Source organism: Mesobaculum littorinae, assembly GCF_004011175.1.
Classification (GTDB): Bacteria; Pseudomonadota; Alphaproteobacteria; order Rhodobacterales; family Rhodobacteraceae; genus Tranquillimonas; species Tranquillimonas littorinae.
Window position 1 is genome coordinate 222983 of record NZ_RQXX01000001.1, and the last position, 56596, is coordinate 279578.

A 56596-nucleotide genomic window follows, 5' to 3' on the forward strand; every position below is an offset into this window, starting at 1 on the left:
TCGGCGGCCTTTTCGTCCCCCCGCCCGATCAGCCGGGCCGAGGCGAGCGCCGCGGCCTCGGACACGCGGGCAAGGCCCAGCGACAGCAGTCGGTCGTTGAAATCGGGCTTGGACATGGACGGTGCTCCTCCGGGGTCTGGTTGCCCCGGGTCTAGCCCAGCCGCCGCAGGGCGCCAAGGCTGTTACCGCCGAAGGTGCGGCGGAATGCCCCGTGCATCGAACAGGGCCACGGGATCGCGGCTGGCGCGCCATCCTGCGGCGCGGGGTGTCCGTGTTGCGGGCCGGGGGGCGGCGGTCAGTCCGGGCCCGGCAGCAGCGGCAGGTCGCCCAGATAGTCGGGTTGCGGGCGGCAGGCCGTCAGGGGACGCAGGAGAAAGCGCTCGGGGTTCTCGATCCTGTCGAAGCGTGCCGCGCGCGGCGACCAGTTCCAGGCCTCGAGCCCGCCGGGCCGGTCGAGCAGCAGCAGGCCGTGGAATTGCCACCCCGCGTCCATCGCCGCAGAATCGAGCCCCGCGCGAAAGCTCGCCGCCCGCAATCCCGCGAGGCTGCGCACAGGCGCTTCGCGGCTGTGGCGGGCCAGGCAGTAGGGATCGGCGCCGGCGATGGTGCGGGCGGAGACCGAGATCTCGGCGACCGAGGCTAGCGACCAGAAGGCCGGGATGGCGCAAAGCGCCAGCGTAAGGCCGGCAAGCCCGCCGCCGATGCTGGCCAGTCCGCGGCGGTTCAGAAGCGCGAAGGAGGCCGCCGCCGCGAGGGAAACGATCCCCCCCAGAAGCAGCAGCACCTCGCCGATGCCGGGCTCCAGACGGTAGGCCGACATCGTCAGCACCGCGCCCGCGGTGCCCACCATCAGCGCCGAGACATAGGCCGCGCGCATCCCCGTCCGCAGCCCGAGGGCCCGCAACAGGCCCAGCACCAACGGCAGAAGAGGCGCCAGCTGCGCCGCGAGGATGAGGGCCAGGCGCGTTGCCTCGGCGCCCTGCGGGTGCGCCAGGTCGGAGGGAAGCGGGGCCAGTCCCAGAGCGATCACCGTGCCGCAGGCGATGAGGACCGCGGTGGCCCAGCGACGCGGCCGTGGCGTGGGCCGGCGCGGCGCCTCGACCCGGGCGGCGGCGCCGCGGCGCACCGTTTGGGCCGCGTCCTCCGGAAGCTCGCCGCCGCTGGCAGGGCGCCGCGGCGGGCGGCGGCGGGCGAACCTGTGCGGCTGGGTGAGCGGCGGCGCCAGCCCGGCGCCGGCGTGTCCGGCCCCGCTCAAACGTCTTCGATGCGGATCGCGACAGGTGTGCCGGACAGAACGCCGGTGCCCGCCATCTGCGATATCGCATGGTCGAGCGCCCCGCGCCCGGTCTTGTGCGTGACGATCAGCACCGGTGCCGTCGACGTGTCGGCATGGCCGTATTGCCGCATCCGGTCGATCGAGATCCCGGCATCGCCCAGAACGGTGGCGATCTTGGCCAGCGCCCCGGGTTTGTCCTGCAACGTCAGGCGCAGGTAATAGGGGGCGGGCGTCGGCTGGCTGGCCGCGGGCGCGGGCGCCAGGCCCGAAGCCGGTTGGCCGAAGGTCGACAGGCGGGTGCCGCGCGCCAGGTCGAGGATGTCCGACATCACCGCGCTGGCGGTCGGTCCTTCGCCCGCGCCGGCGCCGCCCAGCGTGACACGGCCCACGGCGTCGCCTTCCAGCACGACCATGTTCATCGCGTTCTCGAGCTGGCCCAGCGGGCTGGCCGCGGGCACGAGGCAGGGCGACATGCGCTGTTCCAACCCCCGCCCTGACATCCTCGCGACGCCCAGAAGCTTGATCCGGAACCCCATGTCGGCGGCCTGCTCGATGTCGTCGATGGTGATCCGCTCGATCCCCTCCATCATCATGGCGTCGAAATCGACCCGGGTGCCGAAGGCGATCGCGGCCAGCAGAGCCAGCTTGTGACCCGCGTCGATGCCACCCACGTCAAGCGTCGGGTCGGCTTCGAGATATCCCAGCGCCTGCGCCTCGGCGAAGACCTCGTCATAGGTGAGGCCGGCACGCTCCATCCGGGTCAGGATGTAATTGCAGGTGCCGTTCATCACGCCCATGACACGGGTAATCTCGTTGCCGGCAAGCCCCTCGGTCAGCGCCTTGACCACCGGGATGCCGCCGGCGACGGCGGCTTCGAACCGGATTGCGGCGCCCGCGGCCTCGGCCGCTTCGGCCAGCCGCTGGCCATGATGGGCCAGAAGCGCCTTGTTCGCCGTCACCACGTCCTTGCCCGCGGCGATCGCGGCTTCGACCAGCGCCAGCGCGGGGCCGTCATGGCCGCCGATCAGCTCGACCACCACGTCGACATCGTCGCGCGCGGCCAGCGCGGTGGCGTCGTCTTCCCAGCCGTAGTCGCCCAGCCGGACGCCGCGGTCGCGGCTGCGGTCGCGGGCCGAGACGGCCGTCACCACCACGTCGCGCCCCGCGCGCCGGCCTAGCAAGGCGCCGTGGCGCTGGATCGCGCGCAAAACGCCGACCCCGACCGTGCCGAGCCCCGCGATGCCGAGACGGAGGGGGCCTTGGGTATCGGGGCTCGGGGTCATGAGGAAAGGCTCCGGGAAAATCTGAATTCGCGGCGAAGGCTTAGCGTGTTTGCCCGGGACGGGCAATGTGGACCGTGCCGCAGGCCGCAGGCGAACGACCAACGGCGTGCAGTGTCCGGGGGCCGGGCGCGGGATCAGCAGTGCCCTTCGAGCGAACTCGTCGGAGCTTAGCTGCCGGACGGAAAGGTCTGATCCGCGATCTGCCGGTCGCGCAGGGCCGCGGCGCGTTCCCGCAGGAGCCGCGCCCGTTCGGCCAGATCGCCGGTGCCCGACGCGGGTGGCGTGCCGATGGCGCCGGCGCGCCGGGCCAGCTGGGCGGCCTCTTCGGGCGGGAACCGGGGGGCGGCGTTGGCGGCGGCCGTCGCCTCGCCCAGCGGCAGAAGCCGGGGGTAGGGCGCCCGGGACGCGGCCGCGGTGTCGGTCGCGGACAGATCTGGCGGAGCGGCACAGGCCGACAGGGCAAGCAGGCCGAGGGCGAGGGGGCGAAGCATAGGCGCGGGATCCCGGAATTGATCGCGGCGAAGATAGACGCGGCCCGGGGGCTGCGGCAAGGGCTGCGGCAAGGGCGACTGGACGCCCACCCTCGGTGTCCGCTCGGGGCGTCGATGGTGGCCGGTCCCGCGGCGCAGGGCCCGGAAAACGTCATGCGCCCGCGCCCTGCGCGCCGCAATTCCGCCGCAACGATTGCCGAGAGACGGGCGCGGGCGCACCGCTCATCCGGCTCGTGTCCGTCGCGCCCACTTTACCGTCGTTCAAGGTATTTCCGATGAAGATTTACGAGTTTCTCGCCCGCCGCAACTGGCCCCGCAGCTATTCGGGGAAGATCATGCTGGTCAGCTTTCTGGGCGTCCATATCCCGATGCTGGGGGCTGTGACCTACGTCCTGATGAACGACGGCACGCCGTTCAAGGAGCAGATCGGCGTCCTTGCGGCCATGCTCGTCGCCACGCTTCTGGGCACCGCGGGGACGATGTTCGTCATGCACGCGCTGCTGGCGCCGATGCAGGCCGCGACCCGCGCCGCAGACGGCTACCTGCGCGACAGGCGGACCCCGCGCCTGCCGGTGCGCTATACCGACGAGGCCGGCGTGCTCATGGCGTCGGTGCAAGAGGCGATCACCCGGCTGGACACCGCGCTTGCGACGACCGAGATGCAGCGCGCGCAACTGGAGACCGACCACCGGGCAAAGTTCAAGATGCTGGCCGGCATGCGCCACGACTTCCGCACGCCGCTGACGCATATCCTGGGGTTTGCCGAGCTGATGAAGGCCGAGACCCTGGGCCCGCTGGGCGGCGAGGCCTATCGCAAGTATGCCGCGACGATCGGCCGGTCGGGTCAGGAGCTTTTGCAGACGCTGCAATCGGTGCTGGACCTGTCGGACGCGGAAACCCGGCACCAGATCAGCGAGGACAGCGAAACCATCGACCTGGTCGACTATGCGCAGCGGGCGATTTCGCTGGAGCACCTGAATGCCGAACGCCGCGGCGTGCAGGTCGAACTGGCCGGGCCGAAGGTGCTTACGGCCCATACCGTGCCGGGGGTGGCGCGTAACCTTCTTTCGGCGCTGGTCGAGGCCGGCGTCGCCCGCACGCCCCAGGGCGGCAGTGTCATCCTCGGCCTGGCGCAGGGCGGGGCAGGGCCCGAGTTCTGGGCGACCAGCCTTGGCGGCACCCTTGCACTTGAGGATGTGCCGCCCGAAATGGAGGGATTTTTCGACGACCTGCAAAGCGGCACCGGCGCAACGTCGGGCACTGCCGAAACCTCGACGCCGATGACGCTACGGCTGTCGCTGATCGACACGCTGGCCCGGGCCATCGGCGCGCGGCTGACGATGGATCAGGCGCCGGGGCAGGGGTTCCGCCTGCGCGTGGAGCTGGCTCCGGCGTCGGCGACCCCGGCCTCCGACACCTGCGGCCGTGCCACGGCGGGAATCGCGGCAGAGTAAACGCACCGCGCCTCGGCTGAGGGGGCGGAGGAGCCAAGGCGCCCGTCCCGCATTCGGCCTGCGACCGCTGGCGAAGGTGCCATGGGGGCGGCAGCCCGGCCCATGGCGCCGCCGTGTGGTCAGACGCCGTGGAGCGACCAGGCATTACGACGGCGGACTTCACCCGACCTGTCCGTAGTGCCGGGCGCGTCACCGCGAGACGCTAGGCCCGCGTCGGCGGGGCGGCCGCGCGTCTGGCCTGCACCCAGTTCCACCCCAGGATCGCGGCCAGGGCCAGTGCGCCCAGGGTCTCGACCGCGAAGCTGGGGTGGAAGACGGCAATCGTCGCGGGCACCACGGCCACGCGTGACACGATGTCCATGGGGGCGAACAGCCACCCCTCCAGCGCGGCGGCGAAGGCGGCCAGCGCCAGCACCGCGATCACGCCGGAATAGAACACGTAGGGGACCGGCCCGCCCAGGATGATCTCGGGGTTGTAGACCATGAAGACCGGGATCAGGTAGAGACCTTTTGCGAATTTCCACGCCTGGACCGAGGTCTCCAACGGTTTCGACCCGGCGATGGCCGCCCCTGCGAAGCCGGCGAGCGCGATGGGCGGGGTCACGTTGCTGTCCTGCGAATACCAGAACACCACCAGGTGGGCGATTAGCAGCGGCACGCCGAACTGCTCGGACAGGGCCGGGCCCACCAGCACGATCAGCACGATGTAGGAGGCCGTCACCGGCAGCCCCATCCCGAGGATCAGGCTGGCTACCAGGATCAGGATCAGCGCCACCACCAGGTGCCCGCCCGACAGCGCGATCATCATCGAGGAGAATTTCAACCCAAGCCCGGTCAGGCCGACCACACCGACGATGATGCCCGCGATTGCGCAGGCCATCGACACGGCGACCGCATTGCGCGCGCCGAGGATCAGCGCCCGGCCGATCACATCGACCCCGCCGCGCAGCGCCGCGGCGATGGCGGCGCCCGTGGGCCTTGTACCGCGGCGCGGCCCGATGACGAAAAGCTCGGCCGCCCCGCGCAGTGCCGCCACCGCGACGACCGACAGGATCGCCCAGAAGCCCACGCGCATCGGCGACAGGTTCATCACCAGAAGCCAGATCAGCACCACCAGCGGCAGGATGAACTGCCACCCCGCCGCCAGCACCGCGCGCACCCGGGGAAGTTCGTCGGTCGGCATCCCCTCCATGCCGCGCTTCATCGCGACGATGTGGACGAAAAGGTAGACCGTCCCGAGGTAGAGGATCGCCGGAAAGATCGAGACGAGGACGATCTGCAGATAGGGAATGCGTGTGTATTCCGAGATCAGGAAAGCGCCTGCGCCCATCAGCGGCGGGGTGATCTGCCCCCCGGTCGAGGCCGCGGCCTCGATCCCGCCGGCCTGCGCGGGGCGGTAGCCCAGCCGCTTCATCAGAGGGATGGTGAAGGCGCCGGTGGTCACCACGTTGGCGATGGCCGATCCGCTGATCGACCCCATCCCGGCGCTGGCCAGCACCGCGGCCTTGGCGGGCCCGCCGGGCCTGCGGCCGGTGGCGGCATAGGCGAGATCGATGAAGAACTTGCCCGCGCCCGTCACCTCGAGAAACGCGCCGAAAAGGACGAAGACGAAGATATAGGTTGCCGCCACGCCCAGCGGCAGACCGTAGATCCCCTCTTGCCCGAGATAGAGCTGCCCCACCAGCCGGTCGAGCGAATTGCCCCGGTGCGACAGGATCCCCGGCAGCCAGTCGCCCAGCCAGGGCAGGGCGCCGCGCGGACCGGCAAAGCCGTAGAGGATCGCCACCACGCCGATCAGCGTCATCGGTAGCCCGATGGCCCGGCGCGAGGCTTCGAGCACGGCGAGCGTCGTCAGGATGCCCATCCAGATGTCGGTCTGCGTCCAGAACCCCGCGCGTCCGAAGATCGCGTCGAGGTTCCACGAGATATAGGCGCCACTGGCGACCGCGGCGGCAAGGAACAGCGCGTCGAGCGTCCAGCCCAGCGGCCCGCGCGGGCGGTCACCCAGGGCCGGAAACATCAGCGCGCAGAGCACCATGATGAACGCGAGGTGGATCGAGCGCTGGTAGAACAGGCCCAAGGGTTCGATCCCGGCGCCGTAAAGCTGGAACAGCGACAGCGCGATGCCGACGGCACCGATGGCAAGCGCCACCGGGGGCGGCTGGTCCGGCGCGCCCGTCGGGTCCGAGGATCCGGGCAGGGGCGCCTGGGTCGCGGGCGCCGGGTCGGCCAGCCTTGCGGCGCGGGTCTCGGGCTCGGTCACCGCGGTCTCCTCATGGTATCAGGTGCAACGTGACGCGGCGCCCGGCGGCGCGGGCCGACAGGTCGTGGTCGGTGCCGTCCACCTGCAGGCGGTGGTCGGTCGAGGCGCGCCCGACCCGCAGGGGCAGGCGGTTGCCGGGGATCGGTTCGTCGATCCCCTCGATCCAGTAGCCGCCCCCTGCGGCGGGGCGAACCTGGCCGCGGCCCGGCACTTCGCCAAGGCCCGCGGCGTAGTCGTGCAGGTAGGAGCGGTCGAGCACCATCTGCCCCGCGCGGGTGACGAAGCAATCCGCGACGCGACCCCCGGTGACGGAGTGGTTCCAGACCAGGCACCACGCGTCGCCCGCGGGGATCTGCAGGCTCATCACGACCACGCCATCCTCGTCCTCGACGGCGAGCGTCGCCGCGCCGGCGGGCGGGGCCAGCAGGCAGGCGGCGAGACCGGCGAATCCCAGGCGGGCAAATCCCCGGCGGGCATGACGAGCGGCCCGTCGGGGCCGCCCGCCTTGCGTTCCCGCGTGGCTCAAGGACGCAGGTCGTCTGGTACGGTTTCGCCGATTTCCTCGTAGTAGCGGATCGCGCCCGGGTGGAACGGGATCGGCGTCGAGGACAGCGAAAACTCGACCGTGGTGTCGTTGGCCGCCGGATGCACGGCAATCAGCTCGTCCGTGTGTTCGAACATCGCCTTGGTGATCTGGTAGGCCAGCTCTTCGTCCATCGCGGCATTGGCGACCAGCACGTTGGGGATCGAGATGGTGGGCACGTCCTCGTCCACGCCCTCGTAGAGGCCCGCGCCGAGGGTATAGGGGGCAAAGACGGGCTGCACCTCGCTGGCCGCTGCGATTTCGTCCTCGCTCAGCGGGATCATCCTGATGTCGCGCGACGCGGCGAGGTTCAGGATCGAGCTGGTCGGAGGGCCGACCGACCAGAAGCCCGCGTCGATGTCGCCGTCGCGCAGCGCATCGGCCGTCTCGTTGAAGTTCAGCCGCTGCTCGTCGATATCGTCGTAGGTGATCCCGTTCGACGTCAGTACCTGTTCGGCGTTGACCTCGGTGCCCGACCCCGGGGCGCCCACCGACACGCGCTTGCCGACCAGATCCTGCAGGCTTTCGATGCCGCTGTCGGCCAGCGTCACGATCTGCACGGCATTGGGGTAGATCGAGGCGATGGCGCGCGCGGCCTCGACGGGGCGGTCGGTGAAGGGGTCGATTTCGCCCATCGCGGCGCCGTAGACGGTGTCGGCCAGCGCGATGGCAAGGTCGGTTTCCTCGCGTGCGATCAGCGCCATGTTCTCGACCGAGGCGCCGGTGACTTCGGCGGTGGCCTGGGCGCCGTCGACATAGCTGCCGATCAGCTCGGCCAGTCCGCCGCCGTAGGGATAATAGGTGCCGCCGGTTCCGCCGGTGGCGATAGAGAGATCCTGCGCGACCGCGCCCGTCCCGAATGTGCCGGTGCCGAGCGTCATCAGCGCCGCGCAGGCAATGCCTAGCCGTGTCATGTGTCGTCCTCCCATGGTGCCCGCGGTTCTGTCGCCGTGGGCCTGTGCCATGGGGGCAAATTCAGGCCCCGGTTGTCAATGGCGCAGAAATGGGGAGGGCCCTGCGGCGCAGGTCGCCGGCAAGCTGCACGGGGTGGGGCGCTGCGGGGAGATACCCGGGCGCGGTTCGCAAGGCCGGGTGCCAGGACGGGGGCTGCGGAACCGGGGGAAGTGCGGAAACGGGCGGGGGCGCGGGCCCCCGCCCGAGGCCCTTCAGGGCAGGTAGGGCAGGATCTTGTCCAGCGTCGCGGGATAGTCCCGGATCCGCACGCCGGTGGCGTTGTGGATTGCGTTGGTGACCGCCGCGGCGGCGCCGCAAATCCCCAGCTCGCCGATGCCCTTGGCCTGCATCGGGTTGGCGTAGGGATCGCGCTCCTGAAGGAAATGCACCTCGAGCTTGGGCACGTCCAGGTTCACCGGCAGGTGGTATTCCGCGAAGTCGTTGTTCACGACGTGCCCGTCACGGGTGTCGAACAGCATCTCTTCGGTCAGCGCCATGCCGATGCCGAAGGTCATGCCGCCAAGGCACTGCGACCGCGCGGTCTTTTCGTTCAGCACCCGCCCGCAGGCAAAGGTGCCTAGCATTCGCCGCACACGAGTCTCGCCGGTGTGCCGGTTCACCGCCACCTCGGCGAAGTGCGACCCAAAGGTCGCCTGAAACGCCTTGGACGCGATGTCGCCGGGTTCGATATGCCCCTCGGCCTCGAACGGGGTCTCGCCGACAAGGTCGGCCAGCGCGTGCGTCTTGTTGGCGGCAATCGCTTGCCCGTCCTTCAGCGTCAGGTCGGCCTCGTCGCAATCAAGCTTGTCGGCGATCTGCCGGCGCAGTTCCATCGCGGCAAGGTAGACCGACGTGCCGGAAGAGGCCGCCCCGAAGGACCCGCCCGAGCCGGAGCCCGGGGGCAGGTCGGTATCGCCAAGCTTGGTGGTCACCTTCTCCATCGGCAGGCCCAGAAGCTCGCCCGCGATCTGGGTCAGGATGGCGTAGGTGCCGGTGCCGATATCGGTCATGTCGGTCTCGACCGTCGCGCCCTCGGCCGTCAGCGTGATGCGCGCTTTCGACTCCATCAGCATGTTCACCCGCACGGCCGAGGCCATGCCCATGCCGATCAGCCACTCGCCCTCTTGCACCGCGCCGGGGGTCGGGTTGCGCTTGTCCCAGCCGAACTTTTCGGCGCCGTCGCGCAGTGCTTCGGCCAGCATGTTCGACGAAAACGGGATGTCCTGCCCCGGCGGCGTTTCGGGGATATTCTTCAGCCGGAACTCCAACGGGTCCATGCCCAGCTTCTCGGCCATCTCGTCCATGGCATTCTCGAAGATCGGAACGCCGATCGCCTCGCCAGGCGCGCGGACCGACCCGGCGATCACGCGGTTGATCGTCGCGACCTCCTGCCCGATGGCGCGATTCTCGGCGGCATAGGTGAAGGGCGTCGCCTGGGTGACCGGTTCGGCAAAGCCTTCGTCGGGAAGGTTGTAGACCCGGTTGTCGTGGCCGATGCCCAGAAGCTTGCCGGTCTCGTCGGCGGCAAGGCGGATGCGCTGGCGGCACTGGGCGCGGTGGGTGATCGTCTCGAACACCTGCTGGCGCGGCATCACCACGCGCACCGGGCGGCCCAGGTCGCGCGCGGCCAGAGCGGCTGCAACTGCCTCGGGCGAGATCCCGAGTTTCGAGCCGAAGCCGCCGCCGACATAGGGCGACAGGATGCGCACGTTCTTCGGGTCGATGCCCAGAGAATCCGCCAGTTCGTTCCGGTTGTACTTCAGCATCTGGTAGGAGCCGTGCAGCGTCAGCCGGTCGCCGTCCCACTCGGCCATCGAAGCATGCGGCTCCATCGCCGAGGAATTGTGCCCCGGCGTGGTCCAGACCTCGTCAAGCGTGACAGGCGCGGTCTTCATCACGCCGTCAAGGTCGCCCTGGCTCGATTGCTTGCCCTCGGGCCGTTCGGTCTGCACGGCGTCGGGGTCGAGCCGTGCCTCCTGCGGCAGGTAGCTGACCGACAGGTGGTTGGCGCCGTGGCGCGCCGCCTCGAAGCTGTCGCCCACGACCAGCGCGATGGGCTGGCCGAAATAGAGAACCTCGTCATTGCCCTGTGCGGGCGCGGCGTCGGCCATGCCCTGCGCCGGGACGCGCAGGAGCTTGGGGTCGGTGATCACCTTGACGATGCCCGGCATCGCCTCGACGGCCGAGGCGTCGATCTTCTCGACCTTGCCAGCGGGGACCGTGGCGCGCACCAGCACGCCGTAGGCCATGTCGGGGCGCTGCCATTCGGCGGCATAGGTTGCCTGGCCCGACACCTTCAGCGCGCCGTCGGGGCGATTGGCTCCGGTGCCGATGACGCCCTGCGCCATGTGGTCGAGACGATTTTCCTCGTCGGGATTGTCGAGCTTGAGATGCAGGGTCATTGCGGCTCTCCCATCTGGGTGGCCTCGGACAACGCGGCCTTGAGCGTGCGCCGGAGGAGGGGGATCTTGAAGTCGTTGCCACCCTGGCCCCTGGCGTCCGCCAGGATCAGGTCCGCGGCTTCGTCAAACAGCGCGTCGGAGGGGGCCTTGCCCTTCATCAGCGCCTCGGCCCTGTCGTCGCGCCACGGCTTGTGCGCGACTCCGCCGAAGGCAAGCCGGACGTCGCCGATGCTGTCGCCGTCCATCCGCGCGACGGCTGCCACGGACACCAGCGCGAAGGCATAGGAAGCCCGGTCGCGCACCTTGCGGTACACGTGACGCCCGCCGGGCGGCGGCGGCAGGATCACGGCGGTGATCAGCTCGCCCGCCTTCAGCACGGTTTCGACCGCGGGGGTGTCCCCGGGCAGGCGGTGGAACTCGGCCATCTGGATGGTGCGTCGGGCGCCATCGGTGCCCTCGACCTCGACCTCGGCATCGAGCGCGCGCATCGCGACGGCCATGTCGCTGGGATGTGTTGCGATGCAGTGTTCCGATGCGCCGAGGATCGCGTGCAGCCGTGTCTGCCCCCCGATGGCGGCGCACCCCGATCCGGGCTGACGTTTGTTGCAGGGCATCGCGGTGTCGTAGAAATAGTAGCAGCGCGTCCGTTGCAGCAGGTTGCCGCCCGTCGTCGCCTTGTTGCGCAACTGACCGCTGGCACCTGACAGCAGGGCGCGGGACAGCACCGCGTAATCGCGGCGCACCCGCCGGTCGGCGGCAAGATCGCTGTTCGACACCAGCGCGCCGACACGCAGGCCGCCGGTGTCGGTCTCTTCGATGTCGTGCAGGTCCAGCCGGTTGATGTCGACCAGCTTCTCAGGCGCCATCACCTCGAGCTTCATCAGGTCGAGAAGATTGGTCCCCCCGGCGATGAAGCTCGCGCCCTCGTCGCTGGCGCTTGCCACCGCGTCCGAGGTGGCGGCGGCGCGATCATAGGTGAAATCTCTCACGATGCCGTCTCCTTCACGCTTTCGCGGATTGCGGCGACGATGTTGGGATAGGCCGAGCAACGGCAGAGGTTGCCGCTCATCCGTTCGGCGATTTCCTCGTCGCTCAGGGTGTCGATGTCGTCGAGATCGTCGCTGACGAAGCTGGGCCACCCGGCTTTAGCCTCTTCCAGCATCGCCGTGGCCGAACAGATCTGCCCGGGCGTGCAAAAGCCGCACTGGAATCCGTCATGTTCGACGAATGCCTTCTGGAGCGGGGCGAGGTTGTCGGGCGTGCCGATGCCCTCGATCGTGGTGATCTCGTCGCCGTCGTGCATGCAGGCAAGCGTCAGGCAGGAATTGATGCGCCGTCCGTTCACGATGACGGTGCAGGCACCGCACTGGCCGTGATCGCAGCCTTTCTTCGAGCCGGTCAGGCCCAGGTGCTGGCGCAACGCGTCGAGAAGGGTGGTGCGGACATCGGCGTCGAGCTGGCGCTCTTCCCCGTTGATCCGGAGGGAGGTCTTCATCGGGACATCCTTAATCTGGCTGGCTAAATCTGGCTGGTGAACTGGTGGTGTCCGGTCGACAAACGGAGGAACCGTTTCGCGTAGAACCCCGTCGGGGAGGTGATGTTCCGACCCGCCTTCGCAACGTCAGCGCGAACCCGTGCCGCCTCGATGGCTGCCGAAGCTGTCCCGAGACGGGCGCAGAGAGGCGGGGCCGCGGCGAAATCGGCGGCAACTTGCCAAATAACGACGTCTTTTGCGGGTTTCCGCGCGCCCGGTGAGACAGCGGGGAGGGCGCGATCTGCCGCGCCGACGGACGTTCGGCCACCCGGGGCAGCAGGCATCGGCGCCTTGCCATGTTGGCCCAGTCGCCTTCGCCGCCACCATACGCCCGATCACGGAATCGCGATTTTCGTTAAGTTATGCTTAATGAGAATACCAGCCATGCGTCACGACGGTGGCACAATGCAGTTTGTAATCTGATAGGGGTCGAAGCTTGGACCCGAAATTCTGCTGAGTAAGATGTCCCGAAAACAGGAAGTTGGCCGAAGCGTCATGACGCGTCGAACGGTACTGCGCAGCGGTGCCGGCGCGCTGCTGTGCTCTACCTCTGGTCTTGCGACGATGTCGCGGGCCCAAGAGGCGAATATCGCGCAACAGCCGTTCGATTTCGATTATCTCACCGAAATGATGCGCAACCGCGCAACCAAACCCGACAGGATACCGCCCGAACCCGGCGGGTTTTTCCAGGAGCTGGACTACGACGGATACCAGCATATCCGGTTCCTGCCGACGAACGCGCACTGGGCGGGGTCGAAGTCGATCGATTACCGCCTGCACCCGTTCCATCTGGGCTGGCTCTTCAAGGCGCCCGTGCAGCTTTACGAGCTGCAGGACGGCATGGCGCAACCGCTCACCTTTTCGACCGACGACTTCGAATACCACGGCGACGTCAAGGACTCGGTACCCGAGCACTACGACATGCCCGGCGTCGCGGGGTTCAAGCTGAACTATCCGCTGAACCGCCCCGACCTGCATGACGAGGTGATCTCGTTCGTGGGGTCGAGCTATTTCCGCGCGCTGGGGCAGGGCAACGCCTACGGCATTTCGGCCCGCGGGCTGGCGGTGGACACGGGGCTGTCCAAGGCCGAGGAGTTTCCCCGGTTCTCGGCCTTCTGGGTGTCGCGTCCCGCCGACCAGTCGCGCAGCATCACGGTTTACGCCGCGCTCGACAGTGCCAGCCTGACCGGTGCCTACCGCATGGTCATCACGCCGGGCGTCGAGACGGTGATCGACGTCACCGCGCGGCTGTTCTTCCGCAACGAGGTGCAGCAGCTGGGCATCGCGCCCCTGACGTCGATGTTCCTTTATTCCGACATCAATCGCGCGGGCTACGACGATTTCCGCCCGCAGGTGCATGACAGCGACGGCCTGCGGATCGTGCGCGACGACGGTGATGTCCTGTGGCGGCCGCTGAACAACCCCCAGCGGCTGGCAAGCTCGTACTTCACGCTGACCCAACCGCAAAGCTTCGGGCTGGTCCAGCGCGACCGCGACTTCGACTCCTATCAGGATGCCGAGGCGGATTACGAACGCCGCCCCTCGGTCGAGGTCGAGCCGCAGGGCGACTGGGGTCGCGGGACCGTGCGGCTGGTCGAAATCCCGTCTGAGCGCGAGATCAACGACAACATCGTCGCCTACTGGGTGCCCGAAACGCCGGTTGCCGCGGGCGAGGCGCGCGAGTTTTCCTATCGACTGCGCTGGGGCGACCTGCCGGTGGCCCGAACCGAGGAACGTGCGGTCGTCGTCGCCACGCGCGGCGGCGTCGGCGGGGCCTCGGGCCTGATCGAGGCGCCGGATTCGCGCAAGTTCGTCATCGACTTTCAGGGCGGCATGCTGGACCGCGTCGGCGCCGACGACGAAGAGATCGAACCGGTGGTGACTATATCAGGTGGTCAGCTTGACGTCGTTACGCTGTCAAAAGTGGCAGAGGCGGGGGTGTGGCGACTTGTCCTAGACGTCGCATCGGAACCCGGCTCGGTGGTTGAGCTTTCGGCACATATTGCCGGCTACGGCCGGAAACTTTCAGAAGTCTGGCTTTTCCAATGGGTGAAACCGTGACCGATACGAACCTGACCTCGGCCGCCGCGCAATCCACGGCCTCGTCGTCCGAGACCGAAAGCTGGGGCGCGCTGCCCCAGGCGCCGCTGCCGATGCCCGAGCAACCGCTTGAACGGCAGCGCGCGCCCCTTCGTCTTCCCTTCGGCCTGACGCTGCGCCGGGCCGGGCAGTGAGCTTCGTTCCCGACCCGGTCGGCGCGCCGCGCCGCACCCCGGCCGGGGTGACGGTTCTGCGCTGGGCTGCGATCCTCTTCGCGCTTCTGGCGGGCGGCGGGGCGACGGCGATCTTTCTGCAATACAGCGCCGCCAAGGGGCTGACCCCCTTCGCCGTCATCAGCGCGGTCTTCCTGCTGCTGTCGACGACCTGGCTGGCCTGGGGCGCGACGCTGGGTCTGGCGGGGCTGGTGCCCACCCGCCCGCGTCCCGTGCCGCGCGGCGATCTGGCCGGGCGGCTGGCGATCCTCGTGCCCGTCTACAACGAAGAGCCCGCGGGCACCTTTGCCCGGATCGCGGCGATGGACGCCTCGTTGCGCCGCGCCGCCCCGGGGTTCGAGGCCCATTTCGCCATCCTGTCCGACACCCGGGCCGAGGATCTGGCCGCGGAGGAGCGGCGCTGGTTCGCTCGCCTGCTCAAGGATACCGGCGGCGAGGGGCGAATGTTCTACCGCCGCCGCAAGGAGAATACCGGACGCAAGGCCGGGAATATCGAGGATTTCTTTCGCCAGTCCGGCGCCGCCTACGACTATGCGCTGATCCTTGACGCCGACAGCCTGATGGAGGGCGATCTGGTGGTCGAGATGGTCCGCCGGATGGAGGGTGACCCGACGCTGGGCCTGCTGCAATCGCTGCCCAAGATCATCCGTGCGCAGTCGCGCTTCGGCCGCGCGATGCAGTTCGCGGCCTCGTTCTATTCGCCGGTCTTCGCCCGCGGCCTTGCCCGTCTTCAGGGGCGGACGGGGCCCTTCTGGGGGCACAACGCGATGGTCCGCACCCGGGCCTTCGCCGGCTGCTGTGGCCTGCCGGTGCTGTCCGGCCCACCCCCCTTCGGCGGCCATATCCTCAGCCACGATTACGTCGAGGCGGCGCTGCTGGCGCGGGGCGGCTGGACCGTGCGGCTGGACGTCGATCTTGAGGGGTCCTTCGAGGAAGGTCCCGACAACCTGGTCGAGCATGCCAAGCGCGACCGCCGCTGGTGCCAGGGCAACCTGCAGCACGCACGGCTGCTGCCCGCGCCGGGGCTGCCCGGGTGGAACCGGTTCGTGTTCCTGCAGGGCATACTGGCCTATGTCGCACCGCTTTTCTGGGCGGGTTTCGTGATCTCGACGCTGGGCGACGCGGTGACGGCGCCGCCGCCGGACTATTTTCCCGACCCGCACCAGTTCTTCCCGGTCTTCCCGTCGGATGAAACGGCCAAGGCGATCGGGCTGGCCATCGGGATCTTCGGCCTGCTGATCATGCCGAAGCTGCTGATCCTTCTCGGGGCGCTGATCTCGGGCCGGGCACGCGGTTTCGGTGGCGCGACCTCGGCGATCTCGACGCTGGCCGATCTGGCGTTGTCGAGCGTGATGGCGCCGATTCTGATGGCCTACCAGACCCGCTCGGTCTGCCAGGTACTCCTGGGGCTGGATGGTGGCTGGCCCGCCAACCGCCGCGGCGGGGCCGAGCTGACGCTGGGCGAAGCCTGGGCCGCCTGCCGTTTCGTCGTGCTCTGGGGACTTGCGGGGCTGGTCGCGGCGCGAATCTGGACGCCCGACCTGATGATCTGGCTCCTGCCGGTGCTGCTGCCGATGATCCTGTCGCCCGCGATCATCTCGCTGACATCGCGCGGTCGGGTGGGCGCGGTCTTCGCCACGCCGACTGAAACCTCGCGTCCAGATGTGGCCGCGTTGCACGATGCCGTTCTGGCACGCTGGCATCCGGTGGACGCAAATGCTACGGGCGACCCCACGGACGGGGATCAGGCCGCCCCCGCGTCAGAGCCGGCCGGAGAGCCCATGCGTGTCTGACACTTCCATCGCCCGCGCGCCCGGAGAGGGCGCAGCCAGCCAGACGGATCCACAGACGACAAGTTCCCAGCGCCCCGCCTTCGAAAGCGGGGCGTCGTCGCCTGCGGGCACGCGATCCCCGGCCGACCGCGACGATGGCAGCCCTGACGGCTGCTCAGAAGACCGATCGCGCGACAGATTGGGCGACGGCGCGCGCGCCGCGTCAGCTGACGACGGCGGGTCCGGCGCCGGCGGGGCGGAGCGTTTCGAAAATTCGCTGGTCGTGCGGGCTGTCACGGGCGGGCGCGACGCGCGGATCGATGTCTTCCGCGGGCTCGCCCTGGCGATGATATACATCAACCACGTCCCGCAGACGATCTACGACGAGATCACCAGCCGCAATTTCGGCTTCTCCGACGCGGCCGAGCTGTTCGTCTTCCTCTCCGGCACCTCGGCGGGGCTGGCCTATTCGCGCTATTTCCGGTCGGGGCCGCTCTGGCCCGGGTTGTCGCGGATCTGGGGCCGGGCCTGGACGCTGTACCTCGTGCATCTGTTCATCCTGGTGTGGGTGCTGGCGCTTGCGGCGGCGGTGGCACGCTGGGGTGGTGACCCCGACATGCTGTGGCGCGACAACATGCAGTATTTCGGGATCGACCCCACGGCGTTCCTGATGGGGCTCCCGTCGCTGACACACCAGCTGGGCTACGTGAATATCCTGCCGCTCTACATCGTGCTGCTGCTGATCGCGCCCCTGCCGATTATCGCGGGGCTGCGCGCGCCGTGGCTGACGATACTGGGGTCGGGCATCGTCTGGGCGGTCTGCGACCAGTTCCGGATCAACCTACCGAACTTTCCAACCCCGGGCGGCTGGTTCTTCAACCCGCTGGCCTGGCAGTTCCTCTTCACCATCGGCCTGATGACGGGCATCGCGCTGAAGGACGGGCGGCGCCTGGTTCCGCGGCACCCCGCGCTGATCGGGCTGAGCGGGGCGATCGTGCTGGGCGCGCTGCTCTGGATGAAGTGGAAAACGCTGGGATACGCCGCCAACAGCGGCCTGCGCTGGCTGGCCCAGCACGGCGCACCCTACTGGGTGCGCAACTTCGACAAGACGTTCCTGGCGGTGCCGCGGCTGGTGCATATCCTTGCTGCCGCCTATTTCTTCTCGGCCCTGCCCATCGTCCGCCGGATCTGCGGCAGCCCCTGGCTGCGGTTCTTCGACGTGCTGGGCCGCCATGCGCTGCCGGTCTTCGCGGCGGGCACTTTGCTATCTTTTGCCGCGCGTGCGGTGCGCGAACTGACGCCGCCGTCTCTGTTGCTCGATACCGCGCTGATCGCGGCGGGGCTGCTCGCGCTGTGGCTGCTGGCGGAAATCTACGATCGCGTACGGATGGCCCGGGCGAAGTGAGCCGCGTGCGCCCGGACGGCCGGCGGGCCGCCGCGTTTTAGGCGCCGCGTTTTAGACGGCGGCGAGGCGGTCGTTGATATGCGCCAGAAGGCTGGGGATCTGGATCGGCTTTTGCAGCAGTGGCGCCTCGGGCAGGTTGTCGCGGATGTAGCGTTCGTCGTAGCCCGAGGCATACAGGAACGGGACCCCGCGGTCGCGCAGGTCTTCGGCCACGGCGACGGGGGAGATCCCGCCGAGGTTGGCATCGAGAACCGCGAAATCCGGCGTTTCGGTCGCGACCAGCTTCATCGCGCTGGCGACGGTCGGGGCCGGCCCGATGCAGGTGAATCCCGCATCTTCAAGCTGCATCATGAGGTCGAGACCGACGAGGACCTCGTCTTCGACGACGAGAACGCGATAAGGCATTTTAGGGTCACGCATTATGGTGCGCCCCGGGTCCGGCTGCGGCCCCATGTGGCAAGGGCACGGTTTCGGATACTGGCGGCACGGAGATAACTGACATGGGGTGTGAACCAAACGCGACGGCGCCGGTTCCATCACGTTCGCCGAAGGCTGCGTGAGAGCGACGATAATACCTCATCGCGTCCCGCTGGTTATTCTGGAAGGGTCGGGGCAAGCGCCCTAAATTATCGATGGATGTCAGGGGGTGTGACATGCGCGACGACGACGAATCGGACAGCAAGGACCCGGATGGGGATACGGCCGCCGACCTGCCCGGCGCCTTCGATCTCCTCGTTGATGTCCTGATGATCGAGGCGGAGCCCCTGGACGATGCCGCTCTGCGCGCCCGTCTTGCCCGGCGTAACGATACCGCGTCCCGGGCCTGCGTCCTCCTTGGTGTGGCGCCCGAGCGGGCGGCGCGCCTTGCCCCCTCCGAGGCCGACGGCGCGACGCTGCCGCTGACCAGGGCCGAGGAGGGCGCGCGGCTGGCCGCCGGTCAGCTTCTTTGGGCGCCGCCCGGTGTCGCGGTGCGAGCAACGGGCGGGCGGCTGCGGCTGGTCGCCGATCCCGCCCCCGGCGCTGCGACCGGGCCTGCCGAGCGCCGCGCCGCGACAGATGCGGACGGGACGGGCGAGCCGACGCCCGCGCCCGTTGCGCGCCCCGCCCCCGAGGACCACGCCGGAACCGCGATTTCGGAGGCGGAGATCGCGCGCATCCGGGCCGAGCTGCGCCATATCCGCGTGGTGCTGTCGAACCGGGTCGCGCAGCACGGTTTCGTCGCCCGGCTGGGCACGCTGAGCCTTGAGGGGATGGAGGCCGCGGCGCTGACCGCGGAGATCCCCGGCGGACTGGCCCATGTATTGGGCGTGGACTTTGCCAAGGTGCTGCGCTGCCGGCCCGGCACAGATGCGGTCGAGCTTGTGGCCAGCCACGGGCTGGACGTGCCGCTTGGCACGCTGATCGATGGCGGGCCGAAATCGCAGGCGGGTTACACGTTGATGAGCGGGATGCCCGTGCTGGTGCGCGACCTGCCGACCGACGACCGCTTCGACGGGCCGCCGCTGTTGCGGCAGGCAGGGGTGATCTCTGGCTTGAGCGTCATCATAGGCGATCCCCGCAACCCCATGGGCGTGATCGGGGTGCATTCGCGCACGCCACGCGATTTCACCCGCGACGACCAGGTGTTCCTGCAATCCGTGGCCAACATCCTTGCCGCCGCGCTGCGGCGCGAGGCGGACGACCGGCAGAAACGGCTGCTGCTGGACGAGTTGCGCCACAGGGTGAAGAACATGCTGGCGACGGTGCAGTCGGTCACCGCGCTGTCGCTGCGCCACTCGGGTGTCGCGGGGGCCGTCGCCGCCACGCTGGGGGACAGGCTGCGCGCGCTGGCCCGGGCGCACGACCTGAATTTCCGCCGCAGCGACGATTACGTCGACATGCGCGAACTCGTCCGCCTGCAGGTCGATCCCTATGATCCCGATGGCGCCCGCGTCAGCTTCGAAGGCCCCGAAACCGCGTCGATGCCGCCAAACATCGCCATTGAGATGTCGATGCTGGTGCATGAGCTGGTGACCAACGCGGTGAAATACGGGGCGCTCTCGACCGAGTCGGGCCACGTCATCATCCGCAGCGGCGCCAGTCACGGGGCGCATGGCTGGCGGCTGAGCCTGGACTGGCACGAGGTGGGCGGCCCGGGCTTTGCCGAACCGCCTCATGTGGGGGCGGGGACGCGCCTGCTGCAGGCGATCGCCGCGCAGCCTGCCTTCGACATGGATTATGCACCGCACGCCGGCGGCCTTGATTGCCGCATCACGGTCGATCTGTCGGGGGCCTGACGGTCCCCTCGCCGGGGGCGTAGATCTCGGACCGGGCAGAGAGGGCCAGGTCGGCCACATCCGCGCTCAGCTCCAGCGTCGGGAGGTCGGCATAGGCGATCCAAGCCGCCTCCGTCGCATCGTCGCCCGCCCTGGGGTGACCCTGCGGCGCCTGCATCAGCATGGCCACAAGGACGAAATGGTGTCTCAGTGTCCCCGCGGGGTCACTATCCAGCACGTCCAGTGCCGTCAGAACCCGCACCGGGGTGGCGATGAGGCCGGTCTCCTCTCGCAGCTCGCGCCGCGCCGCCTCGGCCATGGTTTCCCCGCGCTCGATCCGGCCGCCGGGAAATCCCCAGAGGCCCGCGTCAGGCGGGTTGGCCCGGCGCACGAGAAGCACCGCGTCGGGTCCGGGAAGGACCGCCAGCACGGCGACCTCGGGACGGGACAGGGGACGCGGCTGGGACTGTGCGGGCATCGGCCGGTTTCCTTTGGCAGGGTCGGGCGGGGCCAGCCTAGGCCCGGGTGCCGACGGCGGCCAGAGGGCGACGATGCGAAAGCCAGGGCCAAGCCCCGCGGGGGCGGGCCCGAAAGGCATCGTGTCACTTCAAGGAGGGGGGGATGGTGGGCGACCCTGGAATCGAACCAGGCGTGGGTCTCCCCGGCGGAGTTACAGTCCGCTGCCGCACCTTGCAGCACGTCGCCCGCGCGGCGGGGGCGTGCCCCCTAGCGCGAGGCGTGGGATACCGTTCGTCCCCCGGGGCGTCAACCTGAAAATCCCTTGCCTCTGGCTGCGTCATCCCGCATCTGTCGGCCCCGATCCAGAACAGGGGATGCAGGTGGCCGAGAAACCGAAATGGGTGATCGAAAAAGAGCGTGCGCGCCGGGAGGAGGCGCAGGCGACGCTGTGGCTGTTCGGTCTGCACGCCGTGCGCGATGCGCTTCTGAACCCCGCCCGGCAGAAGCTGCGGCTGGTGCTGACGAAGAACGCCGCCGACCGTCTGGGTGACGCGCCCGAGCGGGCGGGCATCGCGCCCGAGATCGCCGATCCGCGCAGGTTCCCCGTGCCGCTCGATCCCGGCTCGGTCCATCAGGGCGCCGCTGTCGAGGTGCGGCCGTTGGACTGGGGCGAGCTTGAGGCATTGTGCACGACGGGCGAGGGGCCGGGACTGGTCGTCCTGCTCGACCGGGTGACCGACCCGCACAATGTCGGCGCCATCCTGCGGTCGGCCGAGGTGTTCGGCGCCCGCGCCGTGATCGCCCCGGCGCGCCACTCGGCGCCCGAAACCGGCGCGCTGGCCAAGACCGCCTCGGGCGCGCTGGAGCGTCAGCCCTATTGCCGGGTGACGAACCTGTCCCGCACGATGGAGCGGTTGAAGGACATGGGATTCGTCCTCTTCGGCCTGGCCGGCGAGTCCGAGGTCGACCTGGCCGATGCCGTGGCCGGTGCCGCCGACCGGCCCGTGGGGTTGGTGCTGGGGGCCGAGGGGCCGGGGTTGCGCGACAAGACGCGCGACACCTGCGATGCGCTGGTGCGGATCCCCGCGGCGGGCGGGTTCGGGTCGCTCAACGTGTCGAACGCCGCTGCCGTGGCCCTGTATGCCGCGCGTATGGCGCAGGAGGGTGGCCGCGGCTAGGGCCGCGTCGCGGAATGCAGCCGGAGCGATGATCGGCGCCAAATTGCGCAGCTCTGTTCACAGATGCATTACACGGGGTTTCCCCGGGGCCGCGGGTGCCTAAATCATGTGTCATGATCGCGGGGACGGAACACCCTGCGTTTCACTTCACTGTCCCTCGTTCCAAGACTGGCGCCCGGAGGTCCCTCCGGGCGCTTTTTTCGTGCCCTGTGGACCTCGCGGGAAACTCTGGTCTCTGGGCCACGGGGGCCATCTTCACGCGTGCAGCGCTCTTCAGGTGCGCGTGATCTGGGCCTTGATCGCTTCGGTATCGATGATCGACCGGACGTCGCGGATCAGTCCGGCGTCGCAGGTATAGAAGACGTGTTCCTCGAACCGGACGCGCCGGCCGTTGACGGGCAGACCGAAGACGGTGCCCGAAGGCGTGCAGTCGAACCGCAGCCTGCAGGCGATCTGCGGCGCTTTGGTGACCAGTTGCACGATGTTGAAGTGCAGATCGGGAACCGCCCGGTAATCCGCCTGCAGCATCTTGCGGTAGCCCGACAGTCCGAGAGGTTTGCCGTCATGGGCCACGTCGGGATGCACGAAGCGATCTAATCCCGGCCAGTCTTGCGCATTCAGGCAGTCGATATAGCCATGATACGCCCGGACAAGTTCGGGGTCGGTCATCTGCCCGCTTCTTACAGTTTCACGCACCCGCCAGCCCTATCATGCCGGGCGCCGGTCGCAGGAAGTGCGGCGCCAAACCGCGCGCTACAATCGAGTCGCGGAGACCGGGCCGGGAAAGCAGGGCGGACCGCCTACCGGCTGGCCTTTTCGTCGATGCCCGACCGGCCCTCGCGGCGGGCAAGCTCGGCTTCGACATCGTCGAGCGTCAGGTCGTGGGCGGCCAGCATCACCAGCAGGTGGTAAAGGACGTCGGCGGCTTCCGAGGCAAGGCGGGCGCGGTCGCCGCGCACCGCCTCGATGATCGCCTCGACCGATTCCTCGCCGAACTTCTCGGCACATTTCTCGGGGCCGCGCGCCAGAAGCTTCGCCGTCCACGAGGTGTCGGGATCGGCGTCCTTGCGTGCCGCGATGGTCGCTGCAAGGCGGGTGAGGGCGGTATCGGTCATGCCGGCCTCATCGGGATGCCGGCGGCTGCCATGTGGGCCTTGGCCTCGGCAATGGTGTATTCGCCGAAGTGAAAGATCGAGGCGGCGAGCACCGCGCTGGCGCCGCCCTCGGTCACCCCTTCGACCAGGTGGTCGAGGGTGCCGACCCCGCCCGAGGCGATAACCGGCACCGGCACCGCGTCCGAGATCGCGCGCGTCAGGGGAAGGTTGAAGCCGGCCTTTGTCCCGTCGCGGTCCATGGAGGTCAGCAGGATTTCGCCCGCTCCCTTGGCCGCGACCATGCGGGCAAAGTCGACCGCGTCGATGCCCGTGGGCTTGCGTCCGCCGTGGGTGAAGATCTCCCACTTTCCCGGCGCCACGGTCTTGGCGTCGATGGCCACCACGATGCACTGCGCGCCGAAGCGGTTCGCCGCCTCGGCCACCACGTCGGGGTTGGCAACGGCGGCCGAGTTGAAGCTGACCTTGTCGGCCCCCGCCAAGAGCAGGGCCCGCACGTCGTCGACCGTGCGCACGCCCCCGCCCACCGTCAGCGGCATGAAGCAGTGCTCGGCCGTGCGGCGGGCCAGATCGTACATCGTGCCACGGTTTTCATGCGTGGCGTGGATGTCGAGAAAGCAGAGCTCGTCCGCGCCCGCGGCATCATAGACACGGGCCTGTTCCACCGGGTCGCCCGCGTCGCGCAGGTCGAGAAAGTTGACGCCCTTCACCACGCGGCCATCGGCCACGTCGAGACAGGGGATGATACGGGTCTTCAGCATGCCCCGAGGCATAGAAGCTTCGGACGCCGGGCGCCAGAGGCTCTGTGCCCGTAGGTGTCGTGCAGGGTGTGAACCTGTCGTCTTGCAGGGGCGCGGGGCAGGGGATGCAGCCGGCCGAAGGTGCCGGGGCCTTCCCCTGAACCCCATTCCGCGCCGCGCGTCCTGCCATGACACGGAGCATCGGCGCCGGGCTCAGCCCGCCAGCGCGTCCAGCGCGGCCCGCAGGTCCAGTGCGCCGTCGTAAAGTGCCCGGCCCGAGATCGCGCCGGCGATCACGCCGGTGTCGCGCAACGCGGTCAGGTCGTCCATCGACGACACCCCGCCCGAGGCGATGACCGGGATCGACACGGCGCGGGCCAGCGCCTCGGTCGCCAAGACATTGGGGCCCGCCATCGCGCCATCGCGGTCGATGTCGGTGTAGATGATCGCGGCGACGCCCGCGTCCTCGAAGCTTTGCGCCAGGTCCGTGGCATCGACGTCGGTCTCTTCCGCCCAGCCGCGCGTCGCGACCTTGCCCGACCGTGCATCAAGCCCTACGGCCACGCGGCCCGGGAACGCCCGCGCAGCGGCACGGACCAGGTCCGGATCCTCGACAGCCACGGTGCCCAGGATCACGCGGGCCACCCCCCGGTCGAGCCAGGCCTCGATGGTGGCCATGTCGCGAAGGCCGCCCCCCAGCTGGACGGGAACCTCGACGGCGGCAAGGATCGCCTCGACCGCCGCGGCGTTGACCGGGCGGCCCTCGAAGGCACCGTTCAGATCGACGAGGTGCAGCCAGTCGCAGCCGGCCTCGGCAAAGCTGCGGGCCTGCGCGGCGGGGTCCTCGCCGAAGACGGTCGCCGATCCCATGTCGCCGCGCAGCAGGCGCACGCAGTGGCCGTCCTTCAGATCGATTGCGGGGTAGAGGATCATCGCCGGGGTCCTTTGTGCTGCACGCCGCGGGTGCGGTTGGGCCTTCGTGTAGCCGGGCGGCGGGGCCAAGGACAAGAGCATGGGCCGACAACGGATCGGCCCGGGGCAGGCGCGCCGCCATCTGTCCGGGCCTCCCACCGCCGCGACGTGACGTTTCGCTTGGCGTTGGGGCATCCCGGCGCGACCATGGCGATATCGACTTTGGGAGGAGTGCGATGAAGACGACCCTGATGGCCGCCGCGGCGGCCCTGTTCACCTTGACGGCCGGAGTTGCGGCGGCGGATCCTGCCGAGGGGCTGTGGCAGACCCAGCCCGGCGACGACGGCGCCTTTGCCCACGTCCGGATCGCGCCCTGCGGGGATGCGCTCTGCGGCGGTCTGGAACGCGCGTTCGGCGCGGATGGCCAGCCGATCCAAAGCGCCAATATCGGCCGCGCGATGGTTTGGGACATGCAGCCCAAGGGCGGTGGCGCCTACGGCGACGGCAAGGTCTGGGCGCCGGACCGTGACAAGACCTACAACTCGCGCATGCAGCTGACCGGCGACCGTCTGCGCGTCGAGGGCTGCGTCTTCGGCATCTGCCGCGGCCAGACCTGGGTGCGGGTCAAGTAGCGGAACAGCCGCCCCGGCCCCGGTGTTGCAGTGACAAAGCAAGGGAGATTTCCATGCCGATCGTCAAAAGCACCGATGGAACGGAGCTCTATGTCAAGGACTGGGGCAGCGGACGCCCTGTCGTCCTGATCCACGGCTGGCCGCTCAACGCCGACAGCTGGGAGGCGCAGAGCCTCGCCCTTGCGCGCGGCGGCTACCGCGTCGTCAGCTACGACCGGCGCGGCTTCGGCCGCTCCGGTCAACCGTGGGAGGGGTACGACTACGACCGCATGGCCGATGACCTGTCCAGCGTGATCAACGCGCTAGGGCTGCGCGATGCCTCCCTCGTGGGCTTCTCGATGGGGGGCGGCGAGGTCGCGCGCTACATGTCACGCCACGGCGGCGAAAGGGTGGCGCAGTCCGCGCTGATCTCCTCGGTCGCGCCCTACATGCTTAAGTCCGACGACAACGCCGACGGCGTGCCGGGCGAGGTTCTAGACAGCATGAAGGCGGGCATCGAAAACGACCGCGCCGCCTTCTTCACCGAGTTCTTCAAGGATTTTTACGGCGCGGGGACGCCCGGCGGCGGCGTCTCGGAGGCGCTGCGCCATTGGGCGTGGAGCATGGCGATGATGGCCTCCCCCAAAGCCACGCTCGACTGCGTCGATGCTTTCGGTCGTACCGACATGCGCGGGGATATGGCCGCTTTCACGGTGCCCACGCTGGTCGTTCACGGCACCGGCGACGCGACCGTCCCCATCGATCCGTCGGGCCGGCAGGCGGCAAAGCTCGCCCCGCAGGCCGAGCTCAGGGAATACGACGGCGCCCCACACGGCCTGACCGCGACGCATGCGGATCAGCTGAACAAGGACCTCCTGGCATTCCTCAAGGGCTGATCGCCAAGAGCCCCGGCCGGACCTTACTAGGGGAAGGAGCAAACACTCCCCTAGCGCTCCCCCGTTAGGGCCCGACACCGCCCGGGGCGCCGAGCGCAATCCCGGGGCTTCTTCTCTTCAGAAATACTCCCGCCGGAGGCACGAGGGCCACCCCGACGGGGTGGCCCTCAAACCGGACGGCGTGCGCCGCAGGCGCTCAGCATGACTGCGGTGCGATCCCGCGCAACCGTGCGATCATATCTTGCGCCCGGCCACGCGGACCTCGGCTATGGCGCGGTCGTCGCCCATCATGATCGTCGGGAAGACCGCCTCCCAGATGTCCTCTGCCCGGGCCGCCCGCTGCGCGATCGCGGGTGTCGAGGCGAGGTCGAGCACGACCAGATCGGCCTCGCCCCCCTTGGAGAGCCTGCCGATCCTGTCTTCCAACCGCAGGGCCCGTGCCGACCCTTCCGTTGCCAGCCACAAAAGCTGCGCGGGATGCAGCGCCGTGCCCGACAATTGTCCGATCTCATAGGCCGCGGCCATCGTCCGCAGCATCGAAAAGGAGGATCCGCCGCCGGTGTCCGTGGCCAGCCCGATCCGCTGGCCATCGGCGCGCAGGCTGGCCAGCGGCATCAGGCCCGAGCCGATGAAGGTGTTCGAGGTCGGGCAATGCACCAGCGCCGCGCCGCTGTCGCGCAGCCGCGCGCGCTCGCGCGGGTCCAGGTGGATCGCGTGGCCGAACAGGGCCCCGGGGCCCAGAAGCCCCGCCGCCTCGTAAGTGTCGAGGTAGTCGCGCGCCTCGGGGAAGAGCTCGCGCACCCATGCGACCTCGTCCGTCTGCTCCGACAGGTGGGTCTGCATCGCGCAGTCGGGGTGTTCGGCCCAGAGCGCCCCCAGCGCCGACAGCTGGTCGCGCGACGAGGTGGGCGAGAACCGCGGCGTGATGGCGTAGCCCAGCCGGCCGCGACCATGCCATGCCTCGATCAGGGCCTTGCTGTCGTCGTAGGCGGATTGCGGGGTGTCGCGCAGCCCCTCGGGCGCGTTGCGATCCATGCAGGTCTTGCCCGCGATCAGCCTCTGTCCGCGTGCTTCGGCGGCGGCAAAGAGCGCGTCGGTGCTGCAGGGGTGTATGGTGCAGAAGCTGGCGACCGTGGTCGTCCCGTGCGCCAGCGTCAGGTCGAGGTAGCGGTTGGCGATCTCTTCGGCATAGGCGGGATCGGCGAACCGCATCTCCTCGGGAAAGGTGTAGTCGTTCAGCCAGTCGATCAGCCGCTTGCCCCAGCTCGCGATCATCGCGGTCTGGGGGTAATGGGCGTGGGCATCGATGAACCCCGGCAGGATCAGCGCGTCGCCGTGATCGGTCACAGTGGCCTGCGGATGGGCGGCGCGCAGGGCGTCGGCGGACCCCACGTCGCGGATGTGACCGTCTTCGACCAGCACGGCGCCGCGGCGTTCGTGGCGGGTCGCCGCCTCGTGCGATTCGACGAAGGGGTCGGCGGTGAATGCCAGGGTCTGGCCCAGGATCAGCTCTGACATCGGGGTCCTTTCGACATGTCCGGACGCCACATTAGGCGGAGCCGCGAACAAGGTAAATCGCGCCGCGCCCACTGGCGGCGAAGGCAACGCTCGCCTATGGTCGCCGCAGCGCGGCGGCGCGGTTCACGAGGTCCTGCAGGGGGAGACGCGCATGGCACAAGACAACGCCACGGCCGAGGTGCTCGAACCGCGGGACGACGATGCCTATGCGCTCGATTCCCGCACCGTGTCCGCCATCCTCGACGCGGTCGAGGCTCAGGACAGCGCCCGCCTGCAGGAGCTGATGGAGCCGTTCCACGCGGCCGACATCGCCGACCTTCTGGAACAGGTGGACGACGACGACCGCCGCGCCCTGATCGCGCTGATGGGCGACGAATTCGACGGTGATATCCTGTCGGAACTGGCCGAGGGCGTGCGCGAGGACGTGATCGCCGCGCTGGCCCCCCAGGTGCTGAGCCAGGCGGTTCTCGAGCTGGAATCCGACGACGTCGTCGACCTGATCGAAGATCTCGAAGAGCCGACGCAGGAGACGATCCTCGAAATCCTCGAAGCCTCGGACCGGGTGGCGGTCGAGCAGGCGCTCAGCCTGCCCGAATACTCCGCCGGCCGCCTGATGCAGCGCGAGGTCGTGATGGCTCCCGAGCACTGGAGCGTCGGCGAGGCGATCGACTACATGCGCGCCCATGACGACCTGCCCGAACAGTTCTACCACATCGTGCTGGTCGACCCCCGGCTGCGCCCGGTGGGCCAGACCACCCTGGGCAAGATCATGTCGTCGCGGCGCGAGGTGAAGCTGGCCGACATCGTCGAGGAGAGCTTTCGCACCTTCCGCGTCGACGAGGAGGAGGGCGATGTCGCCTATGCCTTCAACCAGTATCACCTGATCTCGGCGCCGGTGACCGACGGCGAGGGGCGGCTGGTCGGCGTCATCACGATCGACGATGCGATGATCGTCCTGCAGGAAGAGAACGAAGAGGACATCCGCCGTCTTGCCGGGATCGGGGTCGAAAGCCTGAACGACCGCACGCTGACCATCGTGCGGCAGCGGTTCCCCTGGCTTTTCGTCAACCTCATCACCGCGATCCTGGCCAGCCTCGTCATCGCCCAGTTCGAAGAGACGATCGGCGCCATCGTCGCGCTGGCGGTGCTGATGCCCATCGTCGCGTCGATGGGCGGCAACGCGGGCACCCAGTCGCTGACCGTGGCGGTGCGGTCGCTGGCGACGCGCGACCTGACGGGATCCAACGCGATCCGGGTGCTCAGGCGGGAAATCGTGGCGGGGCTGGTCAATGGCTGCGTCTTCGCCATCCTGATGGGGATCATCGGATTTCTCTGGTTCGGCACGCCGATGCTGGGCGCTGTGATCGCGACCGCGATGGTCATCAACCTGGTCATCGCGGGGCTTGCGGGGATCCTGATCCCGCTCACGCTGGACAAGGTGGGTGTCGACCCGGCGCTGGCGTCGGGCGTCTTCGTGACCACCGTGACCGATGTCATGGGGTTTTTCGTCTTCCTCGGCCTTGCGGGGATCTTCCTGATCTGATCGCGGGTTGCCCCGTCACACGGTTCCCATGTCCGAGGCCTTAGCGATGACCGATTCCACCCCGTCCGCCCCCGGCACGCCCGGCGATACCCTGACCCGCCGCAAGGCCGCGTTGCGACGAGACGCTCTGGCGGCGCGCGAGGCCGCGTACGGCAAGGCAGGGGGGACATCCGGGGGCACCGCCGGGGACGGGGCGACGGCACGTGCCACGGCGCGCCTGTCCGATCTGCTCGCGCGGACCGAGGGTCGGATCGTTGCGGGCTACATGCCGATCCGCTCGGAACTCGACCCGCGCCCGGCGATGGAGGCCGAGGCGGCGCGCCGCCCGGTCTGCGTGCCGGTGATCGAGGCCCGGGGCGCGCCGCTGATCTTTCGCCAGTGGACGCCCGACGCGACGCTGATCCCCGGCACCTTCGGTGCGCTGATCCCCGAACGGAGTGCAACGCTGGTGCCTGACGTCGTCATCGTCCCGCTGGTCGCCTTCGACAGGCAGGGCGGACGGCTGGGCTACGGCGGCGGCTTCTACGACCGTACCCTTGCAGGCCTGCGCGATCGCGGCGCCGCACTCGCCATAGGTTTCGCCTACGCGGCGCAGGAGGTCGGGGACCTGCCGATCGAGCCCACCGACATCCCGCTCGACTGGGTGGTGACCGAGGATGAGGTGATCGGACCGCTGACGTAATACCCCGAGAAGATGCGGGGCGATTGCAAAGCCATGTCCGATGATCGAAAGCTATCGGGGCCGCCTGCCGGGGCGTATAAATGCCCGAGGAAGACATCCTCCATTGCAGCTGAAAGAGGACGCATGACTCAGAAGCAGGTTGTTCGAGGGGACGGCACTCCGTCACGTCGCGATCAGGTTCTGGCGCACTGGCGGCGGGTCATGAAGCGAGAGCCCGACCTGGTTTCGCCAAGGACATTTTCCGAGAAACTCCTTGTCCGGCTGACCGGCCCGTCGGATCCGATCTACCCGCTCATCGGCTACAAGCATCTCGTGCCAAGTTTCGTCCGGCAAGCGGTGGGGGATCGCGTACGCATTCCCAAGCGATACCTGGTGACACCCGCGCTGGAGCCCGGCGATTTCGATCTGTTGCCGGACAGGTTCGTTCTCAAGTCATCCTATGCCTCGGGGCTCAACCTGATCGTGGAGGACAAGGCGGCTCTGGACTGGGACGAGACCTGTCAGCACTTCAATTCCCAGATCGGGACAAAGCTGAATGCACGCAGGCAACGCGGAGAGTGGAATTGCATCATTGCGGAGGAGCATCTAGGGGACGGCGGACCGCAAAGCCCGGACGACCTGAAGTTCTTTTGCTTTCATGGGAGTGACGGGTCTTTCGACTATTTCATGCAGATCAATACCGGACGTTTCGAGGACCACAAACACAGCTTCTTCGGATCCGACGGTGTTCGATTGCCGTTCAAGGCGAGCGGTACGGACAGGCATGAAACCGACCCTAAACTTCCCGCCAATCTGAGCGATGCAGTCGAAATTGCGTATGACCTGTCGCGCGGATTCGATCACATTCGGGTCGACCTGTACTCCGTTCGCGGCGAGATCTGGTTTGGCGAGCTGACTCCTTTCCACGTGGGGGCGAAATGCAGCTTCGACGATCCCGGTGCGGACGCCTGGATCGGGGACAAGTGGGAGCAGCGGTTTCCCTGGTTCAACGGCTACGACCTTGACCGCGACGCACCCAGGCCGCCCCTGGGCGCCTTGGGGGCCAGATATGAGTGAACTCGTCGCGAGGAGTTGGGCCCCAGACGCATCGATTTCTGGCGGGTGGCGTGAGCCGGGCTTCGCAAGAACACAACGATCGTGAGCGATGTTTTCCGGCTAACCCCGGCTAAGAAGGATCGCCCGCGGCCCTTCGTTCCGCAAAGCAATGGCGGTCCCCGTGTCGAGGACAGGCGTGGTCTAGCAGGATTATCTTAATCAATCGCAATGGAGTGTGTTGGCGCGGCGCGCCGGTGGCTTATGGCCCAGACCGAAGGCTCTACAGCCGTGGAGGCGGGGGAGCGTTGCCTGGATGCGGCGCGGGGTTACCGGCAGAGGTGCCTCAAGGCGCCGAGGATCATGATCGACGTGAGCAGGCAAATGCCGTGTGTTCGAGTGAGCCTGCGCAAGCACCTCGAAGCGCACCGCACCTTGTCACCGCTGCGGGTCAAGAAAGGGAAGCGCGGGCGCCTGATCGGGCGATGTTCGGGGATTGAAAACGATCCGGTGGCTCGTTTTCCCGAAGGCGGGCATGGACGGCCAGGTCGCACGCCGTCGCCGGCACGGAGGGGCGCACGTTGCGGCGCTTCATGGCCTAGGGCCAGCTCAGTGACTGCATCTGCGCAATGGCCATGCCGGGCAGTTTGCCAGAGGCTCAGTGGCGGCTTGGCGATCGCGGTCATGATGCCAAGCCGCTCAAGGATGGCTTGAAGACCGAGGGGGCAAGGTGCGCTTCACCCGCCGGACGGGGCGGAAGACCATCGTCGATATGTCAGGTTCGGCCCGCCGAAGTACCCGCAACGCGTCGCGCCCCGAAACTACAAACGTCCGAAGGTCTTCCTGTAAGCCATACCCTCGCTGCAACGGAAACTCTCTCGCTCTGGAAATCAGCGCGTTCGGAGCGTAGCGAAGCCGAAACCCCGCGCATTTACGCCTCTCGGTGAACCCCGAGGCTAGTCGAGCGCCTTTTCCAGCTTCTCCTCGTCGCAGATCAGGTCCAGCTCTGTCTCTTCTTCGTTTGAACGCATGCTGCCGAACTCTTTCCCCAACGAACCCGAGAAGAAGTGGCTCATGACGTAATCGACTCCGAAGCTGTTGACCGTCCTCTGATCGGGATTGAAGAACATTCCGCGTGCCGGATGAGACGAGATAATCTCATAAGACGGGAAATAGTGGACGTCAGCGTGATCAGTCACCATGTCTCCTGCCACAGCCCGCAAAACAGACTTCGAATAAACGGCGGCCGGCAGAATGTGCTCTTGCGTCGCAGTCGCAGTGAGCGGAACGGGTGAGACGGTCAGCAGCATGCGAGCGCCGGGATTAACTGATTTGAGACGCTCCCAGAACGCGTTCATGTCATCGAGAATCTCGTTATACCGCAGATTGTGAAACACGTACGCGTCAGCGTCGAAGGATCCGGCTATTGTTCCGGGGGCCATAGGGTACATTGTACCATCCTGGGTGCTCTCCCAGCCTTCGGTCAGCCCGAGGGTGAACACGAACAAGTCCAGATCCCGGAACATGTCGCGCACTGCGCCCAGGTGCTGCTGACGGAGTGCCACGATCTTTTCGGGGGTTTCTTGACCGACCGGATCGACGCCTGGCCGCAGCGCGTCGAAGAAGCGATCGCCCTTCTTCCAGATACCATCCTTTGGCGACCTGTTTCCATGCGCCTCGTCGAAAAGCTGAACCAGTTGCCTGGTGGTGTAAATGTTCCCGTATCTACAGGAAAACACCCCGAATCCAAAGCGCCGGGCTTCGGATTCAGACGAAAACAGCGGGGGAGCTGGCTCCATGTCCATGAAATTGGCGCCACGGGCAGCAAGGTTGTTGCCGATGTGTTGTGCGAAACAGCTGCCAGCAGTAGCGACCTTTTCCTCTCTCTTGAGAGACAGCGGAACCCAAAGGTCTTCAAGATCCGCGAAATGGCGTTCTGCGATCGCAGGCTTCCAAAAAGCCTTCTTGTCCTGACTTTTGTAAGGGTTAGTCATGAGATGACCTTTCCAGTATCTACAGTTTTCAGCATCCAGTCGGAAATGACCTTGGCGAAGGCTAGATCTTTCTCTTCAAAATTTTTGGAATTTTTTTCCGGGGATGTCTTCCCCACTTCGCCACCCGAAACTTCGTGCTGGAGCGATGCCTTCGCAATAAGAATATCTTTTTTACTTGTCGTCTTAGAGGTCAAAGCCGCACGAATCCATGGCAGGTAGGCGCGCATTTCCGGGGCATGTCGAAACCCTCCCCAGAATCCGACATCCAGAATCAACCTGTCGCCTTTAACGCCAGCCGTTTTCTGCAGGAACGGCGTCATGTGATTGGACATGTGAAAAGTATCTGCCGTGCTTTGGATGTAGATGACAGTTTTCGTGAAGGCTTTCGAAAAAAGCTCAGCAACATCGTGGCAAATGGATTCCGATATTCCTTCAGCGTCGCTGGAGGAGGGCCAGCAACAAGCTTGGTAGCGATCAACATGGCCCTTGTAGTAGTTCAGGATATTCGTTTGCGGATTTCCAACGATGGCTATGCTTGAATCGCTTTCGGCCTTCCATGCATTGAACAACGCGGCAAAACCCCCGCCGGACGTGCCGAAGAAAATCGTGCGCGAAACACCCAGCAGATCTGAAAATTCATCGAGCATTTCATGCAGTTGAGCCTGAAGGTCGAAATGCTCTGACCCAGCATACCAAGCAATAGAGAGATCTTCGTGACCCTCTATGATCGGATCTGCAATGCTGATTTGATGAGCGCTTGCGGGGGGAACGGGCAGCCAAGGAATGAAGGCCGGGACCTTGCGCGTTTTCTTGTCTATCGCACCATGAAAATTAACTATGAGCGCAGCTGCATTGGCCGCGCCACGCTTGAACCTGACCGGGATCCTGTTTTCGCCATTGCCGATAAGAAAGGTCTCATTCTTATCGGCATTCTTTAACAGATCATTTAATTGCTGAGTGGTGCTCAATTTTCCAGCCCTATACTTCAGAAACCTTCCGCCCCGGCCAAGAAACGGTTCCGAGATTCTGGTTTTGACCAAATTCCGAAACTTTCGAGGGTGGCGCCCGCGGTGATGGTAGCAGAGACACATCGGCGGCGAAAGACGAAGTCAGCGCGGGCCGATGCCACCTCGGGCGCAAAAGCCGTTTGACAAACGCAGAGAAGGATCCTTGCCCAGTTCTTTTGTGATGAGGGTCAGCTTTCGCGCGTCCGGGATGGGACCTCAATGGTCTATGATGCGTGGGACACGAAGTCCGCAAGTCATCGATCGTCAACAGCACTCCGAGAGTGTTGCACGGGGCATGGGAACACAGGGTCTGCTCGATAGATCGGGGTTTTGGTAGGCCCGGCAGGACTTGAACCCGCAACCAAAGCGTTATGAGCGCTCTGCTCTAACCAATTGAGCTACAGGCCCCCGTAGGCTGCTGGATAGCAGAGACGCCGGAGCGGTCAAGCCGCAGCGCCATGCCGAAAGGGGCGCGGCACATGCCGGGGGTGGCGGCGTCCGCGACCTGGTGTCGTATCACGCGGCGCCATCGTGGCGCGGCGCGGAGCTTTCAGGTACCGCCGGTTCAAGGTGGATGTCGGCAGTCCGGGCGCCCCCGGGTGTGTCGAAACCGCGGTGATCGAGCGTGTTCAAGGCCAGAGGTCGCCGCGGCGTTGCCCCCGCAGGCGGGATCGGCTATCGCCGGGGCGCATGCCGCGGCCGACGGGGCCCGTGGCCGGTATCCATCAGATCAAGGGGCGGGCCAGCCGACATGACCACCGACAAACGCGGTCTCACCTATTCCGACGCGGGCGTGGATATCGCCGCGGGCAACGCTCTGGTCGAACGGATCAAGCCGCACGCGGCGCGTACCGCGCGGCCCGGCACGATGGACGCCCTGGGCGGGTTCGGCGCGCTTTTCGATCCACGCGCGGCAGGATTTGCCGACCCCGTGCTCGTTGCCGCGACCGATGGCGTCGGGACCAAGCTGCGCGTCGCCATCGAAAGCGCAGCGGCCGGTCTGGGCGGGCTCGACGGCGTCGGCATCGACCTTGTCGCGATGTGCGTCAACGACCTGGTGTGCCAGGGGGCCGAGCCGCTGTTCTTCCTCGACTACTTTGCCACGGGCAAGCTGGACGTGGCCGAGGCCGAGATCGTCGTGTCAGGCATCGCCGAGGGCTGCGCAAGCGCAGGTTGCGCGTTGATCGGCGGCGAGACGGCCGAGATGCCGGGCATGTACGCCAAGGGTGATTTCGACCTCGCCGGGTTCGCCGTGGGCGCGATGGAGCGCGGCGGCGCCCTGCCGCGCGACGTGGCGGCGGGCGACGTGCTGCTGGGCCTTGCCTCGGACGGGCTGCATTCGAACGGCTTTTCGCTGGTCCGCCGCGTGGTGGAGCGGGCAGGCCTGGGGTGGGATGCCGCGGCCCCCTTTGCCGACGGGCCCCTGGGCCCCGCGCTGCTGACGCCCACGCGGCTTTACGTGCGCGCGGTGCTCGACGCGATGCGCGCCGGAGGGCTGCACGCCGCGGCGCATATCACCGGCGGCGGTCTGACCGAGAACCTGCCGCGGGTGCTGCCCGACGGGATGGGGGCGCGGATCGACCTGGGCGCGTGGCGCCTGCCGCCGGTCTTTACCTGGCTGGGCGAGGCCGGCGGCCTGGACGAGGCCGAGCTGCTGCGCACCTTCAACGCGGGGATCGGCATGGTGCTGGTCGTCGCCCCCGAGGTGGCCGAGGTGCGGGCGGCAGAGCTGACAGCGGCGGGCGAGACGGTCGTGCGTCTGGGCCATGTCGAAGCGGGGCAGGGCGTCTCCTACGAGGGCCGGCTGGCGTGAGCTTGCGCGTCGCCATCCTGATTTCGGGCGGCGGATCCAACATGCTGGCACTGGTGCGGTCGATGACCGGCGATCACCCCGCACGGCCCGTGCTGGTCGCGTCGAACGATCCCGGCGCCGCGGGCCTTGCCCGCGCGGCCGAGCTGGGGGTGCCAACGGCGGCAGTGGATCACCGCCCGTTCCGCGGTGACCGCGCGGCCTTCGAGGCCGCGCTTTCCGAAAAGCTCGACGCCGCGCGCCCCGACATCCTGTGTCTCGCGGGCTTCATGCGGATTCTCACCCCCGGTTTCGTCGCCGGGTGGGAGGGGCGGATGCTGAATATCCACCCGTCGCTTCTGCCGCTTTATCCAGGGCTCGACACTCATGCCCGGGCGCTGGCTGCAGGCGACACTGAGGCCGGCTGTACGGTGCACGAGGTGACGGCCGCGCTGGATGACGGGCCGCTTCTGGGGCAGGCGCGGGTGCCGGTCGTTCCCGACGACACGCCCGCGGACCTGGCCGCGCGGGTGCTGACCATGGAACACCGGCTGTATCCGGCGGTCCTGCGCCGCTTTGCATCCGGGGACCGCAGCCCCGTGCACCTGTCCTGACGGGCTTTCCTTTCGATACCTGAGCCAATATCAACGTCTGGCCCGCCGACCTTGAGTAAGGCAAACCCACCGGACGACGCGGGACCTAAGTAACGCAGACCCCGAGGAAAGAGGACGCAGATCGCCCGGATGATCACCATCACCACGACCGAAGCTCTGGCCGCCTTTTGCGAACGTGCGAAGGCCGCGCCCTACGTCACCGTCGATACCGAGTTTCTGCGCGAGCGCACGTATTACTCGAAACTCTGCCTCGTGCAGCTTGCGGTGCCCGGCACCGCCGAAGAGGATGCGGTGCTGGTCGATCCGCTGGCCAAAGGCCTGTCGCTCGACCCGCTCTACGATCTCTTCCGGGATGAGAGCACGGTGAAGGTGTTCCACGCCGCGCGGCAGGATCTCGAGATCTTCTTTATCGAGGGCGACGTCTTTCCCAGACCGCTGTTCGACACGCAGGTCGCGGCTATGGTCTGCGGTTTTGGCGAGCAGGTGGGATACGAGACGCTGGTGCGCAAGATCGCCAATGCCCCGCTCGACAAGACCTCGCGCTTTACCGACTGGTCGCGCCGCCCGCTGTCGGAGGCGCAGAAGACCTATGCCATCGCCGACGTGACGCATCTGCGCGACATCTACGAATACCTTTCGGCCGAGCTGGAAAAGACCGGTCGCACCGCGTGGGTCGAGGAAGAGCTGTCTGTCCTGACCGATCCCGCGACCTACCGGATCGTGCCGGAAGAGGCGTGGCAGAGGGTCAAGACCCGCACCCAGTCGGGCAAGTTCCTGGCCATCGTGAAAGAGCTTGCGCAGTTCCGCGAGGCCTATGCGCAAGAGCGCAACGTGCCGCGCAGCCGGGTCTACAAGGACGACGCGCTGATCGAGCTTGCTTCGACCAAGCCGCAATCGCCCGAGGATCTCGGCCGGTCGCGCCTGCTTCTGCGCGAGGCGCGCAAGGGCGAGATTGCCGAGGGCATCCTGGCTGCGGTGAAGGCCGGGGTCGAGATGGACCCCAAGGACCATCCGCGCCCCGACCGCAGCCGCGAGAAGCTGCAGGTGAACCCGGCGCTGGCGGATCTTCTGCGGGTGTTGCTGAAGGCCAAGTCGGAAACGGCGGGCGTGGCGCAGAAACTGATCGCGACGTCCTCCGACCTCGACGCCATCGCGGGCGGGGATCGCAGTGTCCCGGCGCTGAACGGCTGGCGCAAGACGGTCTTCGGTGCGGATGCGTTGCGGCTGTGCCGGGGCGAAATCGGCCTGGCCGCGAAGGGCGCGCAGGTGCGGGTGATCGACCTCTGATCGCGTGCAGGGCGCGCGGCTGCATCGCCTGCGCGCCCTGTGACGATCCATCCCTCGACGGGCCGCGGGTGTGTGCCGGACCAGGGGGGCAAATCCCCCGGTCAGCCCCAGCTCAGCCGTTGCCGCCGCCCGAAGAGAAACGTCCGGCCTCTTCGGCGGCGCGGCGGATCGCCATCGCCTTGTTCACCGTCTCCTGGAACTCGGCCTCGGGGTCGCTGTCCTGCACCACGCCGCCGCCAGCCTGGATGTAGAGCGTGCCGTCCTTGACCAGGGCGGTGCGCAGCGCGATGCACATGTCCATGTCGCCATTGGCGCTGAAATAGCCAACGCCGCCGCCGTAGATGCCGCGCTTCTCGGGCTCGAGCTCGTCGATGATCTGCATCGCGCGGACCTTTGGTGCGCCCGACACGGTGCCCGCGGGCATGCCGGCGAAGAACGCCTGCAGCGCGTCGCAGTCGTCGGAAAGCTCGCCCACCACGTTCGACACGATGTGCATGACGTGCGAGTAGCGTTCGACGATGAACTGCTCGGTCGGGCGGACGGTGCCGATCTTCGACACCCGGCCCACGTCGTTGCGGCCCAGGTCCAGCAGCATCAGGTGTTCGGCGCGCTCCTTCTCATCGGACAGAAGCTCGGCCTCAAGCGCGCGGTCCTCTTCGGGCGTGGCGCCGCGGCGCCTTGTGCCCGCGATCGGGCGCACCGTGACCTCGCCCCCGAAGACCCGGACCAGGATCTCGGGGCTGGCACCGATCACCTGGTAGCCGCCGAAGTCGAAGTGGAACATGAAGGGCGAGGGGTTCGTGCGCCGCAGCGACCGGTAAAGCGCGAAGGGCGGCAGCGTGAAGGGCACCGCCCATCTCTGGCTGGGCACGACCTGAAAGATATCGCCTGCGCGGATATACTCCTTGGCCGTCTCGACCGCGGCGAGGTAATCGGCGCGGGCAAAGTTCGACACGGGCTCGGGCGCGGCGCTGTCCGGCCCAAGGTCGCGAACGGCGCCCGCGGGGCTGCGTTCGAGGTCGCGCACCGCGTCCATCACCCGCTCGGCCGCCTGGGCATAGGCGGCGCGCGCCGACAGGCCCGATCCGGCCCAGGCTGGCGCCACGACCGTGACCTCGCCCTTCACGCCGTCCAGCACGGCGATGACCGACGGGCGCAGCATCACCGCGTCCGGCAGGCCCAGCGGATCGGGGTTGGGGGCGCCCAGCTTGGTTTCGACCAGCCGGATCATGTCGTAACCCAGATAGCCGAAAAGCCCCGCCGCGCTGGCCGGCATCCCCTCGGGCAGGTCGATCCGGCTTTCGGCGATGATCGCGCGCAGGGTGTCGAGCGGATCGCCCGGCAGATCCTCGAACGCCTCGGGGTCGAAGCGGGCGGCGCGGTTGACCCGGGCCGAGGTGCCGCGACACTCCCAGATCAGGTCGGGCTTCAGCCCGATGATCGAGTAGCGGCCCCGCACCTCGCCGCCCGTCACGCTTTCCAGCATGAAGCTGTTGGGCGTGGCGGCGGCAAGCTTTTGCATCAGCGACACGGGCGTGTCGAGATCCGCGGCAAGGCGGGCATAGACCACCTGGTTCTGGCCGGCGGTGAAACCGGCCTCGAAATCTGCGTAATCGGGGACGAGGATCATGGCGCGGTCCGGGGTCAGGGGAACTGGCTGTTGACGGCGTTGATCGCCGACTGGTTCAGTTCGACCCCCTCGCGCCGCTCGATCGCCTGGGTGTAGGCGTCGACCAGGTCCTGCGCATAGCCCTGCGCGGCCTGCCGGGCAAAGTTCGACTTGGCCGCCTGGGCTTCGTCGTTCTCGGGGTCGGGCTGGTTCACGGCGTCGAGGATCACGATCACAGCGCCGGTGTCGGTGGCGAAGGTTTCGACATCGCCCGGTTGCATCGCGAACACGGTCGAGATCAGCTGCTCGGGCGCGTCCTGGAACGTATCGTCGCGCAGGATCCCGGTTTCCTCGCGCACCGCGTCGGCGCCGAGGGCGGCTACCAGCGGCGTCGCGGTGGCATCGGCACCGCTGTCCGTGGCAGAGTCCGCGGGTGTGTCCTCAGAGACGTCCTCTGCCGCGACGGTGTCGGTTCCTTCGGCTTCGGGCAATTCGGCTTCGGTGGCTCCGGCGTCGGCCTCGGTCCCGGCATTTTCAGAGCCCGCGGTTGCCTCGTCGCCGGTCGGCAGTTCAGCTTGCCCAGCTTCACCTGCCGCCGTAGTCTCTTCGATCGTAGGCCCGTCGGTCTGCGACCCATTAGGCGCAACATCAGCGTCCCCGGCTTCGGCTGCTTCGGCGGGGGCTGCTTCGGCAGGCGACAGGATGGGCGCGCCGGTGCGGATCGCCTCGGCGATCTCTTCGGCCCGCGCCAGCAGGCGGTCGCGCTGCTGCGCCTCGGTCCAGTCGGCGCGGACGCGGTCGGCGACCTCTTCGAAGGGCTGCACCTCGGGCTCGACGATGCCGTCAAGGCGCAGGGCGAAGACGCCGCCGTCGGCCAGTTCGACGATCGCCGGGAAATCTCCCTCCTGCGCAGCGGCCGCGGCCTCGCGGAATGCGTCGTAGGCGGTGATCCCCTCGGCCGTCTGGCCCGACCACAGGATTTCGCCCAGCTCCATGTCGGTTTCGGCCGCCAGGTCCTCGAGCGTGGCGCCGCCGGCCAGAAGATCGTCGAGACGCTCGACCTCGTCGGTGATCTGGCGACGGGCTGTGTCCATGGCGTAGGTGGCGCGCAGGTCCTCCTCGGCCTCCTCGAAGGGCACCTCGGTCGCCTGCAGGATCGCGTTCATCCGGAACAGCGCGGGGCCAAGCGGGCTTTCCGCCGGGCCGGCGATCCCGGGGGCGTCCAGCGCAAAGACGGCCTCGCCCGCGGCGCCCAGGTCCTCTTGCGCCACGTCGCCCAAGTCGACGTCGTCCAGCGTCAGGCCGCGGTCTTTGACCAGAGTGTCGAAATCGGTCTCGCCGGCGTCGATCGCGGCGCGGGCATCTTCGGCTGCCTGCGCGTCCGAGAAGACCAGGCGTTCGACCAGCCGCCGCTCGGGCTGGACGTACTGGGCGATGTTCTCGTCATAAAGCGCGCGCAGCCGGTCCTCGGGGATATCGACATCGTCGACCAGCATCTCGGGCGTGACCCAGGCATAGGTGATGCGGCGACGCTGGGGCAGGGTATAGGCGGTCTCGTTCCCCTCGTAATAGGCGCGCAGCTCGTCCTCGGTCGGCTCGGGCAGGGGGGCTGTCAGCGTGTCCGGGCCGACCGTCGCCCAACGGAAATCGCGGGCTTCGCGCGCATATTCGTAAAGGGTGTCGACGAAGGGCCGCGGCGCCTCGATCCCGCCCGATACCGCGTCCTGCAGGATGGTGCGGGCGGTTTCCTCGCGCACGCGGGTCTCGAATTCGGTCACGCTCATCCCGTTTTGCTGAAGCGTGTAGCGATAGGCCTCGCGATCGAACGCACCGTTCAGCCCCTGAAAGGCGGGGATGGCCGAGATCTCCTCGGCCAGCGTCTCGTCACCCACCGACAGGCCCAGGCGGTCGGCCTCGTCCTCGAGCGCGGTAAGGCCCACGATCTGCTCAAGTACCACGCGGTCCAGGCCAAAGGCGCGGGCGTCGCTCAGCGTCATCGCCTGGCCGGTCTGGGCGCGGATCGCGCGCAGTTCGCGGTCAAGCGCGTTGGCATAGCGCTGCGCGGTGATCTCGGTGTCGCCGACCCGTCCGATCGCGGAGGTGGAGCCGCCGAAATTCGTCGCGCCGAACCCCGCCAGCCCGATGATGAGCAGCAGCAGGATCACCCACACGATCATGTTCGATACGGATCTCTTCGCGCGCGCCATGCCACAGGTCCCTTCGGGCTTCTCCCAGTTCCAGAGGTGTCTAGGGCAGCGTGGAAGTCGGGGCAAGGGCGCCGCCGACCGGGCGGGGACGCGGCGGCTGTGCCTGCCGGAAGGCGCGGCTTCGTCGGGCGGGTGGCGCCGCGGTGGGAGGGTCCGGGGCGCGAGGAGTCGTGGCGTGCGACCGGGCAGGGAACAGGCGCCGGGCCGTGGCGCGGAGGACGGGGCGCCACCCCGGGCTCGGGCCGGGGTGGTGAGCGGCGATCAGAGGCGGCCGGCCGGTCGGGCGCCGGAGGACAGGTGGCGGGCGACTGGGGCGGTTGGCGACCGGGCTAGGGCGCCCACTCCGACAGCCGGTCGAAGAGCGTGCCGATGCCCGCGCGGTCGGCATTGGCGAAGGCGATGCGGAATTCCTGCTGCCCGGTGCTGCCCTCCGGCCTGCCGGCGGTCCCGCCCGAGGGACGGAACATCGTGCCGGGCAGCAGCATCACGCCCGCCTCGGCCACCATCCGCGGGGCCAGGACGTCGGACCCGATCTTCCAGGGGTGTTCGACCCATGCGAAATAGGCGCCGGCGCCGCGCAGGGTCCAGCCCGACAGGCGGGGGAACCCGGCCTCGATCGCGGCGCGGCGGTCGAGGATCTCGGTCCGTTCGGCGGCGCGCCACGTGGCAAGGTTGCGCATCCCCCAAAGTGCGGCATGCTGGCCCAGCTGGGGCGCGCAGATCGCCACGGTGTCGAGAAACTTCTCGACCTCGGCCAGCCGCGCGGGCGAGGTCAGGATGGCCCCCGTGCGATGCCCGGTCAGGCGGTAGGTCTTGGAAAAGGAATAAAGCTGGATCAGCGTATCGTCCCAGTCGGGATCGGCAAAAAGATCATGCGGCGACCCGGCGCGGGAATGGAAATCGCGATAGGTCTCGTCGAGGATCAGCGCAATGCCGCGCGCCCGCGCAAGGTCGCGAAAGGCGGCAAGCAGGGCCGGCGGGTACTCCACGCCCCCCGGATTGTTGGGTGATACCAGCACGATGGCCCGGGTCCGCGGCCCGATCAGCGCGGCGGCCAGGTCGGGGTCGGGCAACAGGTCGTCCCCGGTGGGCAGGGCGACGGTGTCGATCCCGCTCATCTCCAGCCACATCTTGTGGTTGAAATACCATGGCTGCGGCAGGATCACCGCGTCGCCCGCCGACGCAAGCGTGGCGATGGCGGCGCAGAAGGCCTGGTTGCAGCCCGCGGTGATCGCCACCTGTCCGGGCGTGACCCGCCCGCCGTAATCGGCGGACCACTGGTCGGCGATCTCGGCGCGCAGCTCGGGCAGGCCCAGGACGGGCCCGTAAAGATGCACGGCCTCGTGGTGCTGCACCATCTCGGCCATCGCGGCCCGCATCCCGTCGGGCGGGGGATCTACCGGCGCGGCCTGGCTCATGTTCAGAAGCGGCCGGTCGGCGGGGAAGGTGACGCCTTCCAGCCACCGCCGCGCCGCCATCACGGGCGGCGCCATGGTGGCCCCCAGCGCGGGGTTCAGCGGCGCAACCGGGGCCGCCGGCCGGATCACGGGATGATCCGGGTGTATTTCGTCCCGCTGATCGAGGCGCCGCCGATCAGCCCCGCCTGGCCGAAGATCACCGCGATCACCGGAGACAGCGACGTCGTCGTCGCCGCCGACAGGTTGCCGCCGCGATCCTTGACCGCGTATTCGATATCCGCCCCGGCGGCCCAGCCGGGCGAGGTGCGGAAGGTATAGAGCGATTCATTGGTCATGAAGAACAGCACGTGGGCATATTGCTGCGCGCCGATCTGCAGCCCGATCGAGGCCTGCGTGGCCGAGTAGTAATCGATCGTCGTGCCGTCGACCTGCAGCGCGCCGCGCCCGTAGGAGCCGCCGATGCCGAGGCCCGCCTGGGTGACCAGCGGCATCACCAGCATGCCCGCGGACTTGTCGCGCAGATCCTGCGTGGCGGGAAAGCTGGAGAAGAGGTAATGCAACGTGTTCGCGACGCGCCGGTCGATCATCTCGGCCCCGCGGGACCGGATGCCATTGTCGCAGGCCGCCGTGAACAGGCTGCCTGCCGCGCCCGCAAGGAACATGCGACGGGATTGGGGGATCATCGGGGGTGCCCTTCTTGTCTGCTCGTGCCCAGGGCGGAGACCTTCTGCCGGGTCTGCGCGCCGCGGGGGCATCGTATGCGAGGGGGGCGCGCAAGTCACGCACCGATGTCGCCGATACGAAAGGGTTTGCCGACGGTGGGGCAGGCCGTGCCGCTGGCAGTCGCGTCGGCAGGGGAGCAGTGCCGACACGCGTTGCACCGCTAGCAGACGGAGGCGCCGCTGGCGGCGTCCTGCTTCTTGGTCTGCCGGTTCGTGGTCTGCCTGCCGGGGCGCGGTGATCTTCGCGTCCTGCGGGGGTGTGCCGGTCCGCATCCGCGGTGCGGGCCGGGGAGGGGCCGAACAGGGGGCGGTGTGCCGCCAACTCGGGCGGCGGGGGGCAGGGGGCGGGGCACGGGCTTGCCCGCGGGGCGGGCTGCCTCTACACCCGCGCAGAGACACTGACACCGATCCCCGGGGACCCCAGATGCGCCTGAGCCGCTATTTCCTGCCCGTTCTGAAAGAGACGCCCTCCGAAGCGCAGATCGTCAGCCACCGGCTGATGCTGCGGGCCGGCATGATCAAGCAGGCCAGCGCCGGCATCTATTCGTGGTTGCCGCTGGGTTATCGCGTGCTGCGCCGGATCGAGCAGATCGTGCACGAAGAGCAGCAGCGCGCCGGGCACATCCCGCTTCTGATGCCGACGCTGCAATCGGCCGAGCTGTGGCAGGAATCGGGCCGCTACGATGCCTACGGCCCCGAGATGCTGCGCATCCGCGACCGCCACGACCGCGACATGCTTTACGGTCCCACGAACGAGGAGATGATCACCGACATCTTCCGCTCGAACGTGTCGAGCTACAAGAACCTGCCGCTGACGCTCTACCACATCCAGTGGAAGTTCCGCGACGAGGTGCGCCCCCGTTTCGGCGTGATGCGCGGGCGCGAGTTCCTGATGAAGGACGGCTACAACTTCGATCTCGACTACGAAAACGCGATGATCGCCTATGACCGCCACATGGTCAGCTACCTGCGCACCTACGAACGCATGGGGCTGAAGGCGATCCCGATGCGTGCCGACAGCGGCCCCATCGGCGGCGACGACACGCATGAATTCCTCGTGCTCGCCGACACCGGCGAAAGCGAGGTGTTCTATGATTCCGCGATCACCGACCTGAGGCTCGGCGACCGGCTGGTGAACTACGACGACCCGGCCGAGCTGCGCGCGATCTGCGAAGAGTGGACCACGCCCTACGCCCGCACGGACGAAACCCACGACGAAACGCTTTACGGCGAGATCCCCGAGGATCGCCGCCAGACCTCGCGCGGGATCGAGGTGGGGCAGATCTTCTATTTCGGCACCAAGTACTCCGAGGCGATGGGCGCCATGGTCACCACGCCCGACGGCGCCCGGGTGCCGGTGCACATGGGGTCGCACGGGATCGGCGTCAGCCGGCTTCTGGGCGCGATCATCGAGGCCAGCCACGACGACCGCGGCATCATCTGGCCCGAGGGCGTGACGCCGTTCCATGCCGGCATCGTCAACCTCAAGCAGGGGGACAGCGCCACCGATGCCGTCTGCACCGAGCTTTACGCGGGCCTCGCCGCGGCGGGCCTGTCGCCGCTTTACGACGACCGCGAAGAGCGGGCGGGCGCCAAGTTTGCGACGATGGACCTGATCGGCCTGCCGTGGCGGATCACCGCGGGACCGCGCGGCGTGGCGCAAGGCAAGGTCGAGCTGACCTCGCGCCGCACCGGCGAAAGCGAAGAGATGTCGCCCGCCGCCGCCATCGCCAAGGTCGTCGAGCTTTACAAGGGCATCGCGTGACCGGAGGGGCGCAGGTGCTGCCGCGCCCGCGGTTGGCGCGTGGCCCGGCGGCCGACCTGCCCGGCAGCTTCGGCACGCCCCTCGCGACCGGCGGCCGGGCATGAGCGATCCGGCCGCCATTCTGGCCTTCGGCGACAGCCTGACATGGGGCCATGCCCCCGAGGGCGGGCGTCATGCGCTGGCCGACCGCTGGCCCTCGGCCCTCGGGGCCGGGCTGCGCGCGGCGGGGCAGGAGGTGCGGATCCTGGCCGAGGGGCTGAATGGGCGCACGCTCATTCACGACGATTGGTGCGGACCGGCCGACCGCAATGGCGCGCGGCTGCTGCCGACACTTCTGGCCACACACCAGCCGCTCGCGGCGGTGGTGATCCTTCTGGGCACGAACGACCTTGTGAACATGGCGGTTTCGGCCCGTCGCTGCGGGCAGGGGATGCGCGCACTGGGTCGGATCGTGCAGCGGTTCCCCTATGAGGCCGGGCAGGTGCCCAAGCTTGTCCTCGTCGCGCCGCCGATGGTCGAGGAGACGCCCGGCGGCGTCGTCACCGCCGCGATGGCGGACGAGGCGCAGGCGCTTGCCGCCCATTATGCCGCCGTGGCCAAGGAGCTGGGGGCCGGGTTCCTTGACGCGGGCCGGGTGGCGCGGGTGTCGCCGGTGGACGGCATCCACCTCGACCCCGCGGCGACGCGGGCCATCGGGGCGGGGCTGGTTCCCGCCCTGCGCCTTGCACTGGGCTGAGCGGCGCGGCGTCGGACCGGTCACGGCGCATCGCCGCCGAGGTTGCCCCAAGGTCACGTATCGCGGGAATCCGCGGGGCCCCGGTGGAACCCCAGCCCGCCGCGCCCTATCATCACCCCCAGGCGGCGTCAGACCGCATCGGGCAGAGGCTAGGTCATGATCCGTACGCTTTCCTATGTGGGGGGCTTCGCCGGCGCGGTTGCGCTGTCGCAGTTTCCCGAGTTTTCGCAGCAATACCTGCAACGGCTGTCGGGCGCGTTGAACGAGCTTCACGTCGTCGTGGAGAGCTTCGATACCACCGCCGCGGCGGCCGGGCTCGACCGCGATTCCGCGCTGGCCGAGCTTGGTGGCAATGCCGTCAGCGACGAGATGCGCGGCACCATGTCCCGCGCCATCACCCGCTATGACACCCTGCAGGAGGACTACGCGCACCTCGTGGGCGCGCAACCTCTCGAACGGTTGGTGAAGCCGTGGTATTTCTCGGACGGCGAGCTGATCGACGACACGCTCGAAGATTTCCGTCCCGCCATGCCCGTCACGGTAGAGGGCCTGATCTTTGCCGGCATCGGCTTTGTCGGGGGATGGATCATCATCGCCTTCGTGCTGAGCGGCCTGCGCCGGATCCTGTTCGGGCGCCGCGACTACGCCTGATCCTTCAGCGCCGAGACAAGCTCGGACTTGGTCATGTCCGACCGCCCCTCGATGTCACGGTCCTGCGCCAGCTCGTAGAGCGCGTCGCGGGTCATCGCCTCCAGCGCAGCGGCCGAGCCGAGGGCGCGCCCGTTTTCGTCGGTCGCATCCTCGATCGCCTTCAGTAGCGCGTCCTTCGACATGTCCGACCGGCCCTCGATCTTCAGCTCGCTCGCGCGGTCGTGAAGCATCTCAAGGGTGGGGCCGTCGTTGCGGATCTTGGCGGCCTTGTCGCGAATGTCCTTGGGCTGGTCGACGAACTGCATCTTTCCGCCGCGCTTGGTGGCTGTGGTGCGGTCGTATTCCTCTTCGGTCAGCAAGAGGCGGACGAGCTTGGGCAGGTAGCGTTCGCCGCTGTCGCCGCTTTCGCGGCCCGATTTGGTACCCCAGTCCTCTTCGGTCCACTGGTGCAGGTGAGTTTCATCCTGCGCCGGGCCGCTGTCATCGTATCCGCCGCCGCGGCGCTTGTATTCCTGAACCGCCATCTGCGCCTTGCGCGCCGACCACTGGCCCGGCTTTCCGCCCTTGCCGCCCTGGCGGATTTCGTCCTTTACCTCGTCCCAAAGCTCGGGGTGGGTGCGGTCTGCGCTGGCCATGCGGGATCTCCTTTGGCACAGCAACGCGGAACCCCGCCAAGGGGTCCCGCGCGACAGCTCCTGCGGCTTGACCTCGCGGGCGCGGCACACCAAGGTCGCGCCTCATTCGACCAACCCCGGAAAGGCGCCCATGTCCGGCCGAACCGCCCCGTTTTCCCGCTTTGAATGGATGATCGCCTGGCGCTACCTCAGGGCCAAGCGCGCCGAGGGCGGGGTCTCCGTCATGACGTGGATCAGCCTAGTGGGGATCACGCTGGCGGTCTTTGCGCTGATCGCGACGCTGGCCGTCCGCTCAGGCTTCCGCGACGAATTCGTCGACACGATCCTGGGCGCCAACGCGCATATCACGATCTACCAGGACGAATACGAAACCGAGACGGGCCAGACGTCCCGCGCGATCACCGATTACGCCGAGCGGGCCGAGCGCATCGCCGCCGTGCCGGGCGTCACCCGGGCCGCGCCGCTGATCCGGGCGCAGATCCTTGCCAACCTCGGCGGCGCCAACGCGGGGGTCGAGGTCTTCGGCATCGCGCCCGAGGACCTGGCCACCGTGCCCCGCATCGCGGAGCCCGAAGAGGCATGGGGCCACCTGGACAACTTCGGCGACCAGACCATCGCCATCGGGTCGGGCGTCGCGCGAGAGCTTGGCGCGGGCGTCGGCGACCGGCTGCGCCTGATTTCGCCCAACGGGGTCAAGACCGCCTTCGGCACGTCGCCGCGCACCTCGGTCTACGAGATTGGCTACATCTTCACCGCCGGGCGCTACGACATCGACCGCACGCGCGTCTACATGCCCTTCGCCGCGGCGCAGACCTTCTTCAACCGCGAAGGCGCGGCGGACGAGATCGAGGTGTTCGTCGAGGACCCCGAGGCGATCGAGCCGATGCTGATGGACCTTTACGCCGCGAGTGGCGAGGGCGCGCTGATCTGGACGTGGCGCGATGCCTCGGGCGCTTTCCTGCGCGCGCTCGATGTCGAGGACAACGTGATGTTCGTGATCCTGTCGATCCTCGTGCTGATCGCGGCGATGAACATCGTGTCGGGGCTGATCATGCTGGTCAAGAACAAGGGCCGCGACATCGGCATCCTGCGCACCATCGGTCTGACCGAGGGGTCGGTGCTGCGGATCTTCTTCATCTGCGGCGCGCTGACGGGCACGCTGGGCACGCTTTTCGGGGTGATCTTGGGCTGTCTCTTCGCGATCTGGATCGATCCGATCTTCTCGGCGGTCAACTGGATCATGGGCGGCGGCGTCTGGGATCCGTCGATCCGCGGCATCTACGCGCTTCCGGCCAAGCTGGAATGGCCCGACGTGATGTCGGCCGTGGTGCTGTCGCTGGGGCTGTCCTTCGTGGTCACCATCTTTCCCGCCCGCCGCGCGGCGCGCATGAACCCGGTCGAGGCGCTGCGCTATGAATGACGCCGCCCCGCAAACGCCCACGGAGCCCGCCATGACCTCGCCCGCGCTGTCCCTCACCTCGATCGAGAAGATCTACAACCGGGGTCTGCCGTCCGAGATCGCAGTGCTGCGCGGGGCCGATCTGGCCGTCGCCCCGGGCGAGGTCGTGGCGCTGGTCGCCCCCTCGGGCGCGGGCAAGTCGACGCTTCTACATATCGCGGGGCTGCTCGATACCCCCGACAGCGGGCAGGTGCAGCTGGGCGGAGAAGAGATGTCGGGTCTGGGCGACCGCCGCCGCACGCGCGCGCGCCGGTCGGACGTGGGCTTCATCTACCAGTTTCATCACCTCCTGCCCGAGTTCACGGCGATCGAGAACGTGATCCTGCCGCAGCTCGCCAACGGCGTCTCCGCCGACGCGGCGGCGCGGAGGGCGCAGGGGCTGCTCGACAGTGTTGGCATCGGTCCGCGGTCGGGGCACCGCCCCTCGGCGATGTCGGGGGGCGAGCAGCAGCGCGTCGCCTTCTGCCGTGCGCTGGCCAACGCGCCGCGCCTTTTGCTGGCGGACGAACCCACCGGCAACCTCGACCCCGGGACCTCCGACACCGTCTTTGCCGCGCTGATGCATCTGGTGCGCGACACCGGGCTCGCCGCGGTGATCGCGACCCACAACCTGGAGCTTGCCGCCCGGATGGACCGCATGGTGCGGCTGGAGGACGGGCGCCTCGTCTAGTTCGCCGAACCGGGGTGCTCCATTCGGGATGTTTCACGCGAGAAACGTATTGTTTCGCGTGATTGTTCTGGACCGGGACCGGATACCCGGTATGCCTCATTCATGACACAATTGGGGTGAGGTCCGGAAATGCTCTCTTTGATGATCCTGGGCGGCGCGGCGCTGTCTTACGGTCTTTATGAAATCATCCACGACGATGGCGACGACAGCGACTCGGATGATGTCGAGCGGATCGACGGGACCGACGAGGCCGACATCCTGGATGGCACAACGGGCCGTGACCTGATCCAGGGGCTGGACGGCGACGACAGCGTGACCGGCCTGGGCGGCGGCGACACCATCACCGGCGGCGCGGGGGCCGACACCATCTCGGCGGGGACGGGGCAGGACGTGATCACGGGCGGAACCGGGGACGACGACATCCTGGGCGGCCGTGGGGCCGACAGCATCGATGGCGAGGCCGGCGCCGACCGGTTGCGCGGCGGCCAGGGCGGCGACGCGATCTCGGGCGGGGGCGGCAGCGACACGATGCTGGGCAATGCCGGGGATGATGTGCTGTCGGGCGACGACGGCGCGGACTCGCTTTCGGGCGGCACGGGCGACGACACGCTGGCGGGCGGCACCGGGGCGGACGTGCTGGCCGGCGGCGGCGGGGCGGACAGCCTCGACGGCGGCGCCGACCGCGACATCCTGATGGGCGAGGCCGGACCGGACCGCCTCTTCGGTGGCGCGGGCAGCGACGCGCTGATGGGCGGCGGCGGAAACGATACGCTGGTCGGTGGCGACGACGGCGCCCAGGACGCCCTGGCCGGTGGCGACGGAGACGACACCCTGCAGCTGTTTTCGGGCGATCTGGGCGCCGGGCAGGGCGGCGCCGACAGTTTCGTCGTGGTCGACGCGGGCGATTCGGACGCCGACGCGGACCCGGCCCCCGAAGACAGCCGCATCCTGATTTCGGATTTCGACGAGAGCGAGGACGTGCTGGTCATTACCGACCCCGGCGCCGCCGGCCTGCCGGATGCCGAGGGCTACGAGGCGTTGCAGACCGTGACCCCGGACGGGGTCGAACTTCAGCTGCGCGACGGCACGACGATCCTTCTGGCCGGCCTGACGGCGCCGATCTCGTCGGACGCCATCGTCGTCACGCAGATCGACGACGGGTCGGACGACACCGATACCGACAGCGACACCGGCACGGGCGAGACCGGGACTGACGATCCCGAGGGGGAAACGGGCGCGGACCCCGCCGGGACCCCGGATGGCGGAGCGCCGGACTCCGACGGTGACGACGACCGGACGGGCGAAGCGGCCTGAGCGTCGCGGGCCCCGGATCGGGGGTCCGCGGAACCTGCGCCCCCGGGATCCACTCAGGACGATCCCGTTGTCCCGTGGCCCGTAACGTCCACCCGCGGGCCCTGGCCAACCGCCGCGGCAGCCACCCCGATCCGCGGCGGGCGCCGCTCTGCCGCAGGGCGCCGCAGGCAGGCCGGTGCGACCTGCCGAACGCGCACTCAGATCGCCCAGCCCTCGGCGGCAAGGTAGGCGCGCACGGCGGGGCGGACGGTCTGCGCGCCCTCGGCCCGCGCCTCGTCGATGATCTCGCGGACCTTGCCCAGATCGACGCGGCGCAGCAGGTGCTTCACCGGCCCGATCGAGGCCGGGCGCATCGACAATGTCCGCAGGCCCATGGCCGCAAAGCACATCGCCTCGATCGGGCGGCCCGCGTCCTCTCCGCAGAAGCTGACCGGCGTTTTCGTCGCGTCGCAACGGCGCACTATCTGTTCGAGGAAGGTCAGGAAGCTGACGTTCAGCGTGTCGTAACGCTTGCGCACCCGCTCGTTTTCGCGATCGGCGGCAAAGAAAAACTGTTTCAGGTCGTTGCCGCCGATCGAGATGAAATCGGCCTCTTCGAAGAACTGTCGCGGCGCAAAGGCCAGGCTGGGGGTTTCCAGCATCGCTCCGATCTCGAGCGAGGAGGGCAGGACATGGCCCAGCCGCCGCTCGCGCTCGATCTCCTGCAATAGCCGGTCGCGGGCGTCGCGGAATTCCTCGAACTGGGCGACGAAGGGGAACATGACGTTGAGCGGCCCGCCATCGGCGGCACGGATCAGCGCCTGAAGCTGCATCCGCATCACCCCGGGCTTGTCCAGCCCCACCCGGATCGCGCGCCAGCCAAGCGCGGGATTGGGTTCGTCGTCGCGCTTCATGTAGGGCAGGACCTTGTCCGACCCGATGTCGAGCGTGCGAAAGATCACCCGCCGTCCCGACGCGGCCTTGATCACCCGCTGGTACAGCGCGGCCAGCTCGCCCCGGCGCGGCACCTTGTTGCGGGTCAGGAACTGAAGCTCGGTGCGGAAAAGGCCCACCCCCTCGGCGCCCGACCCCTGAAGCGACGGCAGGTCGGCCATCAGGCCCGCGTTCATCATCAGCGCGATGGTGGTGCCGCAAAGCGTGGTGGCGGGCTGGTCGCGCAGGTCGGCATAGCGTTCCTGGGCCTTGGCCTGCATCGCGATCTTGTCGCGGAACGCGGCGGCGATGCTGTCCTCGGGCCGCAGGTGGACGACGCCCTGTTCACCGTCGATCAGGATCGGGTCGCCGGTCAGCGCCTCGGTGGCGGCGCCCTCGCAATGCACGACGAGGGGGATCGCCAGCGCGCGCGCGACGATGGCGGCATGGCTGCCGACCGACCCCTGTTCCAGCACCACGCCGCGCAGCGAGCGGCCATAATCCAAAAGCTCGCCCGGACCGATGTTGCGGGCGATCAGGATCGGGTTTCGCGGCATCTCGGACCCGGTTTCGCGGCCCTGTCCGGTCAGGATCCGCAAAAGGCGGTTCGACAGGTCGTCGAGATCGTGCAGGCGTTCGCGCAGATAGGGGTCGGGCACCGACTGCATCCGGGCGCGCGCCAGCGATTGCTGTTTCTCCACCGCCGCCTCGGCCGACAGGCCGCGGCCGATGTCCTCTTCCATCTTGCGGATCCAGCTGCGCGAGTTGGCGAACATCCGGTAGGCTTCCAGCACGCCGCGCTCCTCGGCGTCGGTCAGGTCCGAGTTCGACAGAAGCTGGTTGACCGACACCCGCAGCGCCTCGACCCCCTCGGTCAGGCGGCGGGTTTCGCTTTCGGGGTCCTCGGCGATGGGGTTGGTCACCACGACGCGGGGGTCGTGCAGCCAGACCTGACCCTCGGCTGTGCCCTCCTGCGCGACGGTGCCGCGGAACATCACCGGGTGTTGATGCCGCGCGCCCATCGCCGCGCCTTCCCCGACGAAGGCGCCAAGCTCGGTCATCTCGGCCAGCACCATGGCGACGACCTCGAGCGCGTAGACCTCGTCCTCGGAATAGTGGCGTTCGTCCTTGGACTGCACCACCAGCACGCCCAGCTTTTCGCCCAGCCGCTGGATCGGCACGCCCAGAAGCGAGGTGTAGATCTCTTCCCCCGTCTCGGGCATGTAGCGAAACCCGCGCTCGGCCGGGGCGTTCGCGGCGTTGATCGGTCGGCCGATCTTGGCGATCCGGCCGACGAGGCCCTCACCGATGCGCATCCGCGTCTGGTGTACGGCCTCGGCATTCAGGCCCTCGGTCGCGCACAACTCTAGCGTGCCCTGGTCGCGGAAAAGGTAGATCGAGCAGACCTCGGTCTGCATCGAGTCCGCGATCAGGTGCGTGATCCGGTCCAGCCGCTCCTGACCGGCCGAATCCTCGGCAAGAGTGTCCCGCAACCGCCCCAGAAGTTTGCGGCTTTCGCTGTCCGTCTTTTCGACCATGCCCGCCCCGCGTTCTTGGCCAGCGCCGTGCCAGCCCTTTCTTTTAGAGCACAGCTGAGGCGTGAAGGGAAAGACGCGATGGTGTCGCGCCGTGAAAGGATCGTGGCGATCCTGCCCTTCAAACCGGCTGCGATCCGCCTAAGTTGTATCTTTCCGAGGACGGAGGATGCGACATGGCAGGTGGCTGGACCCGCGACGGCGCGGTGAGCGAGCAGATCGAGGCGTCGATCGATGACGAACTGAAACGGATGCAGGCGGCGCGCCGCCCCGTCGGCGAAAGCCTGACGCATTGTGCCGAATGCGACGAGCCGATCCCCGAACGCCGCCGCGCCGCGATCCCGGGCGTGAAGCTGTGCATCGACTGCCAGTCCGAACGCGACGGCGTCCGCGCGCAGCGGGGTGGGATCAACCGCCGCGGTTCGAAGGACAGCCAGCTGAAATAGGTGGGCGGGGTGCGGGGCCCGGCGGTCATCGCACGGCAGCGTGTTGCGTAGCGACAGCGGTTCGCGCCCGTGCCCTTGGCTTGCCTGACCCGTGATGCCCTGCAGGGCATAGAGCGCGGCGAGGATCGCCAGTGTTCCAACATACCGACGCCCGTCAGGGACCAGGCGCCGAAATCCTTAAATGCTTTCTTTCAGGGGATAGAACAGCACAGCCCTCACGAGCGGCCGGAGGTCGCTGCCCAGCCTGCCGACGAGCACCATGAAAAGCATGAAGACCGACCATTGAACGCCGAAGACGGTGTGCGGCTGGTAGGTGATCGAACCGGCAAGCCAAAGCGCCCCGGCCACAGCGCAGCCGAACGCCGAGACCGGGACGGACAGCCGCGTCACCCGTGCGGTGTCCACGCCGACCGAGGCGGCGGTCCCGGCATCGTCGCAGATCGCCTCGCCTAGTCGCCCCACCCGATCCCGCAGCAGCCCATAGGCAAGCCACATCGCGCCGTCGATGGCGTTCATCGCTACCAGCGACTGCCCGGTTTCGCCCTGGATCTACGGGTCGCCCATCACCGTGCGAGCGCACCGCCTCGGCCACGCCCCGCATCGCGACGGCGAATTCGGCCGCGCCCAGCCGCAGCACGAACCACAACAGCGGCCAGGCCAGCAGCAGCCCCAGCGCCGGTTCCGAGTAGGGCGTGACCTGCGCCCTCATCGCCAGGCAGATCCCGGCCACGCCCGCCAGCGTCACCGCTATGGCGACTGGGGCACGGTGGGCGGTGCAGGTTTCGATGGCGCAAAGCTCGGATGCCCCGGGGACCGAAGCGGTGGCCCGGATCGCGCGGCCCAGCCCGGTTGCGCGCAGCATCGCGTGCAGGCCGCCGATCAGCCCTACCGCTAAGGCGAAGAGGGTCATCGAAAGCCGGCCCACCATCAACCCGCCGGGGCAGCATCCAGCCGGCTCAGGCCAGCGCGCCGATAGCAGCGACCAGCGACCGTGTCTCGGGTCCCCACAGCCCGAAGATCCTGGTCTGCAGCAAGTGGTGGCAGGTCAGGCCTCGCCTCCGAGGACGGTTCTCCCGGGGCCCACCCCAATTAGGCGGCGCGGAGCCCGTCGGCCACCATGGCGTCGGCTTCGCCGAAGGGTAAGGGGGCCCGAGGGCGGTCCGACAAAGCCGATGCGGATCATCTGCGTCGCGCGCTGGCCTCCGGCCTGTCGCGCCAGGGCCGGCACAGCGCGGCGGCCCCGGTCAGCCCGCAAAAACGCCCCCGGGGCAGATCGGTCTCGGCCATTCTGTCCCCTCGCACGAATATCGGGCGGCGTGCCGCGCGGCTGCCCGGTTCGTTCGGCCCTCGCCGCGGGGGACCTCCCTCGCCCGGGACAGGCCGGACGTGGATGGCGATCTCAGCTCATGGTCACGACGGGTTTGATCGTGCGGCCGGCTTGGCTGTCCTCGATCGCGTCGTTGATCCGGTCGAAGGGATAGAAGGTGACCAGCCGGTCAAAGGGGAAGTGCCCCGCCTTCCACAGGTCGACGAGCCGCGGGATGAAGGTGTCGCCGTCGCTGTCGCCCTCGACCACGCCCATCAGGCGTTTGCCCGAGGACATGAAATCGCTGTTGTCGAGCGTGATCTCGGATCCCGGCATCGGCGCGCCCAGCACCGCGGCCGTGCCTCGGCTCCCCAGGGCGTCGACCGCTTGGCGGATCACCGCGGGCTGCCCCGTGGTGTCGAGCGCGTAGCCCGCGCCGCCGCCGGTGATTTCGCGGATGCGTCCCACCACGTTGTCCGACCCGGCGTTGACCACGTGGGTGGCGCCCAGGTCGCGCGCCGTGTGGAGCCGGGTGTCGTGCAGATCGACGGCGATGATCGTCGCGGCCCCCTGCGCCCGCGCGGCCATCACCGCGGCAAGCCCGACCGAGCCGGTGCCGAAGACCACGAAGCTGGCACCTTCGGGGACCTTGAGCGCGTTCATCACCGTCCCGGCGCCTGTCTGGATCCCGCAGGCCAGCGGCCCCATCAGCGGCAGGTCAGCCTCGGGGACATCGATCCGGACCACGTTGCGCGCATGTCCCAGCGCGTGGGTCGCAAAGGAGGACTGGCCGAAAAAGTTCGAGTGGACCGGCCCCTCGGCGCCCTGCAGGGCGACCGACCCGTCCTCGCGCTGACCGAAGAAGTTGCGCGGAAAGAACTCGTGGCAATAGGCCATCGCGTTGTCCCGGCATGAGGGGCAGGTGCCGCAGGTGTTGAAGGTCAGCACCACCCGATCGCCGGGGGCGACCTTGGTGACATTGCTGCCCACCGCCTCGACCACGCCCGCGCCCTCGTGGCCCAGCACGGCGGGCAGGGGGGTGGGCAGATGTCCGTCGATCACCACGAGGTCGGTGTGGCAGACCCCGGTCGCCACGATACGGACGAGCACCTCGTCCGCCCGGGGCGCGTCGAGCGTCAGGTCTTCGAGGCTGAGGGGGGCGCCGGCCTCGCGGGCGACGGCGGCACGGATTTGCGTGGTCATGATCGGCCCTTTCAGAACGGGTAGGGGGTGGCGGCGGGCTTGGTGGTGATCCAGACCCACTGGCTGAACTCTTCCCAGATCGCGCTGCCCGACACACGGCTGCCGTTGCCCGACCGTCCGCGCCCGCCGAAGGGCGCGAGCGGCGAGGCATTCACCGTCTGGTCGTTGATGTGCAGGTGACCCACCTTCAGCCGCAGGCCAAGGGCACGGGCGGCGTCGGTGTCCGCGCCGATGACCGACGCGGCCAACCCGAAGTCGGTGCGCGTGGCCAGGTCGACGGCGTCCTCGACATCGGTATAGGCGACGATCACCGCCACGGGCCCGAAGATCTCTTCGTCGAAGGCGCGCATGCCCGGGGTGACGCCCGACAGCACCGTCGCGGGGAACATCGTGCCGCGCGCCTTGCCGCCCACATGCAGGGTCGCGCCGCGGGCGACGGCATCCTCGACGATCGCCTCGATGCGCTGCGCCTCGCTTTCCGCGATCAGGGGGCCCAGCGCGCATTGCTCGGTCGCGGGGTCGCCCACCGGCAGATGATGCGCCTTGGTCACCAGCATCTGCGTCAGCTTCTCGGCCTTGCCGACGGGCACCAGGATCAGGCCCGTCGACATGCAGATCTGGCCCTGGTGCAGCCACGCGCCCCAGGCGCAGTTCGACGCCGCCGTGTCGAGGTCGGTATCCTCCATCAC

Annotated in this window: 50 protein-coding genes and 2 tRNA genes (2 of these 52 cut by a window edge); 22 read left to right on the forward strand and 30 right to left on the reverse strand. The window is 68.3% G+C overall.

Annotation, left to right across the window (positions count from 1 at the left end):
• From glpX to EKE94_RS01115, 4 genes are all read right to left on the reverse strand, one after another.
• A protein-coding gene (gene glpX, locus EKE94_RS01100) for a class II fructose-bisphosphatase (RefSeq protein ID WP_127904765.1) crosses the window boundary here: on the reverse strand, positions 1-116 show its 5' portion. 865 nt of this gene lie to the left of the window's left edge; 116 of the gene's 981 nt are visible here — the first part of the coding sequence; it begins with the start codon at positions 114-116; its stop codon lies beyond the left edge, outside the window.
• Between the two features lie 179 nt (positions 117-295).
• Positions 296-1255 carry a hypothetical protein gene (locus tag EKE94_RS01105; protein WP_164870776.1) on the reverse strand — a complete coding sequence of 320 codons (960 nt, stop codon included), beginning with the start codon at positions 1253-1255 and terminating at the stop codon, positions 296-298.
• The gene (locus EKE94_RS01110) at positions 1252-2559 is read right to left on the reverse strand and encodes a homoserine dehydrogenase (protein WP_127904767.1); all 1308 of its coding nucleotides are present in this window, start codon (positions 2557-2559) and stop codon (positions 1252-1254) included. The genes EKE94_RS01105 and EKE94_RS01110 overlap by 4 nt, the downstream gene beginning before the upstream one ends.
• Before the next feature lie 167 nt (positions 2560-2726).
• A complete protein-coding gene (locus EKE94_RS01115; protein WP_127904768.1) occupies positions 2727-3050 on the reverse strand; it encodes a hypothetical protein in 324 nt (107 codons plus the stop codon).
• A 275-nt stretch (positions 3051-3325) separates the two neighbouring features.
• Here EKE94_RS01115 and EKE94_RS01120 point away from each other — a divergent pair, with 275 nt between their 5' ends.
• Positions 3326-4504 carry a sensor histidine kinase gene (locus EKE94_RS01120; RefSeq protein WP_127904769.1) on the forward strand — a complete coding sequence of 393 codons (1179 nt, stop codon included), beginning with the start codon at positions 3326-3328 and terminating at the stop codon, positions 4502-4504.
• Positions 4505-4706: 202 nt separating this feature from the next.
• Here EKE94_RS01120 and EKE94_RS01125 read toward each other — a convergent pair whose 3' ends face one another.
• From EKE94_RS01125 to EKE94_RS01150, 6 genes are all read right to left on the reverse strand, one after another.
• Complete coding sequence (locus EKE94_RS01125; RefSeq protein ID WP_235855853.1) at positions 4707-6767, reverse strand: TRAP transporter permease; 2061 nt, start codon at positions 6765-6767, stop codon at positions 4707-4709.
• Positions 6768-6777: 10 nt separating this feature from the next.
• Complete coding sequence (locus EKE94_RS01130; protein ID WP_235855854.1) at positions 6778-7293, reverse strand: DUF1850 domain-containing protein; 516 nt, start codon at positions 7291-7293, stop codon at positions 6778-6780.
• Positions 7290-8264: a TAXI family TRAP transporter solute-binding subunit gene (locus EKE94_RS01135; RefSeq protein ID WP_127904770.1), complete on the reverse strand. Its 975-nt coding sequence runs from the start codon at positions 8262-8264 to the stop codon at positions 7290-7292. The genes EKE94_RS01130 and EKE94_RS01135 overlap by 4 nt, the downstream gene beginning before the upstream one ends.
• A 252-nt stretch (positions 8265-8516) precedes the next feature.
• Positions 8517-10706 (reverse strand): xanthine dehydrogenase family protein molybdopterin-binding subunit, encoded by a 2190-nt coding sequence (locus tag EKE94_RS01140; RefSeq protein ID WP_127904771.1) that lies wholly within the window; start codon positions 10704-10706, stop codon positions 8517-8519.
• On the reverse strand, positions 10703-11695 hold the full coding sequence (locus EKE94_RS01145; RefSeq protein ID WP_127904772.1) for an FAD binding domain-containing protein: 993 nt from the start codon (positions 11693-11695) through the stop codon (positions 10703-10705). The genes EKE94_RS01140 and EKE94_RS01145 overlap by 4 nt, the downstream gene beginning before the upstream one ends.
• Positions 11692-12201 (reverse strand): 2Fe-2S iron-sulfur cluster-binding protein, encoded by a 510-nt coding sequence (locus tag EKE94_RS01150; protein WP_127904773.1) that lies wholly within the window; start codon positions 12199-12201, stop codon positions 11692-11694. Before EKE94_RS01150 ends, EKE94_RS01145 begins: the two co-directional genes overlap by 4 nt.
• A gap of 534 nt (positions 12202-12735) precedes the next feature.
• On the opposite strand from EKE94_RS01150, the gene EKE94_RS01155 reads away from it, so the two are divergent.
• The 4 genes from EKE94_RS01155 to EKE94_RS01165 are packed head-to-tail and all read left to right on the forward strand — an operon-like array spanning position 12736 to position 17690.
• Complete coding sequence (locus tag EKE94_RS01155; RefSeq protein WP_127904774.1) at positions 12736-14301, forward strand: glucan biosynthesis protein; 1566 nt, start codon at positions 12736-12738, stop codon at positions 14299-14301.
• On the forward strand, positions 14298-14474 hold the full coding sequence (locus EKE94_RS18515; protein WP_164870777.1) for a hypothetical protein: 177 nt from the start codon (positions 14298-14300) through the stop codon (positions 14472-14474). Before EKE94_RS01155 ends, EKE94_RS18515 begins: the two co-directional genes overlap by 4 nt.
• Entirely contained in the window at positions 14471-16306 is a 1836-nt protein-coding gene (gene mdoH / locus EKE94_RS01160) for a glucans biosynthesis glucosyltransferase MdoH (protein ID WP_127904775.1), read from the forward strand. The genes EKE94_RS18515 and mdoH overlap by 4 nt, the downstream gene beginning before the upstream one ends.
• Positions 16299-17690, forward strand: a complete 1392-nt coding sequence (locus tag EKE94_RS01165; protein WP_235855855.1) for an OpgC family protein — start codon at positions 16299-16301, stop codon at positions 17688-17690. The genes mdoH and EKE94_RS01165 overlap by 8 nt, the downstream gene beginning before the upstream one ends.
• Positions 17691-17741: 51 nt before the next feature.
• On the opposite strand, the gene EKE94_RS01170 is transcribed toward EKE94_RS01165, so the two are convergent.
• A complete protein-coding gene (locus tag EKE94_RS01170; RefSeq protein WP_164870778.1) occupies positions 17742-18095 on the reverse strand; it encodes a response regulator in 354 nt (117 codons plus the stop codon).
• A gap of 248 nt (positions 18096-18343) precedes the next feature.
• Between EKE94_RS01170 and EKE94_RS01175 the strand changes: the two genes are divergently transcribed.
• Positions 18344-19966 (forward strand): sensor histidine kinase, encoded by a 1623-nt coding sequence (locus tag EKE94_RS01175; RefSeq protein ID WP_127904778.1) that lies wholly within the window; start codon positions 18344-18346, stop codon positions 19964-19966.
• Here the strand turns inward: EKE94_RS01175 and EKE94_RS01180 are convergent.
• Positions 19941-20423, reverse strand: coding sequence for an NUDIX hydrolase (locus EKE94_RS01180; RefSeq protein ID WP_127904779.1), 483 nt, complete (start codon positions 20421-20423; stop codon positions 19941-19943). The genes EKE94_RS01175 and EKE94_RS01180 overlap by 26 nt on opposite strands.
• A 144-nt stretch (positions 20424-20567) precedes the next feature.
• Positions 20568-20651 (reverse strand) — tRNA-Tyr (locus tag EKE94_RS01185).
• Positions 20652-20778: 127 nt separating this feature from the next.
• On the opposite strand from EKE94_RS01185, the gene rlmB reads away from it, so the two are divergent.
• The gene (gene rlmB, locus EKE94_RS01190) at positions 20779-21582 is read left to right on the forward strand and encodes a 23S rRNA (guanosine(2251)-2'-O)-methyltransferase RlmB (RefSeq protein ID WP_127904780.1); all 804 of its coding nucleotides are present in this window, start codon (positions 20779-20781) and stop codon (positions 21580-21582) included.
• A gap of 273 nt (positions 21583-21855) precedes the next feature.
• On the opposite strand, the gene EKE94_RS01195 is transcribed toward rlmB, so the two are convergent.
• The 4 genes from EKE94_RS01195 to hisA all read right to left on the reverse strand — a co-directional run bounded on the left by EKE94_RS01195 (position 21856) and on the right by hisA (position 24367).
• Complete coding sequence (locus EKE94_RS01195) at positions 21856-22251, reverse strand: ester cyclase (RefSeq protein ID WP_127904781.1); 396 nt, start codon at positions 22249-22251, stop codon at positions 21856-21858.
• A gap of 131 nt (positions 22252-22382) precedes the next feature.
• Complete coding sequence (locus EKE94_RS01200) at positions 22383-22697, reverse strand: phosphoribosyl-ATP diphosphatase (protein ID WP_127904782.1); 315 nt, start codon at positions 22695-22697, stop codon at positions 22383-22385.
• Positions 22694-23455: an imidazole glycerol phosphate synthase subunit HisF gene (gene hisF / locus EKE94_RS01205; RefSeq protein WP_127904783.1), complete on the reverse strand. Its 762-nt coding sequence runs from the start codon at positions 23453-23455 to the stop codon at positions 22694-22696. Before hisF ends, EKE94_RS01200 begins: the two co-directional genes overlap by 4 nt.
• A gap of 192 nt (positions 23456-23647) precedes the next feature.
• Positions 23648-24367, reverse strand: coding sequence for a 1-(5-phosphoribosyl)-5-[(5-phosphoribosylamino)methylideneamino]imidazole-4-carboxamide isomerase (gene hisA, locus EKE94_RS01210; protein ID WP_127904784.1), 720 nt, complete (start codon positions 24365-24367; stop codon positions 23648-23650).
• 215 nt (positions 24368-24582) lie between these two features.
• Between hisA and EKE94_RS01215 the strand changes: the two genes are divergently transcribed.
• Positions 24583-24978 (forward strand): DUF2147 domain-containing protein, encoded by a 396-nt coding sequence (locus EKE94_RS01215; protein WP_127904785.1) that lies wholly within the window; start codon positions 24583-24585, stop codon positions 24976-24978.
• A 53-nt stretch (positions 24979-25031) separates the two neighbouring features.
• Complete coding sequence (locus tag EKE94_RS01220; protein ID WP_127904786.1) at positions 25032-25853, forward strand: alpha/beta fold hydrolase; 822 nt, start codon at positions 25032-25034, stop codon at positions 25851-25853.
• A gap of 234 nt (positions 25854-26087) precedes the next feature.
• Here EKE94_RS01220 and guaD read toward each other — a convergent pair whose 3' ends face one another.
• Complete coding sequence (guaD, locus tag EKE94_RS01225; RefSeq protein ID WP_127904787.1) at positions 26088-27371, reverse strand: guanine deaminase; 1284 nt, start codon at positions 27369-27371, stop codon at positions 26088-26090.
• A 151-nt stretch (positions 27372-27522) separates the two neighbouring features.
• Here guaD and mgtE point away from each other — a divergent pair, with 151 nt between their 5' ends.
• From mgtE to EKE94_RS01240, 3 genes are all read left to right on the forward strand, one after another.
• Entirely contained in the window at positions 27523-28914 is a 1392-nt protein-coding gene (gene mgtE, locus EKE94_RS01230) for a magnesium transporter (RefSeq protein WP_127904788.1), read from the forward strand.
• Positions 28915-28960: 46 nt separating this feature from the next.
• Positions 28961-29596: a 5-formyltetrahydrofolate cyclo-ligase gene (locus EKE94_RS01235; protein WP_127904789.1), complete on the forward strand. Its 636-nt coding sequence runs from the start codon at positions 28961-28963 to the stop codon at positions 29594-29596.
• Between the two features lie 123 nt (positions 29597-29719).
• Positions 29720-30652: an ATP-grasp fold amidoligase family protein gene (locus EKE94_RS01240; RefSeq protein ID WP_164870779.1), complete on the forward strand. Its 933-nt coding sequence runs from the start codon at positions 29720-29722 to the stop codon at positions 30650-30652.
• 932 nt (positions 30653-31584) lie between these two features.
• On the opposite strand, the gene EKE94_RS01250 is transcribed toward EKE94_RS01240, so the two are convergent.
• The 3 genes from EKE94_RS01250 to EKE94_RS01260 form a co-directional block, all read right to left on the reverse strand.
• Entirely contained in the window at positions 31585-32622 is a 1038-nt protein-coding gene (locus EKE94_RS01250; RefSeq protein WP_127904791.1) for a GSCFA domain-containing protein, read from the reverse strand.
• A complete protein-coding gene (locus EKE94_RS01255; protein ID WP_127904792.1) occupies positions 32619-33590 on the reverse strand; it encodes a hypothetical protein in 972 nt (323 codons plus the stop codon). Before EKE94_RS01255 ends, EKE94_RS01250 begins: the two co-directional genes overlap by 4 nt.
• 370 nt (positions 33591-33960) lie before the next feature.
• A tRNA-Ile gene (locus tag EKE94_RS01260) sits at positions 33961-34037 on the reverse strand.
• 343 nt (positions 34038-34380) lie between these two features.
• On the opposite strand from EKE94_RS01260, the gene purM reads away from it, so the two are divergent.
• The 3 genes from purM to rnd all read left to right on the forward strand — a co-directional run bounded on the left by purM (position 34381) and on the right by rnd (position 37319).
• Entirely contained in the window at positions 34381-35442 is a 1062-nt protein-coding gene (gene purM, locus EKE94_RS01265) for a phosphoribosylformylglycinamidine cyclo-ligase (protein WP_127904793.1), read from the forward strand.
• Positions 35439-36032, forward strand: coding sequence for a phosphoribosylglycinamide formyltransferase (purN, locus tag EKE94_RS01270; protein ID WP_127904794.1), 594 nt, complete (start codon positions 35439-35441; stop codon positions 36030-36032). The genes purM and purN overlap by 4 nt, the downstream gene beginning before the upstream one ends.
• Before the next feature lie 129 nt (positions 36033-36161).
• Positions 36162-37319: a ribonuclease D gene (gene rnd / locus EKE94_RS01275; RefSeq protein WP_127904795.1), complete on the forward strand. Its 1158-nt coding sequence runs from the start codon at positions 36162-36164 to the stop codon at positions 37317-37319.
• A gap of 112 nt (positions 37320-37431) precedes the next feature.
• On the opposite strand, the gene trpE is transcribed toward rnd, so the two are convergent.
• The 4 genes from trpE to EKE94_RS01295 form a co-directional block, all read right to left on the reverse strand.
• A complete protein-coding gene (gene trpE / locus EKE94_RS01280) occupies positions 37432-38949 on the reverse strand; it encodes an anthranilate synthase component I (RefSeq protein ID WP_127904796.1) in 1518 nt (505 codons plus the stop codon).
• A 14-nt stretch (positions 38950-38963) separates the two neighbouring features.
• Positions 38964-41135, reverse strand: coding sequence for a peptidylprolyl isomerase (locus tag EKE94_RS01285; RefSeq protein WP_127904797.1), 2172 nt, complete (start codon positions 41133-41135; stop codon positions 38964-38966).
• A gap of 329 nt (positions 41136-41464) precedes the next feature.
• Positions 41465-42628 (reverse strand): aminotransferase, encoded by a 1164-nt coding sequence (locus tag EKE94_RS01290; RefSeq protein WP_127905429.1) that lies wholly within the window; start codon positions 42626-42628, stop codon positions 41465-41467.
• Positions 42629-42678: 50 nt separating this feature from the next.
• Complete coding sequence (locus EKE94_RS01295) at positions 42679-43236, reverse strand: lipid-binding SYLF domain-containing protein (RefSeq protein WP_127904798.1); 558 nt, start codon at positions 43234-43236, stop codon at positions 42679-42681.
• A 463-nt stretch (positions 43237-43699) separates the two neighbouring features.
• On the opposite strand from EKE94_RS01295, the gene proS reads away from it, so the two are divergent.
• From proS to EKE94_RS01310, 3 genes are all read left to right on the forward strand, one after another.
• Positions 43700-45040, forward strand: a complete 1341-nt coding sequence (proS, locus tag EKE94_RS01300; RefSeq protein ID WP_127904799.1) for a proline--tRNA ligase — start codon at positions 43700-43702, stop codon at positions 45038-45040.
• 100 nt (positions 45041-45140) lie between these two features.
• Complete coding sequence (locus EKE94_RS01305; protein ID WP_127904800.1) at positions 45141-45776, forward strand: GDSL-type esterase/lipase family protein; 636 nt, start codon at positions 45141-45143, stop codon at positions 45774-45776.
• Positions 45777-45932: 156 nt separating this feature from the next.
• Entirely contained in the window at positions 45933-46427 is a 495-nt protein-coding gene (locus EKE94_RS01310) for a DUF2937 family protein (protein ID WP_127904801.1), read from the forward strand.
• Here the strand turns inward: EKE94_RS01310 and EKE94_RS01315 are convergent.
• The gene (locus tag EKE94_RS01315; RefSeq protein ID WP_127904802.1) at positions 46418-47062 is read right to left on the reverse strand and encodes a Rho termination factor N-terminal domain-containing protein; all 645 of its coding nucleotides are present in this window, start codon (positions 47060-47062) and stop codon (positions 46418-46420) included. The two genes, EKE94_RS01310 and EKE94_RS01315, sit on opposite strands and share 10 nt — an antisense overlap.
• Positions 47063-47192: 130 nt before the next feature.
• Between EKE94_RS01315 and EKE94_RS01320 the strand changes: the two genes are divergently transcribed.
• The 3 genes from EKE94_RS01320 to EKE94_RS01330 all read left to right on the forward strand — a co-directional run bounded on the left by EKE94_RS01320 (position 47193) and on the right by EKE94_RS01330 (position 50505).
• Entirely contained in the window at positions 47193-48482 is a 1290-nt protein-coding gene (locus tag EKE94_RS01320; RefSeq protein ID WP_127904803.1) for a lipoprotein-releasing ABC transporter permease subunit, read from the forward strand.
• A gap of 31 nt (positions 48483-48513) precedes the next feature.
• Positions 48514-49191: an ABC transporter ATP-binding protein gene (locus EKE94_RS01325; RefSeq protein WP_127904804.1), complete on the forward strand. Its 678-nt coding sequence runs from the start codon at positions 48514-48516 to the stop codon at positions 49189-49191.
• A gap of 129 nt (positions 49192-49320) precedes the next feature.
• A complete protein-coding gene (locus EKE94_RS01330; RefSeq protein ID WP_127904805.1) occupies positions 49321-50505 on the forward strand; it encodes a calcium-binding protein in 1185 nt (394 codons plus the stop codon).
• Between the two features lie 197 nt (positions 50506-50702).
• Here EKE94_RS01330 and ptsP read toward each other — a convergent pair whose 3' ends face one another.
• Complete coding sequence (gene ptsP, locus EKE94_RS01335; RefSeq protein ID WP_127904806.1) at positions 50703-52955, reverse strand: phosphoenolpyruvate--protein phosphotransferase; 2253 nt, start codon at positions 52953-52955, stop codon at positions 50703-50705.
• Positions 52956-53128: 173 nt separating this feature from the next.
• On the opposite strand from ptsP, the gene EKE94_RS01340 reads away from it, so the two are divergent.
• Positions 53129-53398: a DksA/TraR family C4-type zinc finger protein gene (locus tag EKE94_RS01340; protein WP_127904807.1), complete on the forward strand. Its 270-nt coding sequence runs from the start codon at positions 53129-53131 to the stop codon at positions 53396-53398.
• A gap of 177 nt (positions 53399-53575) precedes the next feature.
• On the opposite strand, the gene EKE94_RS01345 is transcribed toward EKE94_RS01340, so the two are convergent.
• From EKE94_RS01345 to EKE94_RS01355, 3 genes are all read right to left on the reverse strand, one after another.
• On the reverse strand, positions 53576-53914 hold the full coding sequence (locus EKE94_RS01345; RefSeq protein WP_127904808.1) for an ABC transporter permease subunit: 339 nt from the start codon (positions 53912-53914) through the stop codon (positions 53576-53578).
• A gap of 883 nt (positions 53915-54797) precedes the next feature.
• Complete coding sequence (locus EKE94_RS01350; RefSeq protein WP_127904809.1) at positions 54798-55907, reverse strand: NAD(P)-dependent alcohol dehydrogenase; 1110 nt, start codon at positions 55905-55907, stop codon at positions 54798-54800.
• Positions 55908-55918: 11 nt separating this feature from the next.
• Positions 55919-56596, reverse strand: partial view of an aldehyde dehydrogenase family protein gene (locus EKE94_RS01355; protein WP_127904810.1) — the 3' end only. The gene runs 801 nt beyond the window's last position; the window shows 678 of its 1479 coding nt (coding positions 802-1479); its start codon lies off the right edge, out of view; it ends in the stop codon at positions 55919-55921.

Bases quoted from the DNA above. Each gene is read 5' to 3' on its own strand.
- EKE94_RS01110 (WP_127904767.1), bottom strand. From the start codon at position 2,559: ATGACCCCGAGCCCCGATACCCAAGGCCCCCTCCGTCTCGGCATCGCG.
- EKE94_RS01115 (WP_127904768.1), bottom strand. From the start codon at position 3,050: ATGCTTCGCCCCCTCGCCCTCGGCCTGCTTGCCCTGTCGGCCTGTGCC.
- EKE94_RS01120 (WP_127904769.1), top strand. From the start codon at position 3,326: ATGAAGATTTACGAGTTTCTCGCCCGCCGCAACTGGCCCCGCAGCTAT.
- EKE94_RS01135 (WP_127904770.1), bottom strand. From the start codon at position 8,264: ATGACACGGCTAGGCATTGCCTGCGCGGCGCTGATGACGCTCGGCACC.
- EKE94_RS01140 (WP_127904771.1), bottom strand. From the start codon at position 10,706: ATGACCCTGCATCTCAAGCTCGACAATCCCGACGAGGAAAATCGTCTC.
- EKE94_RS01150 (WP_127904773.1), bottom strand. From the start codon at position 12,201: ATGAAGACCTCCCTCCGGATCAACGGGGAAGAGCGCCAGCTCGACGCC.
- EKE94_RS01155 (WP_127904774.1), top strand. From the start codon at position 12,736: ATGACGCGTCGAACGGTACTGCGCAGCGGTGCCGGCGCGCTGCTGTGC.
- EKE94_RS01170 (WP_164870778.1), bottom strand. From the start codon at position 18,095: ATGCCTTATCGCGTTCTCGTCGTCGAAGACGAGGTCCTCGTCGGTCTC.
- EKE94_RS01175 (WP_127904778.1), top strand. From the start codon at position 18,344: ATGCGCGACGACGACGAATCGGACAGCAAGGACCCGGATGGGGATACG.
- EKE94_RS01180 (WP_127904779.1), bottom strand. From the start codon at position 20,423: ATGCCCGCACAGTCCCAGCCGCGTCCCCTGTCCCGTCCCGAGGTCGCC.
- rlmB (WP_127904780.1), top strand. From the start codon at position 20,779: ATGCAGGTGGCCGAGAAACCGAAATGGGTGATCGAAAAAGAGCGTGCG.
- EKE94_RS01195 (WP_127904781.1), bottom strand. From the start codon at position 22,251: ATGACCGACCCCGAACTTGTCCGGGCGTATCATGGCTATATCGACTGC.
- EKE94_RS01200 (WP_127904782.1), bottom strand. From the start codon at position 22,697: ATGACCGATACCGCCCTCACCCGCCTTGCAGCGACCATCGCGGCACGC.
- hisF (WP_127904783.1), bottom strand. From the start codon at position 23,455: ATGCTGAAGACCCGTATCATCCCCTGTCTCGACGTGGCCGATGGCCGC.
- hisA (WP_127904784.1), bottom strand. From the start codon at position 24,367: ATGATCCTCTACCCCGCAATCGATCTGAAGGACGGCCACTGCGTGCGC.
- EKE94_RS01215 (WP_127904785.1), top strand. From the start codon at position 24,583: ATGAAGACGACCCTGATGGCCGCCGCGGCGGCCCTGTTCACCTTGACG.
- EKE94_RS01220 (WP_127904786.1), top strand. From the start codon at position 25,032: ATGCCGATCGTCAAAAGCACCGATGGAACGGAGCTCTATGTCAAGGAC.
- guaD (WP_127904787.1), bottom strand. From the start codon at position 27,371: ATGTCAGAGCTGATCCTGGGCCAGACCCTGGCATTCACCGCCGACCCC.
- mgtE (WP_127904788.1), top strand. From the start codon at position 27,523: ATGGCACAAGACAACGCCACGGCCGAGGTGCTCGAACCGCGGGACGAC.
- EKE94_RS01235 (WP_127904789.1), top strand. From the start codon at position 28,961: ATGACCGATTCCACCCCGTCCGCCCCCGGCACGCCCGGCGATACCCTG.
- EKE94_RS01240 (WP_164870779.1), top strand. From the start codon at position 29,720: ATGACTCAGAAGCAGGTTGTTCGAGGGGACGGCACTCCGTCACGTCGC.
- EKE94_RS01250 (WP_127904791.1), bottom strand. From the start codon at position 32,622: ATGACTAACCCTTACAAAAGTCAGGACAAGAAGGCTTTTTGGAAGCCT.
- purM (WP_127904793.1), top strand. From the start codon at position 34,381: ATGACCACCGACAAACGCGGTCTCACCTATTCCGACGCGGGCGTGGAT.
- rnd (WP_127904795.1), top strand. From the start codon at position 36,162: ATGATCACCATCACCACGACCGAAGCTCTGGCCGCCTTTTGCGAACGT.
- trpE (WP_127904796.1), bottom strand. From the start codon at position 38,949: ATGATCCTCGTCCCCGATTACGCAGATTTCGAGGCCGGTTTCACCGCC.
- EKE94_RS01285 (WP_127904797.1), bottom strand. From the start codon at position 41,135: ATGGCGCGCGCGAAGAGATCCGTATCGAACATGATCGTGTGGGTGATC.
- EKE94_RS01290 (WP_127905429.1), bottom strand. From the start codon at position 42,628: ATGGCGCCGCCCGTGATGGCGGCGCGGCGGTGGCTGGAAGGCGTCACC.
- EKE94_RS01295 (WP_127904798.1), bottom strand. From the start codon at position 43,236: ATGATCCCCCAATCCCGTCGCATGTTCCTTGCGGGCGCGGCAGGCAGC.
- proS (WP_127904799.1), top strand. From the start codon at position 43,700: ATGCGCCTGAGCCGCTATTTCCTGCCCGTTCTGAAAGAGACGCCCTCC.
- EKE94_RS01305 (WP_127904800.1), top strand. From the start codon at position 45,141: ATGAGCGATCCGGCCGCCATTCTGGCCTTCGGCGACAGCCTGACATGG.
- EKE94_RS01310 (WP_127904801.1), top strand. From the start codon at position 45,933: ATGATCCGTACGCTTTCCTATGTGGGGGGCTTCGCCGGCGCGGTTGCG.
- EKE94_RS01315 (WP_127904802.1), bottom strand. From the start codon at position 47,062: ATGGCCAGCGCAGACCGCACCCACCCCGAGCTTTGGGACGAGGTAAAG.
- EKE94_RS01320 (WP_127904803.1), top strand. From the start codon at position 47,193: ATGTCCGGCCGAACCGCCCCGTTTTCCCGCTTTGAATGGATGATCGCC.
- EKE94_RS01325 (WP_127904804.1), top strand. From the start codon at position 48,514: ATGACCTCGCCCGCGCTGTCCCTCACCTCGATCGAGAAGATCTACAAC.
- EKE94_RS01330 (WP_127904805.1), top strand. From the start codon at position 49,321: ATGCTCTCTTTGATGATCCTGGGCGGCGCGGCGCTGTCTTACGGTCTT.
- ptsP (WP_127904806.1), bottom strand. From the start codon at position 52,955: ATGGTCGAAAAGACGGACAGCGAAAGCCGCAAACTTCTGGGGCGGTTG.
- EKE94_RS01340 (WP_127904807.1), top strand. From the start codon at position 53,129: ATGGCAGGTGGCTGGACCCGCGACGGCGCGGTGAGCGAGCAGATCGAG.
- EKE94_RS01345 (WP_127904808.1), bottom strand. From the start codon at position 53,914: ATGAACGCCATCGACGGCGCGATGTGGCTTGCCTATGGGCTGCTGCGG.
- EKE94_RS01350 (WP_127904809.1), bottom strand. From the start codon at position 55,907: ATGACCACGCAAATCCGTGCCGCCGTCGCCCGCGAGGCCGGCGCCCCC.